Annotated in this window: 52 protein-coding genes and 2 tRNA genes (2 of these 54 only partly in view); 21 read left to right on the top strand and 33 right to left on the bottom strand. The window is 58.1% G+C overall.

What is annotated here, in order from left to right; translation table 11 throughout:
• A protein-coding gene (locus ACRZ95_RS00830; protein WP_170373710.1) for a class II 3-deoxy-7-phosphoheptulonate synthase crosses the window boundary here: on the bottom strand, nucleotides 1-991 show its 5' portion. 380 nt of this gene lie to the left of the window's left edge; 991 of the gene's 1,371 nt are visible here — the first part of the coding sequence; it begins with the start codon at nucleotides 989-991; its stop codon lies off the left edge, out of view.
• 168 nt (nucleotides 992-1,159) lie between these two features.
• On the opposite strand from ACRZ95_RS00830, the gene ACRZ95_RS00825 reads away from it, so the two are divergent.
• A complete protein-coding gene (locus tag ACRZ95_RS00825) occupies nucleotides 1,160-2,164 on the top strand; it encodes a GlxA family transcriptional regulator (RefSeq protein ID WP_170548735.1) in 1,005 nt (334 codons plus the stop codon).
• A 6-nt stretch (nucleotides 2,165-2,170) separates the two neighbouring features.
• Here ACRZ95_RS00825 and ACRZ95_RS00820 read toward each other — a convergent pair whose 3' ends face one another.
• Nucleotides 2,171-2,698 carry a GNAT family N-acetyltransferase gene (locus ACRZ95_RS00820; protein ID WP_480554381.1) on the bottom strand — a complete coding sequence of 176 codons (528 nt, stop codon included), beginning with the start codon at nucleotides 2,696-2,698 and terminating at the stop codon, nucleotides 2,171-2,173.
• 80 nt (nucleotides 2,699-2,778) lie between these two features.
• Nucleotides 2,779-3,879: a PQQ-dependent sugar dehydrogenase gene (locus ACRZ95_RS00815; protein ID WP_170676044.1), complete on the bottom strand. Its 1,101-nt coding sequence runs from the start codon at nucleotides 3,877-3,879 to the stop codon at nucleotides 2,779-2,781.
• Between the two features lie 151 nt (nucleotides 3,880-4,030).
• Here ACRZ95_RS00815 and ACRZ95_RS00810 point away from each other — a divergent pair, with 151 nt between their 5' ends.
• The 7 genes from ACRZ95_RS00810 (at nucleotide 4,031) to ACRZ95_RS00780 (ending at nucleotide 10,153) form a co-directional block, all read left to right on the top strand.
• The gene (locus tag ACRZ95_RS00810; protein WP_170458188.1) at nucleotides 4,031-5,212 is read left to right on the top strand and encodes an ABC transporter substrate-binding protein; all 1,182 of its coding nucleotides are present in this window, start codon (nucleotides 4,031-4,033) and stop codon (nucleotides 5,210-5,212) included.
• Between the two features lie 127 nt (nucleotides 5,213-5,339).
• Nucleotides 5,340-6,128: an ABC transporter ATP-binding protein gene (locus ACRZ95_RS00805; protein ID WP_170458187.1), complete on the top strand. Its 789-nt coding sequence runs from the start codon at nucleotides 5,340-5,342 to the stop codon at nucleotides 6,126-6,128.
• Nucleotides 6,125-6,955 (top strand): ABC transporter ATP-binding protein, encoded by an 831-nt coding sequence (locus tag ACRZ95_RS00800; protein ID WP_170676043.1) that lies wholly within the window; start codon nucleotides 6,125-6,127, stop codon nucleotides 6,953-6,955. The genes ACRZ95_RS00805 and ACRZ95_RS00800 overlap by 4 nt, the downstream gene beginning before the upstream one ends.
• Nucleotides 6,956-6,968: 13 nt before the next feature.
• A complete protein-coding gene (locus ACRZ95_RS00795) occupies nucleotides 6,969-7,391 on the top strand; it encodes a hypothetical protein (RefSeq protein ID WP_170638715.1) in 423 nt (140 codons plus the stop codon).
• Nucleotides 7,391-8,401 carry a branched-chain amino acid ABC transporter permease gene (locus ACRZ95_RS00790; protein ID WP_170638716.1) on the top strand — a complete coding sequence of 337 codons (1,011 nt, stop codon included), beginning with the start codon at nucleotides 7,391-7,393 and terminating at the stop codon, nucleotides 8,399-8,401. The genes ACRZ95_RS00795 and ACRZ95_RS00790 overlap by 1 nt, the downstream gene beginning before the upstream one ends.
• Complete coding sequence (locus ACRZ95_RS00785) at nucleotides 8,398-9,711, top strand: branched-chain amino acid ABC transporter permease (protein ID WP_170676042.1); 1,314 nt, start codon at nucleotides 8,398-8,400, stop codon at nucleotides 9,709-9,711. The genes ACRZ95_RS00790 and ACRZ95_RS00785 overlap by 4 nt, the downstream gene beginning before the upstream one ends.
• Before the next feature lie 184 nt (nucleotides 9,712-9,895).
• A complete protein-coding gene (locus tag ACRZ95_RS00780) occupies nucleotides 9,896-10,153 on the top strand; it encodes a hypothetical protein (RefSeq protein ID WP_425082780.1) in 258 nt (85 codons plus the stop codon).
• A gap of 32 nt (nucleotides 10,154-10,185) precedes the next feature.
• Here ACRZ95_RS00780 and ACRZ95_RS00775 read toward each other — a convergent pair whose 3' ends face one another.
• Nucleotides 10,186-11,733 (bottom strand): helicase HerA-like domain-containing protein, encoded by a 1,548-nt coding sequence (locus ACRZ95_RS00775; RefSeq protein WP_170676041.1) that lies wholly within the window; start codon nucleotides 11,731-11,733, stop codon nucleotides 10,186-10,188.
• Between the two features lie 447 nt (nucleotides 11,734-12,180).
• Here ACRZ95_RS00775 and ACRZ95_RS00770 point away from each other — a divergent pair, with 447 nt between their 5' ends.
• Nucleotides 12,181-12,786, top strand: a complete 606-nt coding sequence (locus ACRZ95_RS00770) for an invasion associated locus B family protein (protein ID WP_170676040.1) — start codon at nucleotides 12,181-12,183, stop codon at nucleotides 12,784-12,786.
• A 57-nt stretch (nucleotides 12,787-12,843) separates the two neighbouring features.
• Here the strand turns inward: ACRZ95_RS00770 and ACRZ95_RS00765 are convergent, their stop codons facing one another.
• Genes ACRZ95_RS00765 through ACRZ95_RS00750 form a run of 4 tightly spaced genes read right to left on the bottom strand, consistent with a single transcriptional unit; the run spans nucleotide 12,844 to nucleotide 17,085 of the window.
• A complete protein-coding gene (locus tag ACRZ95_RS00765; RefSeq protein ID WP_170479505.1) occupies nucleotides 12,844-14,052 on the bottom strand; it encodes a beta-ketoacyl-[acyl-carrier-protein] synthase family protein in 1,209 nt (402 codons plus the stop codon).
• Between the two features lie 9 nt (nucleotides 14,053-14,061).
• Complete coding sequence (locus ACRZ95_RS00760) at nucleotides 14,062-14,319, bottom strand: acyl carrier protein (RefSeq protein ID WP_170373697.1); 258 nt, start codon at nucleotides 14,317-14,319, stop codon at nucleotides 14,062-14,064.
• Between the two features lie 32 nt (nucleotides 14,320-14,351).
• On the bottom strand, nucleotides 14,352-15,443 hold the full coding sequence (lpxD, locus tag ACRZ95_RS00755) for a UDP-3-O-(3-hydroxymyristoyl)glucosamine N-acyltransferase (protein ID WP_170676039.1): 1,092 nt from the start codon (nucleotides 15,441-15,443) through the stop codon (nucleotides 14,352-14,354).
• Between the two features lie 37 nt (nucleotides 15,444-15,480).
• Nucleotides 15,481-17,085 carry a L,D-transpeptidase scaffold domain-containing protein gene (locus tag ACRZ95_RS00750; protein ID WP_170676038.1) on the bottom strand — a complete coding sequence of 535 codons (1,605 nt, stop codon included), beginning with the start codon at nucleotides 17,083-17,085 and terminating at the stop codon, nucleotides 15,481-15,483.
• Nucleotides 17,086-17,441: 356 nt separating this feature from the next.
• Here ACRZ95_RS00750 and mepK point away from each other — a divergent pair, with 356 nt between their 5' ends.
• Entirely contained in the window at nucleotides 17,442-18,011 is a 570-nt protein-coding gene (mepK, locus tag ACRZ95_RS00745) for a peptidoglycan L,D-endopeptidase MepK (protein WP_170676037.1), read from the top strand.
• A gap of 237 nt (nucleotides 18,012-18,248) precedes the next feature.
• Here the strand turns inward: mepK and ACRZ95_RS00740 are convergent.
• The 9 genes from ACRZ95_RS00740 to iscR all read right to left on the bottom strand — a co-directional run bounded on the left by ACRZ95_RS00740 (nucleotide 18,249) and on the right by iscR (nucleotide 25,868).
• Nucleotides 18,249-18,325: transfer RNA gene (locus tag ACRZ95_RS00740), tRNA-Arg, on the bottom strand.
• A 66-nt stretch (nucleotides 18,326-18,391) separates the two neighbouring features.
• Nucleotides 18,392-19,612, bottom strand: coding sequence for a cysteine desulfurase (locus ACRZ95_RS00735; protein ID WP_170676036.1), 1,221 nt, complete (start codon nucleotides 19,610-19,612; stop codon nucleotides 18,392-18,394).
• An 11-nt stretch (nucleotides 19,613-19,623) separates the two neighbouring features.
• Nucleotides 19,624-20,184 (bottom strand): YIP1 family protein, encoded by a 561-nt coding sequence (locus ACRZ95_RS00730; RefSeq protein ID WP_170676035.1) that lies wholly within the window; start codon nucleotides 20,182-20,184, stop codon nucleotides 19,624-19,626.
• Nucleotides 20,181-20,666, bottom strand: a complete 486-nt coding sequence (locus ACRZ95_RS00725; RefSeq protein WP_170676034.1) for a YIP1 family protein — start codon at nucleotides 20,664-20,666, stop codon at nucleotides 20,181-20,183. The genes ACRZ95_RS00730 and ACRZ95_RS00725 overlap by 4 nt, the downstream gene beginning before the upstream one ends.
• 1 nt (nucleotide 20,667) lies before the next feature.
• Nucleotides 20,668-21,948, bottom strand: a complete 1,281-nt coding sequence (gene sufD / locus ACRZ95_RS00720; RefSeq protein ID WP_170676033.1) for a Fe-S cluster assembly protein SufD — start codon at nucleotides 21,946-21,948, stop codon at nucleotides 20,668-20,670.
• Nucleotides 21,948-22,703 (bottom strand): Fe-S cluster assembly ATPase SufC, encoded by a 756-nt coding sequence (gene sufC, locus ACRZ95_RS00715; RefSeq protein ID WP_170373689.1) that lies wholly within the window; start codon nucleotides 22,701-22,703, stop codon nucleotides 21,948-21,950. Before sufC ends, sufD begins: the two co-directional genes overlap by 1 nt.
• A 72-nt stretch (nucleotides 22,704-22,775) precedes the next feature.
• Nucleotides 22,776-24,296 (bottom strand): Fe-S cluster assembly protein SufB, encoded by a 1,521-nt coding sequence (sufB, locus tag ACRZ95_RS00710; RefSeq protein ID WP_170373688.1) that lies wholly within the window; start codon nucleotides 24,294-24,296, stop codon nucleotides 22,776-22,778.
• Between the two features lie 18 nt (nucleotides 24,297-24,314).
• Complete coding sequence (locus tag ACRZ95_RS00705; RefSeq protein ID WP_170676032.1) at nucleotides 24,315-25,358, bottom strand: cysteine desulfurase family protein; 1,044 nt, start codon at nucleotides 25,356-25,358, stop codon at nucleotides 24,315-24,317.
• 51 nt (nucleotides 25,359-25,409) lie between these two features.
• On the bottom strand, nucleotides 25,410-25,868 hold the full coding sequence (gene iscR, locus ACRZ95_RS00700; RefSeq protein ID WP_170373686.1) for a Fe-S cluster assembly transcriptional regulator IscR: 459 nt from the start codon (nucleotides 25,866-25,868) through the stop codon (nucleotides 25,410-25,412).
• A gap of 175 nt (nucleotides 25,869-26,043) precedes the next feature.
• Between iscR and ACRZ95_RS00695 the strand changes: the two genes are divergently transcribed.
• The 6 genes from ACRZ95_RS00695 (at nucleotide 26,044) to ACRZ95_RS00670 (ending at nucleotide 31,583) form a co-directional block, all read left to right on the top strand.
• The gene (locus tag ACRZ95_RS00695; RefSeq protein ID WP_170373685.1) at nucleotides 26,044-26,697 is read left to right on the top strand and encodes an alpha/beta hydrolase; all 654 of its coding nucleotides are present in this window, start codon (nucleotides 26,044-26,046) and stop codon (nucleotides 26,695-26,697) included.
• Nucleotides 26,697-26,942, top strand: a complete 246-nt coding sequence (locus tag ACRZ95_RS00690; protein ID WP_170373684.1) for a hypothetical protein — start codon at nucleotides 26,697-26,699, stop codon at nucleotides 26,940-26,942. Before ACRZ95_RS00695 ends, ACRZ95_RS00690 begins: the two co-directional genes overlap by 1 nt.
• Nucleotides 26,939-28,096 carry an HD domain-containing protein gene (locus ACRZ95_RS00685; RefSeq protein WP_170676031.1) on the top strand — a complete coding sequence of 386 codons (1,158 nt, stop codon included), beginning with the start codon at nucleotides 26,939-26,941 and terminating at the stop codon, nucleotides 28,094-28,096. The genes ACRZ95_RS00690 and ACRZ95_RS00685 overlap by 4 nt, the downstream gene beginning before the upstream one ends.
• Nucleotides 28,097-28,470: 374 nt before the next feature.
• Nucleotides 28,471-28,806, top strand: coding sequence for an SMR family transporter (locus ACRZ95_RS00680; RefSeq protein WP_170676030.1), 336 nt, complete (start codon nucleotides 28,471-28,473; stop codon nucleotides 28,804-28,806).
• A gap of 76 nt (nucleotides 28,807-28,882) precedes the next feature.
• Nucleotides 28,883-30,700 (top strand): translational GTPase TypA, encoded by a 1,818-nt coding sequence (gene typA, locus ACRZ95_RS00675; RefSeq protein ID WP_170548782.1) that lies wholly within the window; start codon nucleotides 28,883-28,885, stop codon nucleotides 30,698-30,700.
• Nucleotides 30,701-30,989: 289 nt separating this feature from the next.
• Nucleotides 30,990-31,583, top strand: coding sequence for a hypothetical protein (locus ACRZ95_RS00670; protein ID WP_480554375.1), 594 nt, complete (start codon nucleotides 30,990-30,992; stop codon nucleotides 31,581-31,583).
• Between the two features lie 121 nt (nucleotides 31,584-31,704).
• On the opposite strand, the gene ACRZ95_RS00665 is transcribed toward ACRZ95_RS00670, so the two are convergent.
• From ACRZ95_RS00665 to recA, 4 genes are all read right to left on the bottom strand, one after another.
• Nucleotides 31,705-32,328 carry a transglutaminase-like cysteine peptidase gene (locus tag ACRZ95_RS00665; protein ID WP_170676029.1) on the bottom strand — a complete coding sequence of 208 codons (624 nt, stop codon included), beginning with the start codon at nucleotides 32,326-32,328 and terminating at the stop codon, nucleotides 31,705-31,707.
• 339 nt (nucleotides 32,329-32,667) lie between these two features.
• A complete protein-coding gene (locus ACRZ95_RS00660; RefSeq protein ID WP_170638730.1) occupies nucleotides 32,668-32,955 on the bottom strand; it encodes a DUF1330 domain-containing protein in 288 nt (95 codons plus the stop codon).
• Nucleotides 32,956-35,628, bottom strand: a complete 2,673-nt coding sequence (gene alaS, locus ACRZ95_RS00655) for an alanine--tRNA ligase (protein WP_170676028.1) — start codon at nucleotides 35,626-35,628, stop codon at nucleotides 32,956-32,958.
• Nucleotides 35,629-35,807: 179 nt separating this feature from the next.
• Nucleotides 35,808-36,875: a recombinase RecA gene (recA, locus tag ACRZ95_RS00650; protein WP_170373677.1), complete on the bottom strand. Its 1,068-nt coding sequence runs from the start codon at nucleotides 36,873-36,875 to the stop codon at nucleotides 35,808-35,810.
• Nucleotides 36,876-37,067: 192 nt separating this feature from the next.
• On the opposite strand from recA, the gene ACRZ95_RS00645 reads away from it, so the two are divergent.
• The gene (locus tag ACRZ95_RS00645) at nucleotides 37,068-37,661 is read left to right on the top strand and encodes a sulfotransferase family protein (RefSeq protein ID WP_170676027.1); all 594 of its coding nucleotides are present in this window, start codon (nucleotides 37,068-37,070) and stop codon (nucleotides 37,659-37,661) included.
• A 3-nt stretch (nucleotides 37,662-37,664) separates the two neighbouring features.
• On the opposite strand, the gene ACRZ95_RS00640 is transcribed toward ACRZ95_RS00645, so the two are convergent.
• The 3 genes from ACRZ95_RS00640 to guaB form a co-directional block, all read right to left on the bottom strand.
• Entirely contained in the window at nucleotides 37,665-39,956 is a 2,292-nt protein-coding gene (locus tag ACRZ95_RS00640) for a PAS domain-containing hybrid sensor histidine kinase/response regulator (RefSeq protein WP_170676026.1), read from the bottom strand.
• Nucleotides 39,957-40,062: 106 nt separating this feature from the next.
• Nucleotides 40,063-41,220, bottom strand: a complete 1,158-nt coding sequence (locus tag ACRZ95_RS00635; protein ID WP_170676025.1) for an RsmB/NOP family class I SAM-dependent RNA methyltransferase — start codon at nucleotides 41,218-41,220, stop codon at nucleotides 40,063-40,065.
• A gap of 75 nt (nucleotides 41,221-41,295) precedes the next feature.
• Nucleotides 41,296-42,744 (bottom strand): IMP dehydrogenase, encoded by a 1,449-nt coding sequence (gene guaB, locus ACRZ95_RS00630; RefSeq protein ID WP_170659772.1) that lies wholly within the window; start codon nucleotides 42,742-42,744, stop codon nucleotides 41,296-41,298.
• 219 nt (nucleotides 42,745-42,963) lie between these two features.
• Between guaB and ACRZ95_RS00625 the strand changes: the two genes are divergently transcribed.
• Both ACRZ95_RS00625 and ACRZ95_RS00620 read left to right on the top strand, forming a co-directional pair.
• Complete coding sequence (locus tag ACRZ95_RS00625) at nucleotides 42,964-45,009, top strand: ASKHA domain-containing protein (RefSeq protein ID WP_170676024.1); 2,046 nt, start codon at nucleotides 42,964-42,966, stop codon at nucleotides 45,007-45,009.
• Nucleotides 44,969-45,889: a class I SAM-dependent methyltransferase gene (locus tag ACRZ95_RS00620; RefSeq protein WP_480554372.1), complete on the top strand. Its 921-nt coding sequence runs from the start codon at nucleotides 44,969-44,971 to the stop codon at nucleotides 45,887-45,889. The genes ACRZ95_RS00625 and ACRZ95_RS00620 overlap by 41 nt, the downstream gene beginning before the upstream one ends.
• Before the next feature lie 10 nt (nucleotides 45,890-45,899).
• Here the strand turns inward: ACRZ95_RS00620 and ACRZ95_RS00615 are convergent.
• From ACRZ95_RS00615 to ACRZ95_RS00590, 6 genes are all read right to left on the bottom strand, one after another.
• Nucleotides 45,900-45,973, bottom strand: a tRNA-Gly gene (locus tag ACRZ95_RS00615).
• A gap of 64 nt (nucleotides 45,974-46,037) precedes the next feature.
• Nucleotides 46,038-46,865 (bottom strand): polyphosphate kinase, encoded by an 828-nt coding sequence (locus ACRZ95_RS00610; protein WP_170676023.1) that lies wholly within the window; start codon nucleotides 46,863-46,865, stop codon nucleotides 46,038-46,040.
• 126 nt (nucleotides 46,866-46,991) lie between these two features.
• On the bottom strand, nucleotides 46,992-48,053 hold the full coding sequence (locus ACRZ95_RS00605) for a methyltetrahydrofolate cobalamin methyltransferase (protein ID WP_170373670.1): 1,062 nt from the start codon (nucleotides 48,051-48,053) through the stop codon (nucleotides 46,992-46,994).
• 9 nt (nucleotides 48,054-48,062) lie between these two features.
• A complete protein-coding gene (locus tag ACRZ95_RS00600) occupies nucleotides 48,063-48,989 on the bottom strand; it encodes a methylenetetrahydrofolate reductase (protein WP_170676022.1) in 927 nt (308 codons plus the stop codon).
• Nucleotides 48,990-49,015: 26 nt separating this feature from the next.
• Nucleotides 49,016-49,312, bottom strand: coding sequence for a virulence factor (locus tag ACRZ95_RS00595; protein WP_170373668.1), 297 nt, complete (start codon nucleotides 49,310-49,312; stop codon nucleotides 49,016-49,018).
• Between the two features lie 246 nt (nucleotides 49,313-49,558).
• Nucleotides 49,559-51,445 (bottom strand): PhoX family protein, encoded by a 1,887-nt coding sequence (locus ACRZ95_RS00590; protein WP_170676021.1) that lies wholly within the window; start codon nucleotides 51,443-51,445, stop codon nucleotides 49,559-49,561.
• Nucleotides 51,446-51,625: 180 nt separating this feature from the next.
• Here ACRZ95_RS00590 and ACRZ95_RS00585 point away from each other — a divergent pair, with 180 nt between their 5' ends.
• Together ACRZ95_RS00585 and ACRZ95_RS00580 are read left to right on the top strand one after the other, a co-directional pair.
• Entirely contained in the window at nucleotides 51,626-52,738 is a 1,113-nt protein-coding gene (locus tag ACRZ95_RS00585) for a Ppx/GppA phosphatase family protein (RefSeq protein WP_170373666.1), read from the top strand.
• On the top strand, nucleotides 52,738-53,460 hold the full coding sequence (locus ACRZ95_RS00580) for an RlmE family RNA methyltransferase (RefSeq protein WP_170676020.1): 723 nt from the start codon (nucleotides 52,738-52,740) through the stop codon (nucleotides 53,458-53,460). Before ACRZ95_RS00585 ends, ACRZ95_RS00580 begins: the two co-directional genes overlap by 1 nt.
• On the opposite strand, the gene ACRZ95_RS00575 is transcribed toward ACRZ95_RS00580, so the two are convergent.
• The 3 genes from ACRZ95_RS00575 to ACRZ95_RS00565 form a co-directional block, all read right to left on the bottom strand.
• A complete protein-coding gene (locus ACRZ95_RS00575) occupies nucleotides 53,457-53,645 on the bottom strand; it encodes a hypothetical protein (RefSeq protein WP_170676019.1) in 189 nt (62 codons plus the stop codon). The genes ACRZ95_RS00580 and ACRZ95_RS00575 overlap by 4 nt on opposite strands.
• Nucleotides 53,646-53,746: 101 nt before the next feature.
• A complete protein-coding gene (locus ACRZ95_RS00570) occupies nucleotides 53,747-55,636 on the bottom strand; it encodes a cytochrome c3 family protein (protein WP_170676018.1) in 1,890 nt (629 codons plus the stop codon).
• On the bottom strand, nucleotides 55,633-56,195 hold the 3' portion of the coding sequence (locus tag ACRZ95_RS00565) for a YihY/virulence factor BrkB family protein (RefSeq protein ID WP_170676017.1). 304 nt of this gene lie beyond the right edge of the window; 563 of the gene's 867 nt are visible here — the last part of the coding sequence; its start codon lies beyond the right edge, outside the window; it ends in the stop codon at nucleotides 55,633-55,635. Before ACRZ95_RS00565 ends, ACRZ95_RS00570 begins: the two co-directional genes overlap by 4 nt.

Raw genomic sequence — 56,195 nt, 5'->3', positions numbered from 1 at the left:
GCAGATGCTCACCTGCCTTGCCTGCACCGAAGCGGGCGATCAGGGTCAGACGACCCTCTTCGTTTTCGGGGTTCAGCTTGGACATCAGAACCTTGAGGTCTTCGGCCGTTGTGGTCGGGCCACATTTCAGACCGATCGGGTTCTGAACGCCACGGCAGAATTCCACATGCGCGCCGTCGGGCTGACGGGTGCGGTCGCCGATCCAGATCATGTGACCGGAACCTGCCAGCCAGTTGCCCGAAGTCGAATCCAGACGGGTCAGCGCCTCTTCATATTCCAGCAGCAGCCCTTCGTGGCTGGTGTAGAACTCAACGGTCGAGAACTCATGCGTTGTCTCAGCCGTGATGCCCGCCGCGCCCATGAAGTCGATCGTGTCCTGAATGCGGTCGGCGATCTCGGAGTATTTCTGAACGTCCTGTTCATCCGTGAAGCCCAGCGTCCAAGAATGCACACGGCTCATGTCGGCGAAACCACCGGTCGAGAACGCGCGCAGCAGGTTCAGCGTGGCGGCGGCCTGTGTGTAGGCCTGCAGCATCTTGGACGGATTCGGAATCCGCGCCTCGGGCGTGAAGTCCAGCTCGTTGATGATGTCGCCACGGTAGCTGGGCAGCTCAACGCCGTCCACAACCTCGGTCGGTGCGCTACGCGGTTTGGCAAACTGCCCAGCCATACGGCCCACTTTGACCACCGGCACCTTGGCGCCATAGGTCAAAACCATCGCCATTTGCAGCATCACTTTGAACGTGTCACGGATCGCATCCGCGCTGAATTGTTCAAAGCTTTCAGCACAATCCCCGCCCTGCAACAGGAAAGCCTCGCCGCGACCGGCGGCACCCAGATGTTGCTTGAGACGCCGCGCCTCACCGGCAAAGACCAGCGGGGGATACTGCGAAAGCTGCGCCTCGACTTTGGCCAGCGCGGCCGCGTCGGTATAGTCTGGCATCTGAACCCGGGGCTTGTTGCGCCAGTTCGATTTTTGCCATTCGGTCATAGCCTTGATCTCCGCTGATAGTATTCAGGTGGTCTCTATACAAAAAGCCGGGAAGAGAGACCATATCCGATTTGCGGCTCTTGACGTCGTAAACAAGCTTTGATCATGGTATCTGTCAAATCATGCGCGCCCAAGGCGCATCGGCCACCGAATCAAGGACAAAAACCCATGCAAGAACAACGCCAAGTTGTCAAAGTCGACGGTAACGTCGACAAGCCGATCAATTTTGTATTCGTCTTATTGGATGGATTTTCGCTTTTGTCCTTTGCGTCGGCTCTGGACAGCCTGCGCATTGCCAATCGTATGGCTGATAAGCCTGTCTATACGTGGTCTTTGATCGGTGAAGGTGGCGATACAATTACCTGCTCGGCAGGCACGACTTTCAAGCTGGATCAGGACCTGATTGAGCTGCAGCGTGATGACATCGTTCTGATCTGCGGCGGGGTCGAGGTAAAAACCGCAACCACCAAAAAGATTCTGAACTGGATGCGGCGCGAGGCCCGCAAGGGGCTGCGGATCGGTGGTTTGTGTACGGCAGCCTATTCGCTTGCCAAGGCGGGGCTGCTGGAGGGTAAGCGTGCGACGATCCACTGGGAGAACTCGGACAGCTTCATTGAAGAGTTCGACAATGTGGAACTGACCAAATCCGTGTTTCAGGTCGACGGCAACCGGATGACCACCGCGGGGGGCACCTCATCCATCGATCTTATGCTGAAGCTGATCGCGAATGACTATGGCGAGGGTCTGGCCAGCGCGGTGGCCGATCAGATGATCTATTCTTCGATCCGCACAGATCAGGACACACAGCGCTTGTCTACGCCCACCCGAATTGGGGTCCGGCATCCAAAGCTGAGCCAGGTCATTCTGATGATGGAAAAGAACATTGAAGAGCCGATCTCGCCTTCGATTCTGGCCAAGGATGTCGGCATGTCGACCCGTCAACTGGAGCGTCTGTTCCGTCGCTACCTGAGCCGCTCACCCAAGCGGTACTACATGGAGTTGCGGTTGCACAAAGCCCGCAACCTGCTGATGCAGACGGATATGAGCGTGATCAACGTAGCTCTGGCCTGCGGATTTGCCTCTCCGAGCCATTTCTCGAAATGCTACCGGGCGCATTACAACACCACGCCTTACCGTGAGCGTGGGGCTCAATCGGGGCGGCTGTCCGTCTGACGCGGGCTAAAGAGTTTTTGCAAAATAGTGCAGATGGGGCCTGAGCATGGGCTGATCCAGATAGGTCGTCGTCTCAATGGGTTCGGACATTTCGACAAATCCCAGTTTCGGATACAGGTCCCTCATTTCGACATTCGGAGTAAGCGTGTCAGCTACAAGGCGCTTTAACCCCAACGTGCGGGCTGCGTCTTCTCGGGCTTGCATCATGGCACGCCCCGCACCTGTGCCGCGGGCGGCTTCGGTCACGAACACGCGTTTCAATTCGCCGGTGTCCTGATTCAGGCGTTTCATCATGCCACAGCCGATGATCTTGCCCGCGCTGTCTCGCGCCAGAACCAGGCAACCGTTTGGCGGCAGATAGTCTTCTGAGTGTGCCCAAAACTCGGCCAGCGCGCTTTGCGGCGCAGCCGGATCGATGTTAAACCCCATGGCCGTCATGCGCTCTACGATCAACGCATAATATTGGGACAGGATGCCGTTCAACTCATCCTGATCTGGCAGCGTGTCACACATTTCAATCGAAAAGTCGCACAATGGACCGCACCCTCAGATGGTTTCTTGGCACAGGATCAAGCTCGGTTTCGCGGCAACAGTCAAGGAGGGCGAGTACAGATCTACCGATCCGGGGAAAGCCGGAAAACTGCGCCATTGCCTACGGAAATGAACCAGATCGACCCGTCTGGGGCCTCAACGATGTCCCGGACGCGTTCTGTTTCGGGACCTTTGATCTGCTCGACCTCGCGCAGTGAGTTGCCCTCCAGCCGCGCGATATAGTCAAACTTGAGCGATCCCACGAAGATGTCGCCCCTCCATTCCGGCCAGAGCGCACCGGAATAGACCATCAAGCCCGAGGGCGCGATGGAGGGGTCCCAATAGTGGCGCGGCTGTTCCATCCCTTCTTTGGCAGTGCCTTCGCCTATCGTCTTGCCCGAGTAGTGCTTGCCATAGGAAATGACTGGCCAACCGTAATTTAGCCCCGGTTGCACGAGGTTAACCTCGTCCCCTCCGCGCGCGCCATGCTCGGATGTCCAAAGACGCCCCTGCGCATCCAGATCGGCACCCTGAGGATTGCGGTGCCCGTAGGACCAGATCTCGGGCCGAATATCCGCCTGCCCGACAAACGGGTTGTCTGCAGGAACCGAGCCATCCCGATTGATGCGGATAATCGATCCGATTGGGTTTGAGCGGTCCTGAGCCTGCGGCCGATCCCCCCGATCCCCGATGGTGACAAACAAACTGCCGTCCTCTGCCTCAACCACCCGAGAGCCAAAGTGACGCCCGCCCGAGCCTCCGGGCGTTGCCTCAAACAGGATGCGCGTGTTGGTCAGGCGCTTGCCGTTCTCCGACAGTCGCGCGACGGCCAGCGCGGTGCCAGCTCCAGTGCTCTGAGGTTTCGAGAAGGTCAGAAAAACCTCGCGCGTCTGTGGGAAGTCCCTCGCGATGGTCACGTCCAGCAAGCCGCCCTGCCCTCTGGCGGCCACTTTCGGAACCCCCTTCACTTTTTGAGATTTCCCGTCCGACACATAAAGCACATCGCCATCCCGTTCGGTCACCAGAAACGATCCATCGGGCAGGATGCCGACGGCCCAGGGCGCATCCAGTCCCTCGATCATCGGCTCGATCTGAACCGTACCTTGGGATGTCTCAAGCTCCTCAGCGCAGGCGAGACCTGTGCTGATCATCAAGGCAAGAATCGCAAAGGGTTTGAGCGTCATGGGTCTTCCTTTCGGACTGACAGCGTTATCACCATGAGAACAAATAGGATTATGGAGCGTAAAAACACGATTGCGTTAGGACTTTTCTTTTCCGGATTGCTTGCCTAGGGTCATGCGCAGAACGAATACGTTCACAATAGGGAGTAACCATATGAAAAAGCTGCTGACTGCAACTGCAGCCTCCGCTCTGCTGGCGGGTACCGCAATGGCCGAAGACGTCAAGCTGGGCGTTCTGTTCGGCTTCACCGGCCCGATTGAATCGCTGGCACCTGCCATGGGTTCGGGCGCCGAGATGGCGATGGCCGAAGTCACCGAATCCGGCAAGCTGCTGGACGGAGCAACCGTGACTGCAACCCGCGCAGATACCGGCTGTATCGACAACGGCCTGTCCACGTCGAACGGCGAGCGCATGATCGCTGACGGCGTTGCTGGCATCATCGGCGGTGACTGCTCGGGCGTGACTGGCGCGATCCTGCAGAACGTCGCGATTCCGAACGGCATGGTGATGATCTCGCCATCGGCCACCTCGCCCGGTCTGTCGACCATGGAAGACAATGGCCTGTTCTTCCGTACCGCGCCATCGGATGCGCGTGAAGGTCAGGTGATGGCCGACATCCTGAACGATCGCGGGATCAGCTCGATCGCTCTGACCTACACCAACAACGACTACGGCAAGGGTCTGGCGGATGCGATCCAGTCCTCGTTCGAGGCTTCGGGTGGTGAAGTGACCATCGTCGCAGCCCACGAAGACGGCAAGGCCGACTACTCGGCCGAAGTTGGTGCGTTGGCCTCGGCCGGTGGCGACATTCTGGTCGTTGCGGGCTACCTGGACCAAGGTGGTCTGGGCATCATCCAGTCGGCTCTGGACAGCGGTGCGTTTGACACGTTCGGTCTGCCCGGCGGCATGATCGGTGACTCGCTGCCTGCCAATGTCGGTCCAGACCTGAACGGCTCGTTCGGTCAGATTGCTGGCTCGGGTGGTGAAGGTGCTGAGAAGTACTTTGCCATGGCCGAAGCTGCAGGTTTCGACGGCTCGTCGCCCTACTCGCCTGAATCCTATGACGCCGCTGCCTTGTTCATGCTGGCCATGCAGGCCGCAGGTTCGACCAACCCAGCGGACTATGGCTCCAAGATCATGGACGTCGCCAACGAACCTGGTGAGAAGATCTATCCGGGTGAGCTGGCCAAGGGTCTGGAACTGCTCGCTGCCGGTCAGGAGATCGACTATGTCGGTGCCTCCGGTGTTGAGTTGATCGGCCCCGGTGAAAGCGCAGGATCCTACCGTGAGATCGAAGTCACCGACGGCGAGAACAAAACCGTCAACTTCCGTTGATCCAAGTTTATCAGTCATAAAAACAAGCAGCCCGGGCCTTGTGTCCGGGCTGTTTCAATGACAAAAGCCCGCACCATTCGCACAGGGATGTGGCAACAACGCCGGAAAACGGCGGCTAGGGGAAAAAATGATCGTCGTCGAAGACGTGCATAAGCATTTCGGCGGGTTTCATGCGGTGGACGGGGCATCGCTGGAAATCCAAAAGGGCTCGATCACCGGTCTGATCGGACCGAACGGGGCCGGAAAAACCACTTTGTTCAATGTGATCGCGGGTGTCTTGCCTCCAACCAGCGGCAAGGTGGTGATGGATGGTGAGGATATCACCGGCCTGCCCCCGCATGAGCTGTTTCACAAGGGCCTGCTGCGTACCTTCCAGATCGCGCATGAGTTCTCGTCAATGACCTGCCGCGAGAACCTGATGATGGTGCCCGGCGCGCAATCCGGGGAATCGCTTTGGAACACATGGTTCGGTCGCAAACGGATTGCTGATGAGGAACGCGCGCTTCGGGCCAAGGCTGATGAGGTACTGGAGTTCCTGACAATCGAGCATCTGGCCGACCATAAGGCGGGTCAGGTCTCGGGTGGACAGAAGAAGTTGCTGGAGCTTGGTCGCACCATGATGGTCGACGCCAAGATCGTGTTTCTGGATGAGGTTGGCGCGGGTGTGAACCGTACCCTGCTGATGACCATTGGCGACACGATCCTGCGTCTGAACAAGGAACGTGGCTATACTTTCGTCGTCATCGAGCATGACATGGATTTCATCGGCAAAATCTGCGATCCGGTCATCTGTATGGCCGAGGGCAAGGTGCTGGCCGAGGGAACCCTGGACGAGATCAAAGCCAATGAACACGTGATCGAGGCCTATCTGGGCACCGGCCTGAAAAACAAAGACAAGCTGGAGGCCGGGGCGTGAGCGATAATCCTTATCACGACGACAAAGGCAACAAGGACGCGTCGATCACGAACACGCATGGCGTCGGCATCATGACCCCGGCCCATCGCAAAAGCGGCGCGACACAAAAGGTCGATGGTGGGCCATTTCTGATCGGCGACACGATGACGGGTGGCTACGGCAAGGGGCCGGACATTCTGCACGACTGCACCATCGCCGTCGACCGGGGCGAGATTGCGGTCATCGTCGGGCCCAATGGTGCGGGCAAGTCCACTGCGATGAAGGCCGTATTCGGCATGCTGGATGTGCGCTCGGGCGCGGTTCGGTTGGACGGCGAGGATATCACCGCGCTTACGCCGCAGGATCGGGTAATGCGTGGGATGGGTTTTGTGCCGCAGACTTCAAACATCTTCACCTCGATGACGGTGGAAGAGAACCTTGAGATGGGTGCCTTTATCCGCCGAGACGATTTCTCGGACACGATGGAGCAGGTCTATGAGCTGTTCCCCATCCTGCGCGACAAACGCCATCAGGCGGCCGGAGAACTGTCAGGCGGTCAGCGCCAGCAGGTCGCCGTGGGCCGCGCTTTGATGACTCAGCCGAAAGTGCTGATGCTGGATGAACCGACTGCCGGTGTTTCGCCCATCGTGATGGATGAGTTGTTTGATCGGATCATCGAGGTCTCGCGCACCGGGTTGCCGATCCTGATGGTCGAACAGAATGCCCGTCAGGCCTTGGAGATCGCGGACAAGGGATATGTGCTGGTTCAGGGGCGGAACGCCTATACCGGTACGGGCAAGGAACTTCTGGCCGATCCCGAAGTGCGTAAGAGTTTCTTGGGGGGGTGAGGTGAGGTCCGCAATGACGATCGCATTTGCCTCAATGTGCAGTACGGCTTGGGCGGCGCCATGCATTCTACAAGAGGCCTGCGCAGGCGTGCAAAACTGTGAAGGTGGGGAACTCATGCTTGAGCTGTTAGGCACCCCGCCCGAGCTTATAGAAAGTAACTATGGTGACTTTTCAGTCGATCAGATCGCCAAGGCCGGTGATATCACCTCCAAAATTGGCTTGTCTGATGGGCAAGAGTGGACGGCCGTTTCACGAAGCGACTTGCTGACGGCGTCCCGGATCGAAGACGAAAAACATGAGTATATGTATGTGACCAAGACTTCGACCACCGATCTAACCGTGACCTTATTAACCCAACCGCTGCGTTATGCCGACTATACGAAAGCTAACAACGGACGACGCGCGTTCTCTGGTAAATGCGAGCAGGAGTTTTAATGGACTTCCTCAACGCCCTTGTGGCGCTTTCCAACTTCGTCCTTGTTCCCGCAATCGCCTATGGCAGCCAGTTGGCGCTGGGTGCTTTGGGGGTGACGCTGATCTATGGCATCCTACGGTTCTCGAACTTTGCTCATGGCGACACCATGGCCTTTGGCGCTATGATTGCGGTTCTGGTCACGTGGGGTTTGCAAGCAGCAGGGGTCAGTTTCGGGCCGTTGCCGACGGCTCTGCTCGCCCTGCCCTTTGCCATTTTGGGCTGTATCGTTTTGGTGCTGATCACCGACCGGCTGGTTTATCGCTTCTACCGCGAACAAAAGGCCAAACCGGTCATTCTGGTGATCGTGTCCATGGGCGTGATGTTCATCATGAACGGCATCGTCCGCTTCATCATCGGGCCGGATGATCAGAGGTTCTCCGACGGCGCGCGGTTCTTGATCAAGGCGCGGGATTTCAAAGAATGGACCGGGCTGAACGAAGGGCTCGCGATCAAGACCTCTCAGGCCATCACGGTCGTTGTGGCGGTGATCGCCGTGGCCGCTCTGTTCTGGTTTTTGAACAAAACCCGGACCGGCAAATCGATGCGCGCCTATTCGGATAATGAGGATCTGGCGCTTCTGTCCGGCATCAACCCCGAGCGTGTAGTGATGATCACCTGGATCATCGTGGCCGCACTGGCGACCACGGCGGGCGTGCTTTATGGCCTCGACAAGAGCTTCAAACCCTTCGTCTATTTTCAGCTTCTGCTGCCGATTTTTGCCTCGGCCATTGTCGGAGGCTTGGGCAACCCCCTGGGTGCGATCGCGGGTGGGTTCATTATTGCGTTTTCCGAAGTGACCATCACCTACGCCTGGAAGAAGGTGTTGACCTATCTGGCTCCGGAAAATCTGGAACCGTCAGGATTGGTTCAGTTCCTCTCTACCGATTACAAATTCGCCGTCAGCTTTGCCATCCTGCTGATTGTGCTTCTGTTTAAGCCCACGGGCCTGTTCAAAGGAAAATCGGTATGAGCGAGGTTACCAAGAACACCCTGCTTTTCGTCACTGTTGGCGCGCTGATCCTTTTGACCGGCTTCACGCAAAGCTGGAACGCGGCAATCCTGATCCTGAACATGGGGTTGATCTCGGCCATCATGTCGATCGGTGTGAACCTGCAATGGGGCTTTGCGGGCCTGTTTAACGTCGGCGTCATGGGCTTTGTGGCTTTGGGTGGGCTGGCGGTCGTCTTGATCTCAACCCCGCCAACGCCCAGAGCATGGTCCGAGGGCGGCTATGGCGTCATCCTGGCGCTTCTTCTGGGGGCCGCGACCGTTGTTGCGACCGTCATGGTGGCGCAGAAGATGCCGAAAGGGCGCGCGCGGACGCTGGCTATCGTCGGAATCCTCATCGTCGGATTCTTTGTGTACCGTGCGATCTTTGATCCGAACGTTGCCGCGATTGAGGCAATTGATCCAGCCGTTGCCGGCAATATCGGTGGTCTGAACCTGCCGGTTTTGCTCGCCTGGCCTGCAGGAGGGCTACTGGCCGCAGGTGCCGCATGGCTGATCGGCAAGACGGCTCTGGGTTTGCGCTCGGATTATCTGGCGATTGCGACACTTGGTATTGCCGAGATCATTATTGCCGTCATGAAGAACGAGGACTGGCTGGCCCGTGGCGTCAAGAATGTCTATGGCATCCCGCGCCCCTCGCCCGTGGTGGGCTATGAGGTTGAGCTGCAGCAAAACCCCTCGTTCCTTGCGCGGGCGGATTGGCTGGGGCTTGATCCGGTGATCGCCTCGACCCTTTCGGTCAAGCTGGGTTATTCGCTGCTGTTCCTGATCGTTCTATTAGTGCTGCTCTGGATGGCGCAGATGGCGCTGAAAAGCCCATGGGGCCGGATGATGCGCGCCATTCGCGACAATGAGGTCGCAGCTGAGGCGATGGGTAAAGATGTCACCCGCCGCCACCTACAAATATTTGTGCTTGGCTCTGCCATTTGCGGTATCGCGGGCGCGATGATGACTACGCTGGACGGTCAGCTGACGCCGGGTACCTACAACCCCCTGCGGTTCACCTTCCTTGTCTGGGTGATGGTGATTGTCGGTGGCTCTGGCAACAATTTCGGCGCCGTGCTGGGTGCGTTCCTGATCTGGTTCCTGTGGGTCCAGGTCGAGCCGATGGGCCTTTGGCTGATGAACCTGATTACCTCGGGCATGCCCGACGGCAGCGCGCTGAAGGCGCATCTGATCGAAAGTGCTGCGCATATGCGCTTGTTTACGATGGGTCTGGTTTTGCTGATTGTTCTCAGATTCAGCCCCCGAGGGCTGATCCCCGAGCAATAAACCCAACACAATCACAATACAGAAGCCGCGCCCCTCAACCGGCGCGGCTTCTTGATTTTTAAAGAGGTTTCTGAGTACACGAGACTACCGCTCGTTGTTCGGACTTTTGGGGTCCGGCCCATGCTCAGAAGAAACCCGACCGATCTCTACGATCATTCGCACTCAATTGATGAGAGTATCAGACTTGACCAAGAAAACACTGATCACCAAAGCCGTTGTCATGCTGCCGGTTCTGGCCGCGCTGACGGCCTGTATTCCGTCGCCCGAAGACCTTGAGACCACTCCTGTTCAGGTCAACACTCCGCAGGGCGTCGTGACCTGTCAGCTTTACCGTCATGATCGCGTGACCTGGGACCGCGCGATTGATTTCCCAGCCACTAAGATGTCGGTGAAGCAGGCCGATGCATATTGCCGTCAGGAAGGCCAGCGCCGCTTGAAGTAAGCCGGTTGGCGCCCTGTGCTGGGCGCCTCCGATCAGCGATTTCGGAACAACCCGCCTAGAATTCCCCGCACGATGCGACGGCCGGTTGTTCCCTTCAGCTCTTTAATGACGGCCTCACTCATAGCCGTTGCAAAAGTGTCTTTCTTACGCACTACCCGAGACGTTGAGCGCCCAACCCGGCTACCTGAATACCGGCGCGCCGAGCTATATTCGCGCTCCATCGGGGTTTGTTGTTCGATGATCTCTTCCGCCTCTGCGGCCTCGGCCTCTTTGGCGGCAGCCTCCGCACGGGCTTGCAGGATTTCAAAGGCCGATTTGCGATCGACCAGCGTGTCATATTTCGCCGCCATCGGTGAGGCTTGCAGAATACCCTGACGCTCAGATCCCGAAATTGGGCCAAGCTGCGATCCCGGTGGGCGAATCAAAGTCCGCTCGACAATTCCCGGCACGCCTTTTTTCTGCAGCATTGAGGTTACGGCCTCACCAACCCCAACCTCTCGGATCGCGGCCTCGGTATCGAAGGCAGGATTCTCGCGGTAGGTTTCCGCCGCCATACGAAGGCTCTTGCGGTCCCGCGCGGTGAAGGCGCGCAGCGCATGCTGTACCCGGTTGCCCAACTGCCCCAGAATATCCTCGGGAATGTCAGCGGGGTTCTGCGTGATGAAATACACCCCAACACCCTTGGAGCGGATGAGGCGCGCGACCTGCTCGACCTTGTCGACCAGTACCTTGGGCGCATCATCAAACAGAAGGTGCGCTTCGTCGAAAAAGAAGACCAGCTTGGGCTTTTCCGGATCGCCGACCTCTGGCAGTTCCTCGAACAGCTCACTCAGCAGCCACAACAGGAACGTGGCATAAAGTCGAGGCGCGCCCATCAGCTTGTCCGAGGCCAGTATGTTCACCATCCCCTGACCGTTTTCATCCGTTCGCATGAGATCGGCCAGATCCAGCGCGGGTTCTCCGAACAATTTGGTGCCACCTTGGTTTTCCAATACCAAAAGACGGCGTTGAATGGCTCCGATAGAGGCCGTTGAGACATTGCCGTAGCGCAGCGACAGCTGCGCCCTATTCTCACCGATCCACACAAGAAGCGCCTGCAGGTCTTTGAGATCCAGCAGCGGCATCCCTTCTTCATCGGCGACCCGGAACGCGATATTAAGAATCCCCTCCTGCGCTTCGCTCAGTTCCATAAGGCGCGACAACAGCAGAGGGCCCATTTCTGTTACCGTGGTTCGAACCGGATGCCCCTGTTCGCCGAACAGATCCCAGAACGTGACCGGACATGCGGCGTAGGAGAAATCAGAAAAGCCGATCCGTTCCGCGCGCTCGGTAAACGCCTGATGCAACTTATGGGTTGCGCTGCCTGCCAGAGCCAAGCCGGACAGGTCTCCTTTGACGTCCGATAGGAAAACAGGCACGCCCGCTTGCGAAAAACCTTCGGCCAGGATCTGGAGAGTGACCGTCTTGCCCGTCCCCGTGGCCCCTGCGATCAGCCCGTGGCGGTTTGCATATTTCAGCGTCAAACCCTGAGGCGTTCCGTATTCGTCACCCGCACCGCCCAGAAAAATCTCTTTACCCATGTAATTGCAGCCTTTTTTCTCTGATCCGCAACCAGCATACAAACTTAACCTTTGGCTGCCATAGTCTATTCGTTCCCTTTGTAGCCCCTGGTTGCGAAGGGGACACTTCCTCCCTGTCGACTGGCCGTGCCTTCGGGCACGGCTTTTTTCATGGAAGTGGGCGAATAAAACTGTGCTGATTAGTGCATTAAATTTTTCTGTTAGCGGTTGACCCCTGCTCCCCCCTTTCGTAACGTCTGCACATAACTAAGTCGGCCAGTCCGACGGGGAGAAAAATTTTGGGAAGAGGGCTGCTCCACCAGCCCTCTTTTCTTTTGCCTGTATTGGTCCTTGAGCGGGGTTTGGCCCAAGAAAGCAGTCACAATGATATCGGTTATTCGGTTAGCGACTGACAGCCGCAGCGAAGGATGCTAGATGAGGCAAAACAAACAGCAAACCGAGGCATTCATGTTCAAGAAACTCCTCTCGTTTAATACTCTGGCAGCCGTTCTGATGAGCGGAGCGGTTAGCGCGCAGGAAACGACTTCCGAAGGCACGACCACTGAAGGCACTGGGGCCGATGCGGGCGCGGGCCTCGATTTGGGCCAATCCGGCCCGCGTGTGGGTGAGCAATTTGTCAAAGAAGAATCCGGCGATTGGGATGTCTCCTGCATCAAGGCACCGGAAGGCGAAGACCCTTGTGCGATCGTTCAGGTTCTGAACGGCCCTCAGGGTGATCCGATTGCAGAAGTGTCCATCGGCAAGCTGCCCGAAGGCGGAGCGGCTGTTGCATGGGCCAATGTGATCGTACCGTTGGAGACCCTGCTACAAGCGCAACTGGCCCTGTCGATCGACGGCGCACCGCGCAAGCTTTACAACTACCACCATTGTCTGCCTGTTGGCTGTGTCGCGCAGCTGGGCCTCAGCCAGGGTGACATTGACGCGATGAAAGCGGGCAGCAAAGCGACCTTCTCGCTGGTTCCCGCGCGCTTCCCCGATCAGGTTATAACAATGGATATGTCCCTGTCGGGCTTCACTTCGGGCTTTGACGGGCTGGCCGTTAACGTCAACTAAGTCAGCTGCGAATAGAGATCGCCGCCGCAGCTTTGTGGCGGCGATTTTCTTTGCGGCTCAGACGCTCTTGAGCGCCAAGACCGCATTCAACCCGCCAAACGCAAACGCATTGCTGAGCGCCACGTCGACCTTAGCTTCACGCGCGACGTTTGGCACCACGTCCAGCGCACATTCCGGGTCAGGTTCTTCATAACCGATGGTGGGCGCGATAACGCCGTCCCGCAGCGCCATGATGCAGGCCAAAAGCTCCACCGCTCCGGTGCCTCCGATCAAGTGGCCGTGCATGGATTTCGTCGATGAGATCATCAGATCATCCGCATGCGGTCCAAACACATCCGCCACGGCGGCGCATTCTGTTTTGTCATTCGCCGCAGTGCCTGTGCCATGCGCGTTGATATAGCACACATCGCTGGCGTTCAGCTTGGCATCCGCCAACGCGCCGGCCATCGCTCGTGCGGCACCCTGCTTGCTGGGCATCACGATATCGGACGCATCCGAGGACATGGCGAATCCCACAACCTCACACAGGATATCTGCGCCGCGGGCGCGGGCATGTTCGTATTCCTCGAACACAAAGACACCGGCACCCTCGCCCTGCACCATCCCGTTGCGGTTGGCGCTAAAGGGGCGGCAGGCATCCTTCGACATCACGCGCAGACCTTCCCAGGCCTTTACACCGCCGAAACACAGCATGGATTCCGATCCACCCGTGATCATCGCAGGCGCGGCTCCGCTGCGCACCATCTGAAACGCCTGTGCCATGGCATGGTTCGAGGATGCACAGGCCGTCGAAACGGTAAAGCTGGGACCTTTGAGGTTGTGCTCCATTGAGACATGGCTGGCCGCCGCGTTATTCATCAGCTTGGGCACCACAAAGGGATGTACCCGGTTCTTACCGTCTTCATAGACCGAGCGGTAATTGTCATCCCAGGTCGAGACACCTCCGCCCGCCGTGCCCAGAACTACGCCGGAACGCGCCGCGAGCTCGCCGTGGAACTGAATGCCCGACTGGTCGATCGCTTCCTTCGCGGCTGTCAGAGTGAACTGCGTGAACCGATCATAGAGAGACATCTGCTGTCGGTTAAAGCGCCCTTCGGCTTCGAACCCCCGCACTTGACCGCCGATCTTGATCGCCAGACGGTCAACATCGCGGAATTCCAGATCCGAGATACCGCAACGCCCTTCGCGCATGGCCTCGAGCGTGTCGGGGACCGAATGACCCAGCGAGTTGATGGTGCCCGCCCCGGTAATGACAACCCGTTTCATTGTTTCGGGTCAGACCTTTTCCGACACAAGCTGTTCGATGCCGGCAATGATCGCGGCCACGTTCGAGATGTCGAAATCGTTGGCCTCGGGCTCATTGGCGTTAAAGGGAACCGAGATGTCGAACTCTTCCTCGATGGCAAAGATGCTTTCGACCAAACCCAGGCTGTCGATGCCCAAATCCGCAAGTGTGCTGTCGGGTGTGACATCCGATGGCTCCAGAACGGCCTGCTCTGCAATGATTGCGATGACGCGGTCGCTGATGCTCATGTTGATCCCCTGGCTATCAATCTGAGGATGATTTAATCGCTCGGAGACTGTTTGAAAACAGCCTTTTTCAATGCCTCGACGTCGCGAGCCATGCGCGGCAAGCGGCGTTGTGCCTTGTAGATCTCAGTATGGGTTTCCATCTTGACGCTCGGATAGCCCATGATCACACGGCCAGCTGGCACGTTAGACAGGATCTTGGTTGCGCCCCCCGCGATCACGCCATCGCCAATGAAGATATTGTCAGCCACGCCGGTTTGACCGCCAAGAACCACGTTGTTTCCCACATCGACTGAGCCAGACAATCCACTTTGACCGCACAGCAGACAATCGCGCCCGATGCGCGTGTTGTGACCCACATGCACAAGGTTATCGAGCTTCGAACCATCGCCAATTCGCGTGTTTCGGATCGTACCATTGTCGATCGTGCAGTTAGAGCCGACCTCGACATCGTCCCCGATTTCCACTGCGCCAAGAGAATGGATGCGCAGCCAGCTTTGCGCTTTCGCATCGCCCTGGTCGCCCAACGTCTTGCGCGCGTTTTCAACACCTGAAATCTCAGGAGTAACAAAGCTGAACCCGTCGGAACCAATACGCGCGCCGGGTTGGGCGATGAAGCGGTCTCCGATTTGCGCACGCGCACCGATGCTGACCATTTCGCGGAGATGGGCTTGCTCACCCAACACCACGTCCATTCCGATTGTACAGTGCGGACCGATCACCGATCCCGAGCCAATCTTCGCCCGCGCGCCGATAACGGCCAGCGGGCCGATCGAAACGCCCTCACCAATCTCGGCCGCCGGGTCGATCACAGCCGAGGGGTGAACACCCGGTTCAACACCCTGCCCCCGGTCCAGCATTGTCGTGATACCAGCCATCGCCATGCGGGGGCGCGTAACAAAGATCGCAGCGCGCAGGCCCATTGCTTGCCAATCCGCGCCTTCCCACAGCATTGCCGCGCGGGCCTCACCGCCCGAAAGCGTTTCGGCATATTTGGGGGACATTGCCATCGCCAGATCGGTTGGTCCGGCATCACCCGGTTCAGCGGCCCGCAGAATTGTCAGGTCTGTTTCACCCTGACACTCGGCCCCAAGGCTTTCGGCGATCTGTTGGATGGTGAACTGCATAGCGGGCGTCCTCTTGGGCAGGATTTACCCTGAGTGCTTACCCCTGAACGTCCGGCAGGGCCACCCCTGCCTTTTGCAGCGCGTCCCAAATTTTGGCATCGCGGTTATAGACGTCACGGCGATACTGAACCTCACCCTTCGGGCCGATATAGGCGGTGCGATAGATCAGGTGGACGGGCACTTTCTTGTCCAACTTCACCGTCGTTTCTTTGCCGGTATTCAATACACGGTGGAAGAACGCCTTGGGGTCCTCTTCCTGTTTGGACAGCAGCGCATAGGCGAACTCGAAAGGTTGCGCCAGGCGGATGCACCCGTGCGAGAACGCCCGAACCTCACGCGCAAACAGAGATTTCTGAGGCGTATCATGTAGATAGATGTTGTACTTGTTAGGGAACATGAACTTCACCAGCCCTAGCGCATTGCTTTTGCTAGGGGGCTGACGCATCGCGAACGGGAAGTTGCGTGCGGTAAACTGGGTGAAGTCGACAGCTCCTCGATTGACCTGACGACCACTGCGGTCCGTGATCTGGATATGGCCCACCGCGTTCGGGTTCGATTGCAGTTTCGGCAGGTATTCCTTGGTGATGATCGAGCGTGGCACATACCAGCTGGGATTGATCACCATATGCTCCATCTCATCCGAGAATTCCGGGCTGCGGCGATCATGTACGTTTTTGCCGATCACGGCGCGGGTCTCGAACGTGACCAGCCCGTCATCCACGATCTTTGCCGAGAAGTCGGCCTGATTGACCAATACATGCCGCTCGCCCCGTTCCCGCGGCAGCCAGCGCTCCCGCTCCAAGGCGACATAGACGGCCTTTAAACGGTCCGAAGCCGGTCGGTTCAGCTCGGTGATGGTGCCTTGTCCGGCCACACCGTCCGATTCCAGTCCGTGTGCCGTTTGGAACGCCTGAACGGCCGCAAGCAGGGCGTCATCAAACTCCGGGCTGGCAGTGGGTTTTAGGTAACCCATCGCAACTAGCCGGTTGCGCAGTTTGATCACATTCGGACCGGTATCGCCGTATTCCAGTTTAGAGACCGGAACAGTCGGCCCCCACCCGCCCTGACGAATCAGGCTCTCCAACGCGATCTTTTGCTTCATCAAAGCGCGATATTGGGCAGTCTGCGGGATCAGAGTTTCAAAATACGCCGCACCCTGGGTGTTCAGCGCCTCAAGATGTTGGTTTGCATCGAGGCGTTTAACCTTGCGCACAAGACCATCGTCAATACTGGCGGGCCGCAAGGCGCCGGAATAGATGTCATCTGCATAGCTCAGGAAGATACGCGTCAACTGAGCCTCGACCGTGCCCAAATCGCGAACCGAACGTGCCTCAGCCATCTGATCGACCAAGGCCTGCACGTCATACGCGGCGGGCAATCCATGGCGCTCGGTCTCGGACAGGGCTTTGATCAACGCTGCGCGGCGTTTTGCGTGTTCCCGCGTATCGCCGACCCACAGAGGGGTAAAGCCATTGCTGCGGTAAAATTCCGAAATCTGATCAGAGGCAGAGGTATTTTCGACAACCGCCATCCGAAATGCCGTGTTTGAACCCTCGCCTGATGACGCGTTCGCGATGGATGCCGTCGCCAGAAAAAAGGCGGTGAAAACAAAACTGGTACTGGTCCGAAACACTGAGAGCATGGGATGGCCTTGGTTCTTCAATAACTTATGCGATGTCTGCCGGAGCTTTATTTATATATGGTTTTCAGCCATTGGGCTTGTCTATTCACAAATACCTTACCTATTTTCTTCTTTTGCGCCCTGATGCGCGTTTGCATCTACCCGATGCCGAAAACACTCAGTTGCTCAATAAAATGACTCATTTGCATCACCTGCGCAAAAAACTGCCGAAAATTCCCCCTAACAAGGGTGCATTCCAAAGACTTCTTGGCCGACGATTCCAACTGTGCCATACATTCGCCATCTGGGATGGGAAAATATTAAGACAGCGCGCGTAACATCGTGCGCAGGCAGGAACAGTACGGGACGAAACAAAAATGACCAAGAGCAGTACTTCGGGCATTACCCGTCGTGCCCTTCTGGGCGCATTCGCGGCAACGGCCGTGGCGGCAGCACCGACTTTTTCCAACGCAGCAGGTTTCCTTCGTGGCGGTGGTGATATCCGCCGGATTCGCATGTATTCCGGTCGCACGGGTGAGCGGATTGACATGGTTTACTGGGTTGACGGCAAATACATCAAAGACGCCGTGAAAGAAGTGAATCATTTCATGCGTGACTGGCGGACTGATCAGTCGAAAGCGATGGATCTGCGTACAATCGACATCATGGCGGCGTCTCACAACCTTTTGGATGCTGATGAGCCCTATATGCTCCTTTCGGGGTATCGCTCGCCACAAACCAACGCCATGCTGCGGTCCAAATCGCGCCGGGTGGCGCGGAACTCGCTTCACATGCAGGGACAGGCGGCTGACCTGCGCCTCGCATCCCGCTCGGTTTCGCAGATGGCCAAAGCGGCCATGTCCTGTCGTGCAGGCGGTGTTGGACAATACTACCGCTCGAACTTCGTCCACATGGATTGCGGCGTCGTTCGTAGTTGGCGCGGCTAAGCGGGCTCTCGTTTACTGAGATGTATATGGCAGGCCATTAGGTCTGCCTGAGTGTTGTTGCAAAACTCGAATTCTGCTGGAACAGGCTGCTGCAATTGGCGGCTTTTGTTTGTTGCAGAGCCAATCACCCAACGTTTCTCTAGCTTGTTCAGGCCAAAGATATTCTCCAATTCAAACATCTAGCGGATACAACGACCACGACGGTGGGACTGAACAAATCATCAAGTCTGTGAGAAGTGGCGCACCTGAGAGGATTCGAACCTCTGGCCTCTGCCTTCGGAGGGCAGCGCTCTATCCAGCTGAGCTACAGGTGCCTTGGCCGTTAGCTAACCTTGTTCCGAGCCGGGTGCAACTGGAAAACGGACCGGCTCGGCCGAGATTTAGGCGAAGAGATCATGCGCCAGTTCAAGCGCGTCGATCAGGGTGTCGACCTCATCCGTGGTGTTATAGAGGCCAAAGCTGGCGCGGCAGGTGGCCGTAACACCAAGGTGATCCATCAAAGGGCCGGCGCAATGGTGACCGGCGCGAACAGCGACGCCTTTCTTGTCGAGAATCGTCGAGACATCATGCGCATGCCCTGCCCCATCCAGCGTGAAGCTGAAGATCGCGGCCTTGTCAGGCCGTGTGCCCTGAACCTGTAGCCAGTTCAGACCATTCAAACGCTGCATGGCATAATCGCGAAGACCCGCTTCATGGTTGGCGATGTTCGCCATCCCCAGATCCATCATATAGTCCAGGGCCACCCCGAGACCGATAGTTTGTACGATGCCCGGCGTGCCAGCCTCAAACTTCATCGGTGGATCATTGTAGATGACCTGATCCTTGCTGACCTCTTTGATCATGTCGCCGCCGCCGATGAAGGGGCGCATTTCGGCCATTCGTTCGGATTTGATATAGATCGCACCGGAACCGGATGGGCCATAGAGTTTGTGCCCGGTAATGGCATAGAAATCACAGCCGATATCCTGCACGTTGACCGGCATATGAACGGCACCTTGGCTGCCATCAACCAAGACCGGCACGCCCTTGGCATGCGCGCCTTCGGTGATGGTCTTCACGTCGACCACGGTGCCCAACACGTTCGAACATTGCGTGACCGCGACCAGTTTTGTCTTGGGGCCGATCGCGTCAATCACAGCCTGCGGATCAAGCCCGCCGTCTGCATCTACATCGACCCATTTCAGTACCACGCCCTGACGCTCGCGCAGGAAATGCCAGGGCACGATGTTGGCGTGGTGCTCCATCACGCTGAGGACGATCTCATCCCCCGCTTCAAGCCGAGGCATGGCCCAGCCATAGGCGACCAGATTGATCCCCTCGGTCGTGCCGGAGTTCAGAACAATCTCATCCTCATCCGCAACACCTAGAAAGCGCGCAACGGTGCCGCGCACGGACTCATATTTCTCGGTCGCGAGGTTCGAGAGGTAGTGAAGCCCGCGATGCACGTTGGAGTATTCCTCGGCATAGGCGCGCGTAACGGCATCAATCACGACCTGAGGTTTCTGCGCCGACGCGCCATTGTCCAGATATGTCAGGGGTTTGCCGTTCACCTGCCGCGACAGGATCGGGAAATCAGACCGGATTTTCTGCACATCGTACATGAGAGATCTTTCTAGACAGGACCCAACGGGTTGAGAAATAGGACAAAAGGTACCGCCAGCAACGCCGTCAACAATATGACGCCAAAGGACTTGCCCAGAGATCCAAACTTGTGTGCCTCATTCAGAAAATGAAGCGTTATGTAGAGGCTGTAGATGGCCGTTGCCAGGATCAGAGGGGCCAAAAAAGCGACCGTGATCAAGCTCAGCGCGAGGGTCGCGACCAGTGCTGCGATTTGCAGAAACTGCAGCCAGATCGTCAAGATCATCAGATCTTCAAAACGCCCCGTTCCGCCCAGAAAACGCCCGACATAGAGAAAGGCCAGAATGCTGAACAGCATCGTTCCTGCGGATCGGATCAGCACAACCGGGATCGATTGGGATACAGTTGGGCCACCCGATGCAGCGATCGACAGATCTATGCCCATCTGCGCTATGCAATTGAGGACAACGGCCAGAAAAAACGCCAGCCACAAAACCTCTCGCCCCGGGTTGAGGGCTAAAATCTGTCGCGCCGCTTCGGCAGGTTTTCTGAGCGTCAGGCTCGCCAGCGGGCCCAGGGGGGGTATAGTCATTCAGCCGACCTTTGTGCTTGTCGCAATCCGGATAACCAGAACCAGACAAAAACGGCAACCCAAATCAATCCGACCAAAGTTTGAGTCGGACCGGGGCCAATGAACCCGGCGACCAGTCCGTTAAGCAAAACCAAAGGCGCCGAAGACAGGAGCGCCCAGAACAATGCCAATCGGGCACCATAGGCACTTCCCTGCCCGCCCACCAGACGCGCGGCCCAATGCGACACCAAAGCCAGCGTGTAAAAGAACAACGGCAGGATGAAGACCGAGCCCAAAAGCGCTCCGCCCAGAAGTATGTTCAACTCGACCTGCTCAAGATGCGCGCGGCGGGCTAAGCTGGGCATCTGCGCGATGAAAGACACCACGCAAAAGGCCATGACGAAAATCAGCGCTCGGTCTTCGCGCGGCCCCATATCCAGAAGCCGGCGCACAACGCGCCCCGGCCCCCGGTATGTGGCAACGATATCTGATGAGACCGGCATATTAGCTGTGACGCGAAAGCCAGCCTTCCAGACGGGTCACGATCTCTTCGGCCAGTGTCTCGTCCTCGATTTCATCCACCGCCTCGGCAAGGAAAGCAAGCGTTAGCATATTGGTGGCGTCCTTCGTCGGAACCCCGCGCGAGCGCAGGTAGAACAAAGCGGTCTCATCAATCGCGCCCGAGGTCGACCCGTGCGAACAGGCGACATCATCGGCGTAGATTTCAAGCTCGGGCTTGGCGAGAAACTGGCTGTCATCGTCCAACAAAAGCGACTGGCTGATCTGGTAGCCATCGGTTTTCTGCGCGCCTTCCTTCACAAGGATCTTGCCTTGGAACACGCCCGTCGCGCCGTTGCGCAGGACCTTCTTGAACACCTGACGGCTTTCGCAATTCACCGCGTCATGGGTGACAAAAACGGTGTCGTCATGGTGAAAATCACCGTCCCCGACGCAAGCACCGGCCACATGGGCTACGGCGTCATCACCGGTCAGTTCAACCACCTGCTCGTTACGAGTCAGCACGCCATTGGCTGTCAGAGTGAACGACTTGTAAGTCGATTCCTGACCGAGTCGCGTGAACATATGGGTCGCGGCCCGGCGTTCGTGATCGCGGCCCTGCGCCCGGACATGGTGCAAGGTCCCGTTATCGGCGATGTCGATCTCCATGCATTTGTTGAAGCGCGACGCGGCGGGACCATTTTCGAGGATCGTGGCCTCGGCATCGCTTTCAACACGGATAACGTGGTGCAGGATCGCGTCCGAGTCTTCCGACTCGTGACGATACACCAGATTGATTGGCTTAGACGGCTTGCCGGTCACATGGATGGCAACACCGTCGGTCGCGAATGCGGTGTTCAAAGCAGCCAGAGGGCGCTGAACCGGGCTTTGGCCCCGCTCTTCGAGCTTGCCGTAAAGATCTTTGGCCCAGTGGATATCCTTGCAGCAGATATCCTCCAGCCGGTCGATCTTGACACCTTCGAGGCTCAGATCATCCGAGGCTTCGGCATCGAACACACCATCGACGAACACGATCTGCAGCCGATCGACATCGTTGAACACCATCGGCTCGCCCGAGTCGAAAATGGCAGCCTTGGGCGCATCGGCCGAGACCAGCGTATCCGGACGCGTGTATTTCCAGTATTCATCGCGACGGCTTGGCAGCCCCATTTCGCGCACCCGGGCCAAAGCCCCTTGGCGCGCGGCCTTGGTGCAGCCGGGATCAGGCATCGTCAGTGAGGTCAGACGCTCTTCGGTTGCGGTCTGTTTTGCTTGCGGTAAGGCCATCAGTTCACCTCGGCAAGAATGTCGGAGTAGCCGTTGTTTTCAACTTCCAGCGCCAGCTCAGGACCGCCCGATTTCACGATACGCCCATCGGCCATGATGTGAACGACATCCGGTTTGATGTGGTCCAGCAGGCGCTGGTAGTGGGTGATGACCAGGAAACCACGGCCCTCATCCCGCAGCGCGTTCACGCCTTCGGAGACCAGCTTCATCGCATCCACGTCGAGGCCCGAGTCGGTCTCGTCCAGAATGCACATTTTGGGCTCTAGCATCGCCATCTGAAGGATCTCATTGCGCTTTTTCTCACCGCCCGAGAAACCGACATTGACCGGACGCTTCAGCATATCCGCGTCGATCTTCAGCGATTTCGCCTTTTCGCGCACGAGTTTCAGGAAGTCCGCGGCCGATAGCTCCTCTTCCCCGCGCGCTTTGCGTTGCGCGTTCACAGCGGTTCGCAGGAAGGTCATGTTGCCGACGCCCGGGATCTCAACCGGGTATTGGAAGGCGAGGAACACACCAGCTGCGGCGCGCTCTTCCGGCTCCATCTCTAGCAGGTCTTCACCGTCCAGAGTGGCCGAGCCTTCGGTGACCTCATAGCCATCGCGCCCTGACAGCACATAGCTGAGCGTGGACTTGCCCGAGCCGTTTGGCCCCATGATCGCATGCACCTTTCCAGCCTCGACTGTCAGGTCAACGCCTTTGAGAATTTGCTTGTCTTCTTCTTCAAGCTGTACGTGCAGGTTCTTGATTTCCAGCATGTTTTGTCCTTTTGCGTATCGCAAGAGGGCGCGCGGCCCCCGCGTAAATTCTGATTTCAGAGAAGCTTGGGTTTAACCCACAGACCCTTCGAGACTGATGGCCACCAACTGCTGGGCCTCCATCGCAAATTCCATCGGCAGCGCCTGCAGAACGTCCTTGCAGAATCCATTGACGACGAGCGCCACGGCCTCTTCCTCGTCCATGCCACGTTGACGGCAGTAGAACAGCTGATCGTCGTCCACTTTCGAGGTCGTCGCCTCATGCTCGACGCGGCTCGAGTTGTTTTTGACCTCGATATACGGCACTGTATGCGCCCCGCATTTGTCACCGATCAGCAAGCTGTCACATTGGGTGTAGTTGCGGCTGTCTTTGGCCTTCGGGTGCATCGAGACTAGACCACGATAGGTGTTCTGCGCCTTGCCCGCGCTGATGCCCTTGGAGACGATGCGCGATTTGGTGTTCTTGCCCAGGTGAACCATCTTGGTGCCGGTGTCGGCCTGCTGATAGTTGTTGGCAATCGCGATCGAGTAGAACTCACCCTGGCTTTCCTCACCACGCAGGATGCAGGACGGGTATTTCCACGTCACGGCCGAGCCGGTTTCCACCTGCGTCCACATCACCTTGGAGCGATCCCCACGGCAATCGGCACGCTTGGTCACGAAGTTATAGATACCGCCCTTGCCGTTCTCGTCCCCGGGGAACCAGTTCTGAACGGTCGAGTATTTCACCTCGGCGTCTTCTTCGACGATGATCTCGACCACAGCCGCGTGCAGTTGCGCGGTGTCGCGCTGAGGTGCGGTGCAGCCTTCCAAGTAGCTGACGTAGCTGCCTTTATCGGCGATGATCAAGGTACGCTCGAACTGGCCGGTGTTCTCCGCATTGATACGGAAATAGGTGCTTAGTTCCATCGGGCAGCGGACGCCCGGCGGGATATAGACGAACGAGCCATCCGAGAACACAGCCGAATTCAGCGTGGCATAGAAGTTGTCCGACACCGGAACCACGGTGCCCAGATATTTCTTCACCAGTTCAGGATGCTCTTTGATCGCTTCCGAGATCGAGCAGAAGATAACGCCGGCCTTCTTCAACTCGGCTTGGAAAGTTGTACCAACGGAAACTGAGTCAAACACGGCGTCGACGGCCACTTTACGACCCTCTGCGGGCATATCCTCGGCGCCTTCGACACCTGCCAGAATCATCTGTTCTTTCAGAGGGATACCCAGCTTTTCGTAAGTGGCCAGAAGCTTGGGGTCGACCTCATCCAAGGATTTGGGCTTCTCTTCCATGGATTTCGGACGGGCATAGTAATACTGGTCCTGAAAGTCGATCTCAGGGTAGTTGACCATGGCCCATTTCGGCTCTTCCATCTTGGTCCAGCGCTCGAAGGCCGACAGACGCCATTCGGTCATCCATTCGGGCTCTTCGTTCTTTTCCGAGATCAGTCGAACGATATCCGGGTTAACGCCCTTCGGCGCATACTCCATCTCGATCTCGGTTTCCCAGCCGTATTTATAAGTGCTGACCTCGCGTACCGCATCCACGGTTTCCTGATCGACACCCTCTTTTACCTGGGTCTGGTCCAAAGCGGCCATTGTTTACCCTCCGTCAGATCACGCGGCCCGCGCGTGATGCTTTTTCTCTTTCTCAAGCCACGTTTCGGCGAAACGCAGCACATCTTCCTTGGTAGTCCGAGGTCCCAGCGACACGCGGATTGCGCTGGCTGCCGTCCCCTCATCAAATCCCATCGCAGTCAGAACAGCGCTGGCGCGGACCTTTCCGCTTGAACAGGCCGAGCCCGCACTGACCGCAAAACCAGACAGGTCCATCTGCATGACCTGCGTTTCACCCTTCCAGCCGGGCGACGCGAAACATGACGTGTTTGGCAGGCGAGTCTGGTCTTTCCCGACAAAAATAGGTGATCTTTCACCAGCCTCAAGGGCGTTTTCTAGAATATTTCTAAATTCTTCGACCTGCTCCCAAACACCATTGGCAAGATCTTGGGCTGCTGCTTCAGCAGCGGCTCCGAACCCCACGATTCCAATGACGTTTTCGGTTCCAGAGCGCCGGCCCATCTCTTGCCCGCCGCCCTTGATCTGAGCAGGCAGGTCCGTGCCGCGTTTCATCACAACAGCTCCGATCCCTTTCGGCCCACCCAGTTTATGCGCAGACACTAGCGCCATCTGAACGTCCATCCAATTGAAAGCAATCGGCAGTTTGCCAAATGCCTGGGTCGCATCGGTCACCGCCAGCCCCTTCGGTAGCGTCTGCACGATACCCGTTTCCGAGTTCGCAACTTGCAGCGTCGCATTCGCTGGCTCGTTCACAGTGGCCATCCCGTCCGAAGAAACCAAGATATCCTCGGCAATCCACGCTCTTACCGCGTCATGCTCAATTGATGCACCGTGCAGATTTCGACCCGCCAAAGCCAAAGCGGCGCCTTCGGTCGAACCTGAGGTAAATACGATATCCGCACCATCAGCCCCAAAAGCCGATGCCACCTGCGCCCGTGCGCGTTCGATAAAAGCCTTCGCCGCGCGCCCCTCGGCATGGACCGACGATGGGTTCCCGCAGACATCCATTGCCGCGATCATTGCGTCCCGCGCTTCGGGCCGCAAAGGCGTGGTGGCGTTGTGATCGAGATAAACACGATTCATGGAGTCATATTTTCCCAGATATTTCTGAAACTTGTACTCAGAGGCTACGGATCACTCGTCCACAACAGCAAACAGGTTAGGAACCGCCGGACAGGGCGCGAGGTCGTTCTTGATCACGTCAGACAGACGGGTCTGATGCAGGAACACATAGACATGTGCGCTGAGGCTTTCCCAAAGACGGTTCGTCAGGGATTGCGCCCGGCTGCCGGAGGACGCGCCCGAGGCCCCGGCCCCCTTGGCCATTGCATCCACCGTCTCATCTACGGCGGACAGAATCTCGACAACGCGGATCTCCGACGGCTGCCGTGCAAGACGATATCCCCCACCCGGTCCACGCGTAGATGTCACAAGCTCGGCCCGGCGCAGTTTCACGAACAACTGCTCCAGATACGGCAGCGAGATATCCTGCCGTTCCGAGATTTCACCCAGTGTCACGATCTTGTCCGAGGGCTGCAGCGCAATGTCCGCCAGCGCCACCATGGCATACCGGCCCTTTGTCGACAGCTTCATTGTCATTTCCCTTCGGCAAGTTGGACGCGAAATCATTGACGCCGCCGCCGCCAGTGCGTATCTCCGACTGACAGCGCGTTGCGCAGGATATCACATTTAGAACCGTTCTAAGGTGCCCAACGAATACAGTCAAGTATTTCCCGGCGCCCAAGATAAAGACAGGACCAAAGCACACATGCCCGAGGTGATTTTTCCCGGACCCGAAGGCCGCCTGGAAGGCCGCTACCACCCGCAAAAGGAAAAAGACGCACCGATCGCCATCGTGCTTCACCCGCATCCTCAGTTCGGCGGGACCATGAACAACAAGGTGGTCTATAATCTGCACTACGCGTTCTACAACATGGGCTTCACCGTGTTGCGCTTCAACTTCCGCGGTGTAGGCCGCAGCCAGGGCGAGTATGACCAGGGTGTGGGCGAGTTGAGCGATGCCGCCTCGGCACTAGATTATCTGCAGTCGATGAACAACAACTCCAAGCATTGCTGGGTTGCTGGCTTCTCTTTCGGTGCCTGGATCGGAATGCAGTTGTTGATGCGCCGCCCGGAAATCACCGGTTTCATCAGCGTGTCACCCCCGGCGAATATGTACGACTTTTCGTTCCTCGCCCCCTGCCCGTCTTCGGGTCTGATCATCAATGGCTCGTCCGACCGCGTGGCGCCTCCGGCGGATACAACTGCGCTTGTCAACAAGTTGCATGAGCAGAAGGGCATCACGATCACTCATAATGAGGTCGAAGGCGCGGATCATTTCTTCCAGGATCAGCACATGGATACGCTCATCACCGATGTCAGCGACTATGTAAAACGACGCCTGACTGAGAACACGCGCTGATGACAGACACCATCAATACCCTCGCTGCGAAACTGGCCGAGGATACATTGAAGGTCATGGACGAAACCGGCGATGACCGGTTTTACATGGAGGTCGGCAACCTGCTTGCAGCCTCCTCCCAATCTCTGGAAGAGGCCTTTCTGACCGAGATCCGCGTGCGCCTGTCTGAACGCCAGGCCCGCCAATTCGTGATCAAACGTCTGACAGATCACCGCTCCAAGCTGAAAGCGATTGAAAAACAATGAATGATCGACTGTCCGCGCAAATCGCGTTTCTGAAACAAGCGGACAGGTTGAAGACGGTGGATCGGGCAAACACCCTGCTGGATCAGTCTCGCCCGGAAAATTCTGCAGAACACAGCTGGCATCTTGCGCTTTGGGCGCTGGTCATGGGACCTCTGGCAGGGCCGGACGTGTCGATTGATCGAGCCATCCGCATGTTGTTGCTGCATGATCTGGTCGAGATCATTGTGGGCGACAACCCAATCCATCTCGAGACCGACTGGCAGAGCGTCGCCAAGGCTGAACACGCCGCGGCTCTGGACTTGTTCGGACTATTGCCGCCAGACCAGGCCCGGATTTTTCTGGACCTCTGGACGGAATTCGAAGCGGATCAGACGCCCGACGCCAAGTTCGCCAAAATGCTCGACCGGTGTCAGCCTCTGTTTCAGGTGCTGTATGCTTCTCCTAAACGGCCCGACCATATTGAGATCGCCCGTGAGAACCTCGCGACCGGGCGCGCGGCTTATCTGAGTGAGGCGCTGCCTCAAGCCTATGAACACGCGGTTGCGTTATTGTCGGAAGCACCGACCGAGGATAACAGCTTCACCCAACGGCTGACGTTTCTGGTTGAGGCAGATCAGTTGAAATCCGTCATGCGCGCATCGCGCCTCATGGCGACTGATCGGTTCGAAAACTCGGCCGAGCACTCGTGGCACATCATGCTGTACGCATGGGTTCTGGCGGAACACTCCGACGCAGAGGCACAGTTGGACCGTGTCCTGCAAATGCTGCTGCTTCACGATATCGTCGAGATAGATGCCGGAGATCACCCAATCCACGGTCAGGTCAATCACGCCGCCCAAGCCGAAAAGGAAGAGGCCGCAGCCCGACGCCTGTTCGGATTATTGCCCCAAGATCAGACGCAGGCATTCTCCGATCTCTGGCATGAGTTTGAGAGTGCCAACTCTGCAGATGCGCGGTTTGCCAAGGCTGTTGACCGGTTTCAGACTCCAATTGCCAATCTTGAAACGGGCGGCGGCTCGTGGGTGGACTATGCCGTGACCTACCCTCAGATCGAAGCGCGGGTACGGCCCGCCATCGAACGCGGTGCGCCCGGTCTTTGGGATTGGTTGCAACCGTATTTGGCAGATTACTTCACGGTTTCAGCGAGGGGCTAGGCAAAAGAAAAAGGGCCAAAAACGGCCCTTTTCCCTGCTTGGATCTTGATTAACGCCAAAACTACAAAACAAAGAAGCCAACTAACAATTGGGTTGCATCAGAACTGACGGACCCCCCGTCTGCAAGCCACCCTAGCGCCGCAATAAGAGTCGAAGCAAAAACGACGTATTTAATAAACACAGTCATTGAAAAACTCGAAAACAAATCAACAAATACTGTTCTGTTATTTGCATAAATTGTGATCAGATCGTAGTCAGGTATACCCGACCTTTATCTTGTGGTGTCACGCACCCCAGCAACCGAATGTGCTTGCCGGGGCAGCCTTTTTCGTGTTGAGAATTCGCGCGTGATTTGAATGCAAGAGGTTGAGATCATGCCCAAAGCCTACCTGATCCTGCTGATGGCCGTCTTTGCCGAAACCGTAGGCACAACGGCCTTGCAGGCCAGTCAGCAATTCTCGCGCTTCTGGCCTTCGGTTCTGGTCGTAGCTGCTTACGGAGTGGCGTTTTACCTGTTGGGATTGACGTTGAAATACATGCCAGTGGGCATCGTCTATGCGATCTGGTCCGGGCTTGGGATTTTTTTCATCGCAATCATCGGCTTTGTGGTGTTTGGGCAAAAGCTCGACCTGTGGGCGGTTATCGGGCTGACCCTGATATTGGCCGGAATCCTGATCATTCATCTGTTTTCAAAGACCGCAGGCCACTGAACGCCGGTTTGGGCTGGTATATTGCGTCAAGCCGCGTTATGCGCCGGGCAACTTCCCGTTCAAAGGCTGACCTCTCATGGACCTGCGCAATATCGCAATCATCGCTCACGTGGACCACGGTAAAACGACCCTGGTGGATGAGCTGCTCAAACAATCCGGCGCGTTCCGGGAAAATCAGGCCGTGGCGGAACGCGCCATGGACAGCAACGATCTTGAACGCGAGCGCGGCATTACCATTCTGGCCAAGGCGACCTCGGTCGAATGGAAAGGCACGCGCATCAATATCGTCGACACCCCCGGCCACGCCGATTTTGGCGGCGAGGTTGAGCGCATCCTAAGCATGGTGGACGGTGTTGTCCTATTGGTTGATGCGGCTGAAGGCCCGATGCCTCAGACCAAATTCGTGACTTCCAAGGCGCTGGCATTGGGCCTGCGCCCCATCGTGGTCCTGAACAAGGTCGACAAACCCGATGCTGAACCCGACCGTGCTTTGGATGAGTGTTTCGACCTCTTTGCCAACCTCGGCGCAGATGATGATCAACTGGACTTCCCGGCCATGTATGCCTCGGGCCGTTCAGGCTGGGCGGATATGGAGCTGGATGGGCCGCGCAAGGACCTGACAGCGCTTTTTGATCTGGTCGTCGATCACGTGCCTGCGCCGAAACAGGCCGAAAAGAAGGACGAGCCGTTCCGCATGCTGGCAACCACCTTGGGCAGCGACCCGTTCATCGGCCGTATTCTTACGGGTCGTGTGGAAAGCGGTACTCTGAAAGCGGGCGACAGTCTCAAGGCACTCAGCCGCGATGGCTCGCTGATCGAGAATTTCCGGGCGTCGAAAATTCTGGCCTTCCGCGGTCTGGCCCAACAGCCGATCGATGTGGCCGAGGCCGGTGACATCGTGACCATCGCAGGTATGAGCAAAGCCACCGTCGCAGACTCGCTAGTGGCGCCGCAGGTTGAAGAGGCCCTGCCCGCTCAGCCCATCGACCCGCCGACCATTACCGTGACCTTTGGCATCAACGACTCGCCTCTGGCTGGTCGTGACGGCAAAAAGGTGCAGTCCCGCGTCATCCGCGACCGCCTGATGAAAGAGGCAGAGTCGAACGTCGCGATCCGCATCACTGACACGCCCGGCGGCGAGGCGTTCGAAGTGGCCGGTCGAGGCGAATTGCAGATGGGCGTTCTGATCGAGAACATGCGCCGCGAAGGGTTCGAGCTCAGCATCTCTCGTCCGCAGGTTCTGTTCCGCGAGGAAGACGGTCAACGGCTGGAGCCCGTCGAAGAAGTCACGATCGACGTGGATGACGAATACTCGGGAGCAGTCATCGAAAAGATCACCGGTGCGCGTAAGGGCGAACTGGTCGAGATGCGCCCCGCCGGCGCCGGCAAGACCCGGATCATCGCGCATGTGCCGTCCCGTGGCCTGATCGGCTATCATGGAGAGTTCCTGACCGATACCCGCGGGACCGGCGTTCTGAACCGCGTGTTCCATGGCTGGGCCCCACATAAAGGTCAGATCCCAGGCCGTCGCGCAGGCGTTCTGATCTCGATGGAGAATGGCCAGGCCGTCGCTTACGCCCTGTGGAACCTCGAAGAGCGTGGCCGCATGTTCGTTGGCCCTCAGACTGATGTCTATCAGGGCATGGTGATTGGTGAACATTCCCGCGACAACGATCTGGAAGTGAACCCGCTAAAGGGCAAGAAGCTGACCAACGTGCGGGCCAGCGGCTCGGACGACGCGGTGCGCCTGACGCCCCACATTCAGTTCTCGCTGGAAGAAGCCATCGCCTATATTGATGACGACGAACTGGTCGAGGTGACGCCCAACGCAATCCGTCTTCGCAAGCGATTCCTTGACCCGCATGAGCGGAAACGGATGGCGAAAGCCGGATAAAACGCCGTTCTCGATTGGGAAACAATGCCATTTTTGTGACATTATTTCCTCAATCCTGAAAAATGGTATTCTAGGAAAGGTCAGCCCTCGGCTGGCCTTTCTTATTGGTTTTTAATGATTTTTGCGTTTTTTTCGGTCCTTTGGCAATCTCGCCAAGTGGGCGCCAACTTGCAAGTTCGACCTTAAAAAGGTGTAATCTTGTTCAAAGTGTGACGTCGTTCATACAAGCCCATTTGGTTTTGATGCATAAGTTCGACGCAGAGATTAACGAGTACCGAGGAGTTCCATCATGGGCATCCATTCCAGCAAACTAAAAGTAATCGCCGCAGCTGTTGCCGTTCAAATGGTAGGCGTTACAGCCGCACAAGCCGCATGTACCGTCTCAACGGCACGTCAGGCAGCAAGCTCGCCCGAGATCCTCTGCGAATGTGACGCCGTCACATCGGGTATGATCCGCTACATTCAGCGTCGCGCCGATTTCGGCAACTTCCTGGCCCGTACCGGCGCGGAATGCCCGCAACTGGCCGCGCTGCTTTCGGACTTGCCGACCGCATCCACAGGGTTCGCTGATCAAAGATCCGGGGATGGCAAACCTGATGGAAATCCCGGTACTACGAGTGGTCCGTCTGGAAATCCTCCGGGTGACGATGGCGGTCCCGATGACAAAGGCGGCGACGACGGCAAAGGTGGCGACGACGGCAAAGGTGGCGACGACGGCAAAGGCGGCGACGACGGCAAAGGTGGCGACGACGGCAAAGGTGGCGACGACGGCAAAGGTGGCGACGACGGCAAAGGTGGCGACGACGGCAAAGGTGGCGACGACGGCAAAGGTGGCGACGACGGCAAAGGTGGCGACGACGGCAAAGGTGGCGACGTCACATAACAAATTCTGAGGTTTTTGATCCTGCTTAGAACACAATTCCAACTGCAGGTTTGTTGTGCACTGCGAGAATCCAAAAGGGCGCCCAAGCAGGCGCCCTTACCTCATCAGACTGTAGATTTGGTCAACTATTCCCGTAAACCCCAACCCAACGGCGCGGCCGCTTTGGGTCTTGCATCCTCAGAAACAGATACCGGGTCGCTTTCCACGGTTTGATGCTGTTTGTCAGGTTGTCCAGAACCAGATCTCCCTGAGCTGATCGATAGACCAACACAGCATGCGCGTTCCGACGCGTATCCAGAACAGTCGCAATCAAAAGCTTGCTCGGATCAATTCCTGCTTTGATCAGGTTCCGCTTTTTCAACAACGCAAAGTCTTCGCAATCACCGCCGCGTGTCGTCGGCAAGGCCCAAAACTCACGCTGTCTGTATTGCGATTGGTCTGTAATTGCACGGGTGGACGCGTTGACTTGCAAGTTCACTCTCTTGACGATCTGCATTTCCTGCTTGCTCGTCAACGAGGCCGCTCTTTGGCCTGAACAGGCCCAACTGTACTGACGGCAAAGCTGCTGCGCTCCGGACGGTGGTGGAGAGGCTGAAATCGCAGTGATGAACGCGCCCTCTGACGCCTGCGCCACAGAGGCGGTGAAAGACGACGTCAGGACCAAAGCGCAAATCCCAACGGAGCGCCCTGAAAATCTGGCGACCGACCGAAGACCCGCCGAAAAACCTACTGCCGAATATTTCATACCCGTTCCTCAATCCATGTTGCCCGCGTGAGTCCGGCCAATCAGGGTGTCGAAGTTTTCCGACTTTAACCGCAAGTGGCTCTGGTGACGCAATCAATGTTGAGGATCAGGGGTAAAAAAGGCGGAAATTCGTAACATTCCGCGGCAATTTCGGGCAAGAATTGAGGGCAATCCGCCACATTTATGACTGGGTCAGAATGCGGAAACGCCGCAACTAATTGTTTTTATGCTGCTTTTGAAAGCAATACGGCCTCCAAGAAAGAACTGGAAGCCGCGCAGAATTTCATGTGCTGGTTTTCGCCGAAACCGTCAATTCGACCCGGCTGAAACAGCTGATTCTCAATCGGTGATTTCAACAACGACCAATTCGCGCTCACTTGCCCCGCGGGCGTGATCGAGCGCTTCTTGGTAGGCGGCGGAGTTATAGCACTCGACCGCGGCCTCAACCGAAGGGAAACGTGCAACCACATTGCGCGGACGTTCCTTCCCCTCGAGCTGAACATAACGCGCGGCACGCGCGATGAATTCTCCGCCATGTTGAGCGATAGCGGGCCCCGCCAGCTCGGCGTATTTTCCATAGGCCTCAGTGTCAGTCACCGTGACATGTGCGATCCAAAGAGCAGCCATTTATCCCTCCAATACCTGTTCGGCGGCTTTGATTGCCGCATCTGCGTTGGTCGCGTCCTTGCCGCCACCTTGAGCCATATCTGGGCGACCTCCGCCGCCCTTGCCGCCCAGCTCAACCACTGCGGCTTTGACAAGATCAACGGCAGAAACCCTATCGGTCAGGTCCGCGGTGACCCCAGCCGCGACAGCCGCTTTGCCGCCTGTATCCGCGATCAACAGAACCGCGCCAGATCCCAGTCGGCTTTTGTGCTCGTCAATCAAGGCCGGAAGATCCTTGCCGGACACACCGCTGAGCGCCTGGGCCAGAAACTTGACGCCATTGACCTCAGTCTCTTCCGCGCCGCCGCCCTGCCCGGCTCCGCCTGCCATAGCGAGATCCCGGCGCAGTTGAGAGACTTCGTTTTGCAAGGCTTTCCGCTCATCCAGCAGCGATTTTACGCGGGCAACCACGTCATCCGGCTGCGCTTTCAGCTCTAACGCGATCTGTGCCAAGCGGTGATCTTGCGCGGACAGATAGCGGAAGGCTTCATCGCCCGTCAGAGCCTCAATCCGCCGAACACCCGCACTGCTTGCACTGTCTCCCAGCACAACAAACGTGCCGATATCGCCGGTCTGACGGACATGCGTGCCACCGCAAAGTTCAATCGACCAGGTCTCGCCATCCTGGCCCTTGCCGGTCGGCGCCTTACCCATCGAAACAACGCGAACTTCGTCGCCGTATTTCTCACCAAACAAAGCCTGAGCACCCAGTTCACGTGCGTCGTCCGGCGTCATGATCCGGGTTTCTACGCTCGAGTTCTGGCGGATGAAATCGTTCACCTCACGCTCGATTTTTTGGATTTCCTCCAGCGTCAGAGCCTTGGAATGGCTGAAATCGAACCGCAAACGATCCGAAGCATTCAACGAACCCCGCTGCGCAACGTGGTCGCCCAGAGTCTCACGAAGGGCTTCGTGTAAAAGGTGCGTGGCCGAGTGGTTAGCGCGAATGGCCGAACGTCGCGCATGATCCACCTCCAGCTCGACCGCGTCGCCCTTGGACAGCGTGCCATGGTCCACAGTCACCTTGTGTGCATAGACCTTGCCGTCAGCGAATTTCTTGGTGTCTTCAACGCGCGCAATTTCTTCGCGCGCATCGAGGCGGCGTAGCTCACCACTGTCGCCGACCTGACCGCCGGCCTCGCCATAGAACGGGGTTTGGTTCACGACGACCCAGCCACTGCCACCCTGTTCGATCTTGTCGACCAGAGCGCCATCGACGATCAGCGCCGCGACCTGAGCCTCAGCCTTTTCGGTGTCATAGCCCAGGAAATCGGTCGCGCCAGCGCTGTCGGCCACGTCAAACCAAACCGCTTGATCGGCAGCTTCGCCCGACCCGGCCCATGCTGCGCGGGCCTTGGCCTTCTGCTCTGCCATGGCCGCATCGAACCCGTCAGTATCGACGGTCCGGCCTTTTTCCCGCAGGGCATCCTGGGTCAGATCGAGTGGGAACCCATAGGTGTCATAAAGCTTGAACGCCGCATCACCGGACAGGGACGCACCTTCCGGTAGGCCCGCGACCTCGTCATCGAGCAATTTCAGGCCGCGATCCAGCGTTTGCTTGAACCGCGTTTCTTCCAGCAGCAGGGTCTCTTCGATCAACGCCTGCGCCTGCCCCAGTTCCGAGTACTGCGCGCCCATCAGTTGTACGAGCGAGGGCACTAGTCGGTGCATCACCGGATCCTTTGCGCCCAAAAGGTGTGCGTGACGCATGGCGCGCCGCATGATCCGGCGCAGTACATAGCCGCGACCGTCATTGCTGGGCATCACGCCATCAGCGATCAGGAACGAGGTTGAACGCAAGTGGTCCGCAATCACGCGGTGGTGGACGTTCTGATCCCCGTAAGGATCAACGCCTGTCGCCTCCGCGGAGGCCTCGATCAGCGTCTTGAACAGGTCGGTGTCGTAGTTGTCATGGCTACCTTGCAGCAGCGCGCCGATCCGCTCCAGCCCCATGCCGGTGTCGATCGACTGCATGTCGAGTTCCACCATCGAGCCGTCCTCGAACTGCTCGTTCTGCATGAAAACGATGTTCCAAATTTCGATGAACCGGTCGCCATCTTCCTCGGCCGATCCCGGAGGGCCGCCCCAGATGTGATCGCCGTGGTCATAAAAAATCTCGGTGCATGGCCCGCAGGGTCCGGTCGGCCCCATCTGCCAGAAATTGTCGCTGGTCGCGATACGGATGATGCGATCTTCAGGAACGCCGACTTTCTTCCAGATTTCAAAGGCTTCGTCGTCAGTGTGATAGACCGTAGTCAGCAGGCGGTTTTTGTCGATGCCGAATTCCTTGGTGATCAACTCCCACGCGAAGGGAATCGCGTCGTGCTTGAAATAGTCACCGAAGGAAAAGTTCCCCAGCATCTCAAAGAAGGTGTGGTGGCGCGCCGTATAGCCCACATTGTCGAGGTCATTATGCTTGCCGCCAGCTCGCACACACTTCTGCGCGGTGGTTGCACGCTGATAGTCGCGGGTTTCGACACCGGTGAACAGGTTCTTGAACTGCACCATGCCCGAGTTCACGAACATCAAAGTCGGATCATTGCGCGGCACCAGAGGGCTGGACGCCACCACTTCGTGCCCCTGCTTTGCAAAGTAGTTCAGAAAGGTCGATCGGATGTCGTTCAACGTTGGCATGGGGCTCTCTCAGCGCGCAATCATAATGGTCTGCGCAGGTTTATCGCCGTGCCTGCAGAGTGTCCACAGCATTGACCTTCCAAACGAAACAAGGCGGCCCCGACGGACCGCCCTGTTTAAGTTATTCTCAGCACTGTCGGAGCGCCGGGAGATTTCTGGTGTTCCCTCTCGCGCGTTCCTTAGGCCTCGAGGATATCGTCATCCTCGGCCGCTCCGGGCGGCATGTCGAAGTCCAGACCATGGGCCGCGCGGATCTTGTCCTCGATATCCAAAGCGATCCGAGAGTGATCGCGCAGATACTGCTTGGCGTTTTCGCGACCCTGCCCGATCCGTTCGTCCCCGTAGCTGAACCACGAACCCGACTTCTCGACCACACCGGCCTTGACGCCAAGATCCAGCAGCTCACCCATTTTCGAGATGCCTTCGCCGTACATGATGTCAAATTCCACCTGTTTGAACGGAGGGGCCACCTTGTTCTTAACGACTTTGACACGGGTCTGGTTACCGACCACCTCATCTCGATCCTTGATCGCGCCGATACGGCGAATGTCCAGACGAACCGAGCTGTAGAATTTCAGCGCGTTACCACCCGTTGTAGTTTCCGGGCTGCCAAACATCACGCCGATCTTCATCCGAATCTGGTTGATGAAGATTACCATGCAATTCGAACGGCTGATCGAGCCGGTCAGTTTGCGCATCGCCTGACTCATCAGACGGGCCTGAACGCCGACGTTGCTGTCGCCCATGTCGCCTTCCAATTCGGATTTCGGCGTCAGCGCCGCCACCGAGTCGACCACGACCATGTTCACCGCGCCAGACCGGACCAGCGTGTCGGTGATCTCAAGCGCCTGTTCGCCGGTATCGGGCTGCGAGATCAGCAGCTCATCCAGATCAACGCCCAGCTTACGGGCATATTGCGGGTCCAGCGCATGTTCTGCGTCGACAAATGCACAGACACCGCCGCGTTTTTGCTGTTCGGCAATACAATGCAGAGTCAGTGTGGTCTTACCCGAGCTTTCAGGTCCGTAAATCTCAACAATCCGGCCCATCGGCAGACCGCCGATTCCCAGAGCGATATCCAGACCCAGAGACCCGGTCGAGCTCGCCTCGATATCCTGCTTGGCATCCTCGCCCAGCTTCATGATCGAGCCTTTACCGAATTGCCGTTCGATCTGGGCCAGCGCGCTATCGAGCGCCTTTTGCTTGTCCGCGTTTTTCTTGTCGCTCATCGTCAGAAGATCCGCCATTGTCCTGTCGCCTTCCCTTTTGTCACACCCTTTGCCGGGCGGCAATCGCTGCTTTGTTCGCCTCTTGTTCCTTATGGGACCAAAAAGAGAACATTTCAACTAAAACTTACAGAACTTATTCTTGGACAATTGTGTTAAAGATCCGTTTACGCCAATCTGCCATCTTATCAAAGATCGACATGGAACCACTAAATGCTTGTTTTCTATAAAGAACGCCTTGCGTTTTTATCTGTTCCCAAAACCGGCAGCACCGCATATCACTCCGCGTTGCGCGCCCGAGCCGATCTTGTGATCACCCACCCGCCCGAGCTAAAACACGCACCGGTGCGCCGATATGACCGCTTTATCCAGAACATGTTCCGCAAAATGTACCACACGGAGATGGAGATCATGGCCGTAGTCCGTGAACCCATCGACTGGCTGGGTAGTTGGTACAGGTTTCGTCGGCGTGAAGATCGCTTCGGGCATCCTCATTCGACACGAGATATCAGCTTTGACGCGTTCGTGCAGGCCTATATGCAGACCCCTCAGCCCGAATTTGCTAATGTCGGCAGTCAGAGTCAGTTCTTCCGCCCCCGAAACAACGGCGTTGGGGCCAGCTATGTTTTCAAATACGACCATCAGGACAGAATCGTGGAATTCCTGCAAAGCCGATTGAACTACGACTTCTCATTACGGCGCGAGAACGTCTCGCCCCCCGCAGAGACAATTCTGACTTCTGAAACCGAAACGGCATACCGCAAGCATTCTAGGGCCGATTTTGCGGTCTATGACGCGGCGCAATAGGCGTCAGTTCATCTGCTGAAAAACGGCCTCAGTCAGTTGCGTCAAAGAGAATGGTTTGGGCAGAAAGGTCGAGTTCGGAACCTGGGGGCCCGAGTCGCCAAACGCGCCCTCGGTATAGCCCGAGACAAACACGACCCGGACATCTGGCCGTGTCTCCATGGCTTTGGCAACCCAGGTCGGGCCGTCCATTCCGGGCATGACCACATCCGTTACGAACACGTCTACGTTCAGGTCGACATCTTCCAGCAAGGCCAGGGCGTCCTCGGCAGATTCAGCCTCGAGCACCGTATAGCCTTTCAGGCGCAACGCGCGAGTCGCAAAGGCCCGAACCGGTGCTTCGTCTTCGACCAAAAGAACAACGCCCTCACCCTGGCGCGCCGTTTTGGAATCCGGCACATTTTCGGCCTGCTCTTCGGCGGGTTTCGCTTCGACGCCAACCGGAAGGAGCAGGGAAAACTCTGTGCCGCGACCGACAGCGCTGTCGACAAAGATGAATCCACCCGTCTGTTTGACGATCCCGTAAACGGTGGAAAGGCCAAGACCTGTGCCCTCGCCCGTTCGCTTAGTCGTGTAGAACGGCTCGAACACCTTTTGCAGTTTGTCGGCGGGAATACCGACGCCGCTGTCGATCACCTTTACGGTCATGTAATCGCCGGGTGGTACGGTGGCCCGGTCGCGGCGCAAGGGCTCGGTAAGGCTAAGCACTTCGGTTTCGATGCGAATCTCTCCACCTTCCGGCATTGCATCGCGCGCATTGACGACGAGGTTCATCAACACCTGCTCCAACTGCCGCTTGTCCGCGCGCACAGGCTTAAGGACAGGATCATGGCTGAGCGTCAATTGAACTTTCTCACCGACCAACCGGTTCAGCAGATGGATGAGGTCCGAGATGGTGTCGCGCACGTCCAGCACTTCGGGCCGTAAGGTCTGTTTGCGAGAAAAGGCCAGAAGTTGGCTGACCAGAGCCGCCGCTCGGTTGGCATTCTGATTGATCTGAATCAGGTCACCATAGTTTGGATCGTTTTGATCATGGCGCAGCAGCAGCAGATCGCAATGACCGGATATCGCGGTTAAAAGGTTGTTGAAATCATGTGCAACGCCTCCAGCCAACTGGCCGACAGCTTGCATTTTCTGGCCCTGCACAAACTGCGCCTCGAGTGTTTTCAACTCGGTCGCATCGTTCAGGACCGCTATAAGATGGGTTTTCCCGTCGATCTGAACACGGTCCAAAGTGACTTGAACAAATAGCTCTTTGTCATCGCGGGTCAGTCGCTGGAATTCGGATCGGGCGACATCCTCGCCGGAGGCCGTTTGTGCCAGCCACTCGAGAATTGGATGGTTCAGCCCCTGCAGGATCTGGTCGATATTGGTCTCGTTTAGGCAGAGATTGCCCAAGAGAGCCAACGCCATCTGGTTTGCCTGCAGTATGGTCCCCTCGGGCGTCATGCAAATGATCGGCACGGGCAGTTCGGCAAGTGAGGATCCATGCTCCGGATGAACAGGTTGAGAAACCGGCATCAAAACGAGGTGCCGTTCAGCCCCCGACGCCGATACGCCAGTGACCGCGACGCGCGTTTTCCCCTCATAAGCAGGGACCGAGCAGATTTGACTATCCTGTGGCAATCCGTTCGGAAAGATATTGTCAATCGAACCCGGTACCGTGCCGAAAAAGGCCCTTGCGGCGGTATTGAGGTGAAAAAGGCGCCCACACCGACCGATGGTCAGTACGGGAAGGGCGATTTTGTCCCACTGCCCTTGGTGGCCAAGCTTGAACCGCCAGCAGAACAAGTGATCTTCCAATCGAACTACTGAAACCGGGACGCTTTCGCCAACAGTGATGATGTCTTCACCCGCTGAGCCTTTTGCTTGGGCCAGTGTCTGCAACCGCAGCAGAAGACTCGAAGGGTTGGCGAAGACCGAGCGCAGAACCTCGGGCAGCGATGCCTCCGGGCTGGCATTCAACTGTTCGCGCGCAATTGAATTGGCGACCAGAACAGTGCCCTCTTCATCGGCAACAATGCTTGCGCAATCGTCGTGATCTACAAAAGCAGCCAGCACATCAAGGGTTTGCTGTGCGGCTTTGTCGGCAAAGACACCCCTGACCAGAATCCAGAATGTCGCAAACAAGACCGAGACTCCTACGACGATCATGCCCTGCGCCCAGTCCGCGGGCACCCGGTCAGTATATGGCGCCACGTACAATAGAGCAGCCAGTCCAACCAGCGCCAAAACACGTGCAACAGAAGGCGTTCTCCTCGAGCGGGGATCGGAGAACGAAAATGTGGAATCGGACATGAACGACCCGGGTAGCTTTTTTGAGAGCAATAACGATCCAAAATAGTTAATGCCCGCTTAACAGAGTTAAGGGGCTACGAAAACTACCTTAGGTTGTTTTGAGTGGCTACTTTGTGAGATGCGTAGTGAAAAACCCGTCAACGCCATCCGTGACACGCCAATTCCGTTGCAGCGTCGCCGTCCATTCGGGGTTCTCCGACACAAAGCTTTCGACGACCCGCGCGTTTTCGTCCTGAAGCATCGAACAGGTTGCATACGCGAGAAGGCCCTCGGGATGAACCAGTGGCGCGACCTCACCCAGAATCGCACGTTGCAGCTTGGTCAATTCGATCAAACGCTCTTCGGTCAGGGCCCATTTTCCGGCCGGAGCGCGCCTCCAAGAACCACTGCCCGAGCAAGGTGCATCGACCAGTACGATGTCAAAGGGCGCGAAACCGGCTAGTTCCGCGGTCTCAAAGCAGGTTACTCTTACGCCCGCGCGGTCAGCGCGGTTCGGCAGGTCCTGCATGCGCTTCGGGTTGATGTCATGCGCAAACACCTCGACTCCTTGATGAGCCGCAAGGGCCAGCGATTTCCCACCACCACCGGCGCAATAGTCAAGTACACGCAAACCAGGCTTGAGGGGCAAAGCTGCCACAACCGCCTGACTGGCCGCATCCTGTAGCTCGACCAGACCCTCCAGATAAGCCCGGCTTTGCGCAACCTTGCGTGCGCCCTCAATCACAGCAAGAGCCGTCTCGCAGGCGGGATGAAGTTCAGTTTGAACCCCGTCAGCCTCCAAAGCACGGGTCGCGCCGTCTACGTCTGTCTTGCGCAAATTGACCCGAAGATGCACTGGAGCGCGGTTTTGCAGCGCCGCCGCGGCCTCCGTGGCTGCATCGCCCAAAGACGCCGAAAACCGGGGCCAGAGCCAGTCCGGAATATCAAACTGTTCGGCCAGTGACACGAAACCGCGACCCTGCTCAGACGCTTCAATCGGCTCAGGCGCGTGGCGTTCGCCAGTGAAGAGAGTGTCAGGCGCCTTCCCCGCAGCACGCAGCGATCCGATCATCAGGCCGCGACCCGTCTCAGCCCCCCCAAGCGCCGCAAAGGACCGTTTGCAGCGCAAGGCCGTAAAAACGTGATCCCGCACCGCTGCGCGATCCTTGGAACCTGCGAACCGGCTGCGCCGCGCCCACCCAGTCAGGGCTTTTTCAACGGGCGCGCCGTCCAGAATTTGGTCAAGGATCTCGATTGAGGTCTGAACACGGGCTGCCGGGGTCATCTTTCCCTCCGTCGGGTTTTCCAAGAACGCAAAACGGCGCCCGCGTCGGGGCGCCGCCTGCAACAGATCACCAGATCACATAACCCGGTAGTTCGGGCTTTCACGCGTGATCTGCACGTCATGAACGTGGCTTTCTTTCAGACCCGCCCCGGTGATTTTGACGAAATTGCAGTTCTTGCGCATCTCTTCGACCGTGGCACAGCCGGTATAGCCCATGGCCGCGCGCAGACCGCCGACCAGTTGGTGAACAACCGCTCCGGCAGAGCCTTTGTAGGGCACCTGCCCTTCGATACCTTCCGGCACCAGCTTGTCATTGGCGGCATCCTTCTGGAAATAGCGATCCGCCGAGCCGCGGGCCATGGCTCCCAAGCTGCCCATGCCACGATAGGATTTGAACGAACGGCCCTGATAAAGGATCACCTCGCCCGGGCTCTCATCCGTACCCGCGATCATCGAACCGACCATGGCGCAGGACGCACCCGCCGCGATGGCCTTGGCGAAATCGCCCGAGAACTTGATACCACCATCGGCAATCACCGGCACATCTCCGGCGGCTGAGGCGCAGTCCATGATTGCCGTCAGCTGAGGCACACCGACACCGGCCACCATCCGAGTGGTACAGATCGAACCTGGCCCAATGCCCACCTTGATCGCATCCGCACCCGCATCAATCAGCGCTTTAGTAGCATCCGCGGTGGCGACATTGCCCGCAATGATCTGAACTTCGTTCGACAGCGTTTTGGCGCGTTTGACCGCCTCAAGAACACCTTCGGAATGGCCGTGAGCGGTATCGACGACGATAATATCGACACCCGAATCGACCAACAGTTCCGAGCGCTCAAACCCTGCATCCCCGACCGAGGTCGCGGCGGCGACGCGCAGACGGCCCAGGTGGTCCTTGCAGGCCGTTGGGTTCAGAACGGCTTGTTCAGTGTCTTTCAGGGTAAGCAGACCGGTCAGCTTGCCCTCACCATCAACAACCAGCAGTTTTTCAATCCGGCGGGCGCGCATAAGGGATTTGGCCTCTTCCAGATCGGCGGGCTCTTGCAGCATCGCAAGATTGTCCGAGGTCATCATTGCCTTGATCGGCGTGTCATCCGACGTGGCAAAGCGCATGTCCCGGTTGGTCACGATGCCGACAACGCGGCCCTTCTCATCCACAACCGGAAAGCCGGTGAAGTTGTAGCGCTGCACCAGCGCCTGCGCGTCTGCTAGCGTCTGATCGGCACGCAACGTCACCGGGTTGTAGACGATGCCGGATTCGAACCGTTTCACACGGCGGACCTCGCGGGCCTGTTCCTCGACCGAGAGGTTCTTATGGATCACGCCGATCCCACCGGCCTGCGCCATGGCGATGGCCATACGCGCCTCGGTCACCGTATCCATGGCCGAGCTGAGCAGCGGGATGTTCATGGAAATCTGACGCGTCACGCGCGTCGTCGTATCCGCCGTTGCCGGCAGCACTGAAGATGCGCCCGGAACAAGAAGTACGTCGTCAAAGGTAAGTGCCTCACGAATCTGCATCATCAAACCCCATGCAAAAGCCCGTTTGGCGGTGACCCTATTGCATGGATTGACCCGAAGGAAAAGCCCTAGAACCCAAGTTGTTTGCCCTTGGTTGGGAATAGCACGTCACAAAACGACGCTCGTTGTACAAAACGTGCCGCTGTCAGGGCTTTCCCTTTGTGAATAAACTCATATCTTCCCCGGCATACGCGCGAACACAATTTAGGCAGGCCGACCATGACCACCGACCCCCTTGTCGTCTTTACCCCCTCGGGCAAACGCGGGCACTTTCCCGTTGGCACCCCGATTCTGACCGCCGCCCGACAGCTGGGTGTCGATCTGGATTCGGTTTGCGGAGGGCGCGGCATCTGCTCGAAATGTCAGATTACACCCAGCTACGGCGAGTTCCCCAAGCACGGCGTTACCGTCTCGGAAGACGCGCTGAGCGAATGGAACGCGGTCGAGCAGCGCTATGACGACAAACGTGGCCTGAAACCCGGTCGTCGTTTGGGCTGTCAGGCCTCGGTTCAGGGTGATGTGGTGATCGACGTGCCGCCCGAAAGCCAGGTCCACCGTCAGGTTGTCCGAAAGGCCGCAGCGGCGCGCGCCATCACCATGGACCCGGCCACGCGGCTGTATTTCGTCGTGGTCGAGGAACCCGACATGCACTCGCCCACCGGCGATCTGGAGCGTTTGGAACGCGCCCTGCGCGAGCAGTGGAAGATCGAATCCGTTACCGCCGATCTGTCCCTGATGTCCAAGCTGCAACCGGTGCTGCGCAAAGGCAAATGGGAGGTCACCGTCGCCGTTCACAAGGGCCACAAGGACCCGGTGGCCCGCATCGTCGAAATCTGGCCCGGCCTGCACGAAGGGGGCCTCTATGGTCTGGCCATCGACCTCGGCTCGACCACGGTTGCGGCGCATCTGACCGATCTGGAGACGGGTGAGGTCAAGGCATCCTCGGGCCTGATGAACCCCCAGATCCGCTTCGGCGAAGACCTCATGAGCCGCGTTTCCTACGCCATGATGAACCCCGGCGGAGATCAGGAGATGACCAAGGCCGTGCGTGAGGCGATCAATGACCTGACCACCTCGATCGCTGAAGAAGCGGGCATTGACGCCAGCCTGATCGTTGAGACGGTGTTCGTTTGTAACCCGGTCATGCACCATCTGCTGCTGGGTCTGGACCCGGTCGAACTGGGGCAAGCTCCGTTTGCGCTGGCGACATCGGAGAGCATGTCCCTGCCCGCGCGTGAGATGGACCTGACCACGATGAACCCGCGCGCGCAGATCTACATCCTGCCCTGTATCGCCGGTCACGTGGGTGCCGACTGTGCCGCCGTTGCCCTGTCGGAAGAGCCCGGCAAATCCGAAGATCTGGTGCTGATCGTGGACGTGGGCACCAATGCCGAAATCCTGCTGGGCAACACCAGCCGCGTTCTGGCCTGCTCGTCGCCCACAGGCCCTGCCTTCGAAGGCGCGCAGATCAGTTCCGGCCAACGCGCTGCCCCCGGCGCGATTGAGCGGATCGAGATTGACCCCGTCACCAAGGAACCCCGCTTCCGCGTGATCGGATCCGAGAAATGGTCCGATGAGGACGGCTTTGATCAGGACATCGCCACCACTGGCATCACCGGCATCTGCGGCTCTGGCATCATCGAGGCGGTGGCCGAGATGCGCATCGCTGGCCTGCTGGACGAAAGCGGCCTGATCGGATCGGCCGAGCAAACCGGCACGCCCCGCTGCGTTCCTGAAGGGCGCACACACGCCTATCTGATCCATGATTCCAGCGCGGAAGGTGGCCCTCGGATCACGGTCACCCAAGGCGATATCCGGGCCATCCAGCTGGCGAAATCGGCACTTTATGCGGGTGCGCGCCTATTGATGGACGAGATGGAGGTCGACCGCGTGGATCGCGTGGTTCTGGCCGGGGCCTTCGGGGCTCATATCTCGACCAAACACGCGATGGTTCTGGGCATGATCCCGGATGCGCCGCTCGATAAGGTCTCTAGCGCGGGCAACGCGGCTGGTACCGGCGCCCGGATTGCACTGTGCAACATCGGCTCGCGTGCCGAGATCGAGCGTGTCGTCCGCGAGATCACCAAGATCGAGACCGCTATCGAACCGAAATTTCAGGATCACTTCGTTGCCGCCAACGCGATCCCGCACAAAACCGACCCCTTCCCGGAACTCGCTCAGGTCGTCACCCTGCCCGCACCGTCCTTCAACACCGGTGGCGGCGATGAGGAAAAGACTGGCCGCCGTCGCCGCCGGAGGTCATAGTTCCCCTCAAAAGGGGGCTGCGATGCTGAACATCAACGGTGATCAGGAAGAGTTCTGGGGCAAGTCTGAAATGGGTGCCCGCTGGCTGACCTTTGAAGATCAGCTGGACACCTTGTTTCAGCCCGTTCTGGAACTGGTCCTGAAACGATCTGGTCTGTCACGGGGCATGAGGATTCTTGATATCGGCTGTGGCACTGGCGCATCTGCGCTGGCCGCTGCGCAGCTTGTTGGGGCTGAGGGTGCGGTACGCGGCATCGACATATCGGAACAGTTTCTAGAGCGCGCGCGCCAGCGGGCCAGCAATGCTGGTCTGGGCAACCTTTCGTTTCAATACGCCGACGCTCAGACCACAGAGCTTTCGCGGGGCGATATTGACGCGATGATCTCAAGGTTCGGCGTCATGTTCTTTGCCGACCCGACCGTCGCCTTCGCCAACATGGCTCGCGCCCTGAAGCCCGGTGCGCAGATGACCTTTGCCGCTTGGGGCGGTTTGTCTGACAACCCTTGGTTCAAAACCCCGCATATCGCTGCCACAGCGCGTCTGGGTCAGCCGCCTAAAGTTGACCGCAATGCCCCCGGGCCGCTCGCCTTCCATGACAAGGATAGAGTCGCTGGTCTGATGACCGAAGCGGGGTTGGTGGATGTTCAGGTCACGACGGTTTCGCTGGTGCTAAACGGGCCACTATCTGTCGAAGACGCAGCCCTGCTCTGCACCCGTGTGGGACCTGCTGCGCGTGTGATCGCGCATTTCAACGGCACTGAAGAGGATGTGCGCGCGATCGTCGATACTGTTGTGCTACAGTTCGAGGAGTACCTCACTTCGGAAGGAACGCGTGTCCCGGCCGCCATCAACCTGCTGCAAGCGCGCCGTTCACAATAGACATTGAAGTTGGAGCGGGTAGCGGGAATCGAACCCGCGCGTTCAGCTTGGGAAGCTGACAGGCTACCATTACATCATACCCGCCGCGAGGTTTGAGATACCATCGGCACCTGAGGAACTGCAAGCGCCTTTCGATTGGGAAATTGGATTACTCTGTCCGCGCCCGCAAAGAGTCGATCAGTGATTGGTCAACATCCAAAGCCTCGCATGCTGCGTCCAAAGTCCGTTTGTCCAAATGCTGTGGGTTTAGATCTATGTCCTTTGAGAACGCATCAACGATGGTTTGCATTGCTTTGATTCTCGCAGATTTTTTGTTGTTAGCCGGAATAACGTGCCACGGTGCAATCTCCGTTGATGTACGCGCCAGCATCTCATCGACGGCGATCCCGGCCTCGTCCCAACGTTCGCGATTGCGGAAATCCTCGTAAGTCAGCTTCCAGCGCTTCAATGGGTTGCGCAGGCGTTCTGTGAAACGCGCCATTTGTTCGTCTTGTGAGATATGAAAGAACAGCTTTACGATCCGGGTGCCGTCATCAACAAGCATGCGCTCGAAATCGTTGATCTCTCGATATCCCGCCCGCCACCGTTTCTCCGGAGTGAACTTCTCGATCCGTTCCACCAGAACACGCCCGTACCAACTGCGGTCAAAGGCCGAGATTGCACCTTCGGGCGGCAGGCGCTCCCAGAACCGCAGCAGATAGTGGCGGTTGAGATAGTAGTTGCGCGGCGCGCCTATCGGCCAGACTTTGAAACTGCGCGGATCAAGCGCCTGGCTGATACGGCGGATCGTGCCACCTTTGCCAGCGGCATCCCAACCTTCAAAGACGATTACGCCCTTGGTTCCATGGAATAGAAAAGCTTGCTGAATACTCGCCAGTTTCGCCTGTAGATCGATCAGCTTGTCGAAATAGTCCTTCTTGCCCAACTTCTCACTCAGGTCTGCGTCGGCCAGTTTTGGTGGGTGATGTTTGGACATGAAAGCACCTGATCGTTGCGGAAAAGACCACCCCAGTCTCTACGATATCACGTTTGTTGCATTGATCAGGGTCAAACGAAAAAGGCCGGGCGCAGGGCCCGGCCTTTGATCTGATAGCTCAAAAAATCAAGCGCGACGACGACGGCCACCGCCGCGACGACCGCCTGCTCCACCGGCCGCAGCCGCTTCTTCAGGCGATTTGTTGAACTTGATCCATGCGCCGCCGTGCGGGTCGTTGTTGGTCAGCAGGTTGGCGGCACGGATGGCCTCCATTTCCTTGCCGGCACGCGGCTGGGTCGAGCCCAGACCGAACATCTGAACAAAGGCCTCATCGTCCATGCCTTCGGGCAGGATGATACCAGCTGCGGCAACGGCTTCTTTCTTCTCGGCGATTTTCTTCTGCGTCGTCGGCAGAGCAACCGGGTTCATGATCGCGGACGTCATGCCAGCACCCATCGCCATCGGCAGGAAGGCGTTGTTGATGCCGTGACGGTTCGGCAGACCAAACGAGATGTTGGACGCCCCACAGGTGGTGTTCACACCCAGTTCCTCACGCAGACGACGGACCAGAGCGAAGACCTGCTGGCCAGCAGTTGCCATCGCACCGATCGGCATAACCAGCGGGTCAACCACGATGTCATGCGCCGGGATGCCGAAATCTGCAGCGCGCTCAACGATCTTCTTGGCCACGTCGAACCGCACATCGGGGTCTTCCGAGATGCCGGTATCGTCGTTCGAGATCGCAACAACCGGAACGTTGTATTTCTTGACCAGCGGCAGAACCAGCTCCAGACGCTCTTCTTCGCCGGTGACCGAGTTCAGCAGCGGACGGCCTTCAGCCGCCTCAAGACCGGCCTCCAGCGCGCCGGGAACCGACGAGTCAATGCAGAGAGGGACGTCAACCAGACCCTGAACCAGCTCAACGATCTGGCGCATCAGCGGCGGCTCGGTCTCGTTCGGGTTGGGGTTCGAGTTGTAGACGACGCCTGCGTTGATATCCAGAACGGTCGCGCCTGCAGCAACCTGAGCGAGCGCGTCTTTTTCAACGGTCGAAAAGTCGCCCGCCTCAAGCTCAGCAGCCAGTTTCTTGCGGCCTGTGGGGTTGATCCGCTCTCCAATCACGCAGAACGGTTCGTCAAAGCCCAGAACGGCGGTTTTTGTTTTTGATTCTACGACTGTACGGGTCATGTCCGTTCCTTAAGCGTTAACCGGCTTCGCCGAAGCGCCGCCGTTGTTGATGGCCCAGTTGGCGTTGGTCTTGATGCCGCCAAGGGGGAAGAAGTGTACGTTGGTGATGTTGAAATCCGGGTTCGCCGCTTTGTATTCGGCCAACTCGGTGATCACATCATTCGGCTCATAGGGCAGCAGCAGTTTGGAGACATCCATGGCGCGCTTTTGCAGAACTTTCAGCGACGGGCCAACGCCACAAGCGATGGCGAACTTGATCAGGGTCTGCAACTTGGCAGGGCCTGCGATACCGATATGAACCGGGATGTCGATCCCCGCCTCTTTCAGGCCGTTCGCCCATTCGATGATCGGCTTTGCGTCGAATGCGAACTGCGTGGCCAGCGCCATCTCGGCGTCGGTGGTTTCGCTGAATTTCTGCTTCCAGCGCAGCGCGTCGTCAACGTTCTTGGTCGAGCCGTCCGGGTCGATGTCCTTGTTGCCTTCGGGGTGACCGGCAACGTGCAGGCGCTTGAAACCGGCTTTGTCGAACAGGCCGGACTCCAACAATTGCATCGAGCTGTCGAAATCACCATGCGGCTTCGCCACACCACCGGCCAGCAGTAGCGCCTGATCAACGCCCGCCTCGCCCTGGTACATCGAGATCCAGTTCTCCAACGTTGCGGCATCCTTGATGATGCGCGCTGGGAAGTGCGGCATGACCGGGAAACCTTCGGCGGCGATGCGCTTGGCGGTTTTCACCATGTCTTCGATCGGAGTGCCCTCGATATGGGCGATATAGACACGGGTGCCTTCGGGCAGCAGCGCGCGGAAATCTTCGACCTTTTCGGCGGTGCGCGGCATCACCTCGATCGAGTAGCCCTGCAGAAAGGCTTCAACGGTCGGGTTTACAGGGCCGTTTTCGGCGGCATCACGTTTCTTGAAGTTCAGCAAAGCCATTGCGGCCTCCCATATAGATTTCGGGCTCATGCCCAACCGTCATTCGCGATCAGTGCCTTGATGCGGTCCTGATCATATTCCGTTTCCAGACGCACAGCCTGCGCTTCGGCAATCTCGGACGGGTCGCCCTCAACCGCGAAAGGCTCGGCTTTACGCCATTCGGCCAGGTAGGCATCACTGTCCTTGGCATTCACCTTCATGGCGGCGCGGTCGATGGCCTGTTCAAACCGTTCTTCCAACTGCCGCTTTGCGCCACGACGGCCTTTGCCGACGATGACCTGAGCGGGAATGTCGCGCCAGTACACGATGGTGACGTCAGGCATAGCTGTGATTCCTCCTAACCAATGGGGCGGTTCTAAACGTCTATATTGGGCTAAGGAGGTCGGTTTTCGACACCCAGCGCCTTCCAAGCGACCTTTTTGCCTATGACGGTGTACAGTGGTTTTAGCCGGGTTTCACAGAAAACCAGATATCAAAACTTTCAACGCTTGTATGAGGATGGCTCAACACAAGCAAAAACCCCGGGCGGGAATACCGTCCGGGGCTTGTTTTTAAGGGCGTTTTTGGCGTTAGCCGACCAAACCACCATCGTCGCGCGTGACCGCGATGATGGCCGAACGTGGCACGGCATCTCCGCCTTCGGGCCAGTGGCTGTTGCCGTCCTCACCAGGGTGCTGGACGCCCACGAACATGGTGCGGCGATCCGGCGACCAGCTGAGGCCGGTGATCTCGCACTCATTCGGGCCGACCAGGAAGCGACGGATTTCGCCGGTGACCGGGTCACCTGCCAGCATCTGGTTGTTGCCCTGACCTTCGAAATCACCTTCGTTGCCATAATTGCCGTCGGTCTGTATCCACAGCAGGCCGTTGCTGTCGAATTTCAGACCATCGGGTGAGTTGAACATGTTCTCGGCATTGACGTTGTCCGACCCGCCATAGGTGTCTTGATGGACATTCGGGTTGCCCGCCAGCACATACAGATCCCAGGCAAAACCGGACGCAGTATGATCGCCACCTTCGGGGCGCCAGCGTACGATTTGGCCATAGTTGTTGGCCTCGCGCGGGTTCGGACCGTTGACCGAGGTGTCATCCCCACCGGCATTCGGCTTGACGCCCCGGTTCTTGTTGTTGGTCAGACAGCAATAAACCTCGGCCACGTTCGGGTTAGCAGCCACCCATTCGGGGCGGTCCATGGTCGTCGCGCCCACGGCTGACGCGCCCTGACGGGTGTGGATGCTGACTTCAGCCTGTGAGGCCAAACCGGTTGTCTCGGGCGTCAGGTCCAGCCATTCACCGGTGCCGTCATCGTTGAACTTGGCAACCGACAGCGTACCGTTTTCCAGTAGCGCATTGGTATCAACACCCGCCGCATAGACACCGTCCGAAACGAAGCGGTACAGGAACTCGCCGCGCTCATCATCGCCCATGTAGACGACAACGCGACCGTCGTTGTTGACCACAGATTCAGCATTTTCGTGCTTGAAGCGGCCCAGAGCGGTCAGCTTGCGCGGGGTCGAGGTCGGATCGGTCGGGTCGATCTCAACCACGTAACCGGCGCGGTTCGGTTCATTGGGGTCTTTTGCCACGTCGAACCGTTCGTCGATCTTGGCCCAGCCATAGCCCCAATCCTTGGACGAGACGCCATAGCGCTTCAGTTCGGCGCTGACTTCGTGCGCTTCGTCTTCAGCCGAGAAGTAGCCGTTGAAGTTCTCTTCACAGGCCAGATAGGTGCCCCACGGCGTCATTCCGTTGCCGCAGTTGTTCCACGTCCCCTTGGAGGTCGTGCCGGTCGGATCAGCGGCGGTTTTCATCAGGTCATGGCCCGCAGCCGGTCCGGTGATGGTCATGTCGGTCTGCGGTGTGATGCGGCGGTTATACGGGCTGTCTTTGACGATGCCCCATTTGCCATCGGTATTGGCAATCTCGACCACTGTTACACCATGCGCCATCATGCCCTTGGCGACATCATCGTCCGAGGCCGCCTTGGCGTCCGGGTTGTTACCCCACAGAATGTCACGGTTGGTGTATTCGTTGTTCACGACCAGCAGAACGTGACCGTCATGGAAGAAAACGTCCTGACCATCGGTGTTGTCGCCAAAGGCGCGTTCCTGGCTGGCGGCGGTGCCACGGGTCGCAGGATCGAATTCAGGCGCGTCGGACCACAGCGGATCCCCCCAGCGTACCATGACTTCGGCCTTGTAGCCTGCGGGCACGACCACCTCATCGGCAGTTGAGACCGGAATCGCCTCGAACGAGAACCGATCCGCCGACGCGCGCGCACCTGTGGGCAGAAGCGAGCCGCCTACTGCAGCAAAGCTGCCCATGGCCAAAACGCCCCCCAGAAAGCCACGTCGCGACAAGGCGCGCTCGACCACGCGGTCGAATTCACATTCCTCGGGGCGCGGATTTACGACTTCATCAAATTCATCGAAGGACAGGGTGCGCTCATCTTTCATGGCAGTCTCCGTATCTGGCTGTAAGCTTGTAGAGAATCCCGAAATGGGGATCGGCACGGGAATTGCATTTCAGTATGACCGCTGTGTGACACTCACGTTAAATTCAAAATTGAAATCACTTGCGCGTCGGCGAGACCCCGCCTAGGGTCAACTTAACTCGAAAATCGGAGGGCGTTACGAATGGCGCCCAAGCGTCCCAAAGGTGCGGGCGCGTTCCCGAAGGCGGTCGAAAGCCCCGCGCCGGCAAGACCCGATCCAGATGCACTCTATGCGGCGTTGGATCTGGGGACAAATAGCTGCCGCATGTTGATAGCCCAACCCAAGGGGAGTGGGTTCCATGTGGTCGACAGCTTCTCCAAATCCGTGCAGTTGGGCGCGGGTTTGGAACGCACGGGACGGCTGTCCCGGGCGTCTATGTCGCGCACCGTTCAGGCGTTGCGAATCTGCCAGCAAAAGCTGAAACGAAACAAGGTCAAACGGATGCGTCTAGTCGCAACCGAGGCCTGTCGGCGCGCTAAGAACTCACGCGATTTCATCCGGCAGGTGCGGCGTGAAACCGGCCTGAACCTTGAGATCATCCAGCCCGAGGAAGAGGCCCGTCTGGCCGTCATCTCCTGCGCGCCGCTGGTGTCGACCAAGACCGAGCAGTTGCTGGTCGTGGATATCGGCGGCGGCTCGACCGAGCTGGTGTGGATCGACATCTCGTCTGTGCCGCGCCGCGATCGGCCAGCTGCAATCATGCGTCTGCATAACGGGTTTCACACCGCCGACAGCCCCTTTCCGGCCGCCAAGGTCGTGGACTGGATCAGCGTCCCGCTGGGCGTCGCAACCTTGCGCGACCAGTTTCATGACGTTGAGGATGACTCGGCTCGGTTTGCGTTGATGAGCTGGTTTTTCGAGGAAAACCTTGCTGATTTCGCCCCCTACAAGGACGAACAGACCCGAGCGGGATTTCAGATCGTCGGCACCAGCGGCACGGTGACAACCGTTGCGGCGTCGCATTTGGGCCTGAAGCGCTATGACCGGACCAAGGTGGACGGTTTGCGCATGACCAGCGATCAGATTGACAAAGTCATACGCGGGTATTTAGAACTCGGCCCTCACGGGCGACGCCGGGACCCTCGGATTGGGGATGACCGGCAGGCCCTGATTATGTCCGGCTCGGCCATTTTGCAGGCCCTTTTGCGTTGCTGGCCCACCGACCGCCTGTCTGTGGCGGACCGGGGACTGCGTGAAGGACTGCTTTATGCGCAGATGAGTGCGGACGGCGTATTGGAAGACGGACCGTTCTGATGGCGAAAACACCGAGTGGAAAAAACACCTCAGGCCGCGGACAGCGCGACCTGAAGGTTAAGGTGAAGACGGCGCGTGGGCGCAAGCTCAGCTCGACCCGGTGGCTCGAGCGGCAGTTGAACGACCCCTATGTCAAGCGCGCGAATGCCGAAGGCTATCGTGGGCGCGCTGCGTTCAAGATCCTAGAACTGGACGACAAATTCCGGTTTCTGGTCCCCGGCGCGCGCGTCGTTGATCTGGGCTGTGCGCCCGGTGGCTGGCTGCAGGTCGCGGTCAAGCGGGTGAATGCCTTGGGCGAGAAAAGCGGCAAGCGTATTGGCACCGTTCTGGGTGTTGACCTGCAGGAGGTCGAACCTGTTGCAGGCGCGACGGCTCATGTGCTGGATTTCATGGAAGATGACGCGGACCTCAAGGTCAAAGAGTGGCTGGGCGGCAAGGCTGACGTTGTGATGTCGGACATGGCTGCCGCGTCTTCGGGTCACAAGCAGACCGACCACTTGCGGATCATGGCATTGTGCGAAACCGCCGCTTACTTTGCCTTTGATGTATTGGAAGAAGGCGGCACCTTTGTGGCCAAGGTTCTGGCCGGCGGCGCCGAGGGCGATCTGCAAAAGCTGCTCAAGCAGAAGTTCGAGAAAGTCGCCAACGTCAAACCACCTGCATCGCGTTCGGACAGTTCCGAGAAGTTCGTGGTTGCAACCGGGTTCCGAGGCGGCGCCTAATCTTCAAGTACGATCTGACCGGCCAGCCGCTGTTCGCGCAGCGACGCGGCGGCGATGCCTTGCAGCATCAGCCCTTCGCCATGATTGAGGTCAATCGGCTTGCGGTCCCGAAGTTCCGCGATCCGTTGATCCAATGAGACCTGCCTGCCCCTCGAGGCAGGCTGTTTCAAAACATGTTCCGACATGTGACACCTTTTACGACCTAATGGCCTGACACCCTCGGAAACAGGTCTAGCGGTCAAATCTGCCGGGATGATGGCGCGAAACGGGCGCGCAAAGGCCGTTCTTATGGCCCGAGTTGCCGGGACAGCTCTTGCAGGTTCGGATCATTGGGAATGCGCTGCAAGCCCTCCTGCACGACCTCACGCGCGGCCTGCGGCCCGCGATTGATCTGCGCCAGCTGCACCAGCATCGGCCAGGCTTCCGAACGCTGAGGGTCGAGGGTCACAACCTCGCGAAAGGCACGCTCGGCTGCTGGAGCGTTGCGGAAGGTCAGTGCCATTCCGCCCAGCACCATATGGGTTTCAGGGAAATCCAGACGGTTTGCGATTGCCCCTTGCCACTCGGCAGTGGCCTGCCCTGCCAAGATCCGCTGTTCCTCGGTCATCGCCTCGGGCGGGATTGTCAGGACCTCTTTCGCAGCCGAAATCCGAACGTTGCGCAGCGGGTCGGAAAGCAATGGTTCCAACCGCTGCACCTGATCGCGGGGAGAGGCCTGACGTTGCAACGTCACAGCGTTGGCCCTAACCAGCGGATCGGTATCCGTCAGCAACTTAGCCGTGGCGTCGGCCACCTGACGCGAGCCGAAGGGCTGCAGCAGATACGCCGCTGTTGCGCGCACGATCCCGGCCTGAGACGGATCGTTGGCAATCGCCAGTAGCCCTTCAGGACTGTCCGCCTGCCCCGCCATTGCCGGAGCGAACACCGAACCGAAATGCGGGCCGCGATGGGTTGAGTCCGGAAACCAGCCCTCGATTTGCGTTGCGGCCCATGGCTGGTTTTTGTCGGTGTGGCAGTCAGTACAGGAGTCCTGCCCAAGTCCCAAATCAGGGCGCGGCACACGGAAACTGTGATCTCGCCGACCGTCAACGCCCATATAGACACGCTCGATCATGTGGCAGGTCTTGCACTGTGCGCCTGCGCTGTTTTCGGGGTGGTGGTGATGATCAGGGGTGTCATAGTCCTTGCGGGCCAGAGTTGGGAAATCCGGATTGCCTGCCGGAGAATGGCATTGCGTACAGACCCCGTTGCCCTCAGCCCTCAGCGTTGCGCTATGGGGTTCGTGGCAGTTCATGCAGCCCACGCCCTGTGCGTACATCTTGGATTGCAGGAAGGATCCGTAAACATAGACCTCATCCAGAATCTGACCATCTGGGTGATAGGCCCCCGGTCGCAGAAGCGCGAGATTGTAGGCGTCGTAATAGGGCGTTCCGGGCAGAGGGTTGCCCTGCTCATGCGCCTCGCGCCGGGAATGGCACCCAGCGCATTGCTGAATTTCTGCCTCGGTCTGGCCTTTGCCCCACGACACGGCAAACCCGGCCTCACCTACCCCTTCAGGCAATACACGCCCATTGACCCAATCGATATGTGCCGAGCCGGGGCCGTGGCAGGCCTCACACCCGACGCCGATCTCAGCTTGGCGAGACTGGTAGCTGCGGGTTTGCGCGTCGTAGTTCTTTTCAAATCCCGTTGCGTGGCATTCGGCGCACCGGGCATTCCAATTCTTGTAAGGCCCGGTCCAGTGCAGCCCGTCATCAGGGGGCAAATCCTGATCCGGATAGAGGTGATACCAGCGCTTGTTTTTCGTGTCCCAGACCACATCAAAACTCTGCAGCCGTCCGGGATCGGTTTCAAACAGGTATTGCTGCAAAGGTTCAATACCGACGACCGAGTGGACGTCATATTCGGTTATCACACCGTCTTTTTCAGTGACCTGGGCGGTTGGGACCCCGCCGCTTTGGTCAAACAGGACCGACATTCCGTTATGCTCAAAGCTAGTGCCATCAAAATCGGCAACGATCTTCCCTGCCCCGACCTCGGTCCAGGCGAGCGCGTGGTGGGAGTTCGCCCAGGCCTCAGCCTCATCCACGTGACAGGCAGTGCATTGATCCGAACCGACATAAGACTGCGCCTTGGCGGCCCCGGCCAATGCAACAAAAAGCACCACCCACCTCATGCCGGAGCACTTTCTTCGTCGCGCTGTATATCCATCAGAGCGCCGTTATACTCTGCACCGAGGATCAGGATTGCCGCGCACAGATACAGGAAAATCAACGCCGCCATGGCCCCCGCCAACCCGGCATAGGTGGCGCTATAGCTGGCGAATTGGCTGATATAGATGGAAAATCCCCACCCTCCGGCCCCCAACAGAACAAGGGTCAGCACAACACCAGGCAGAATTTGTGTCACCCGATGGCGACCGGTCGGCAGGATCAGATGCGCGAGCAGGATCGTGCCCGCCGGAACCGCAATGGTGAAGGTCCAGCGCAAACGGTCCACCGACAACCAGTTCGAGACATCTACATCCGTATGCTCGGACACAAGCTGAGTATAAACGGGCAAGACAACCTCGACCGCGGCGATGATCAGGATCGCAGCGCCGCCCAGAATGACCAAGCCAATGCACAGCAGCCGCGTTTTCCAGAATGGCCAACTGTCCTGATCATGATAGGCCTGATTCATCGCCGACCGAACCGCAGCCACTCCGTTGGAAGCGAAATAGACCGCCAACAGAC

It is taken from the genome of Ruegeria sp. AI3 (genome assembly GCF_056541245.1).
This window is presented reverse-complemented; position numbering and strand designations above follow the sequence as displayed.

What these genes read in the sequence shown, in the direction of transcription:
- ACRZ95_RS00790 (WP_170638716.1), top strand. Translation starts at nt 7,391, where the DNA reads ATGGACTTCCTCAACGCCCTTGTGGCGCTTTCCAACTTCGTCCTTGTT.
- guaB (WP_170659772.1), bottom strand. Translation starts at nt 42,744, where the DNA reads ATGCAGATTCGTGAGGCACTTACCTTTGACGACGTACTTCTTGTTCCG.
- ACRZ95_RS00665 (WP_170676029.1), bottom strand. Translation starts at nt 32,328, where the DNA reads ATGAAATATTCGGCAGTAGGTTTTTCGGCGGGTCTTCGGTCGGTCGCC.
- ACRZ95_RS00645 (WP_170676027.1), top strand. Translation starts at nt 37,068, where the DNA reads ATGCTTGTTTTCTATAAAGAACGCCTTGCGTTTTTATCTGTTCCCAAA.
- ACRZ95_RS00610 (WP_170676023.1), bottom strand. Translation starts at nt 46,865, where the DNA reads ATGTCCAAACATCACCCACCAAAACTGGCCGACGCAGACCTGAGTGAG.
- lpxD (WP_170676039.1), bottom strand. Translation starts at nt 15,443, where the DNA reads ATGCAGTTCACCATCCAACAGATCGCCGAAAGCCTTGGGGCCGAGTGT.
- sufC (WP_170373689.1), bottom strand. Translation starts at nt 22,703, where the DNA reads ATGCTGGAAATCAAGAACCTGCACGTACAGCTTGAAGAAGAAGACAAG.
- ACRZ95_RS00775 (WP_170676041.1), bottom strand. Translation starts at nt 11,733, where the DNA reads ATGGGTAAAGAGATTTTTCTGGGCGGTGCGGGTGACGAATACGGAACG.
- ACRZ95_RS00760 (WP_170373697.1), bottom strand. Translation starts at nt 14,319, where the DNA reads ATGAGCATCAGCGACCGCGTCATCGCAATCATTGCAGAGCAGGCCGTT.
- mepK (WP_170676037.1), top strand. Translation starts at nt 17,442, where the DNA reads ATGACCAAGAGCAGTACTTCGGGCATTACCCGTCGTGCCCTTCTGGGC.
- ACRZ95_RS00795 (WP_170638715.1), top strand. Translation starts at nt 6,969, where the DNA reads ATGACGATCGCATTTGCCTCAATGTGCAGTACGGCTTGGGCGGCGCCA.
- ACRZ95_RS00690 (WP_170373684.1), top strand. Translation starts at nt 26,697, where the DNA reads ATGACAGACACCATCAATACCCTCGCTGCGAAACTGGCCGAGGATACA.
- ACRZ95_RS00640 (WP_170676026.1), bottom strand. Translation starts at nt 39,956, where the DNA reads ATGTCCGATTCCACATTTTCGTTCTCCGATCCCCGCTCGAGGAGAACG.
- ACRZ95_RS00685 (WP_170676031.1), top strand. Translation starts at nt 26,939, where the DNA reads ATGAATGATCGACTGTCCGCGCAAATCGCGTTTCTGAAACAAGCGGAC.
- recA (WP_170373677.1), bottom strand. Translation starts at nt 36,875, where the DNA reads ATGGCGGATCTTCTGACGATGAGCGACAAGAAAAACGCGGACAAGCAA.
- alaS (WP_170676028.1), bottom strand. Translation starts at nt 35,628, where the DNA reads ATGCCAACGTTGAACGACATCCGATCGACCTTTCTGAACTACTTTGCA.
- ACRZ95_RS00590 (WP_170676021.1), bottom strand. Translation starts at nt 51,445, where the DNA reads ATGAAAGATGAGCGCACCCTGTCCTTCGATGAATTTGATGAAGTCGTA.
- ACRZ95_RS00730 (WP_170676035.1), bottom strand. Translation starts at nt 20,184, where the DNA reads ATGACTATACCCCCCCTGGGCCCGCTGGCGAGCCTGACGCTCAGAAAA.
- ACRZ95_RS00570 (WP_170676018.1), bottom strand. Translation starts at nt 55,636, where the DNA reads ATGAGGTGGGTGGTGCTTTTTGTTGCATTGGCCGGGGCCGCCAAGGCG.
- ACRZ95_RS00815 (WP_170676044.1), bottom strand. Translation starts at nt 3,879, where the DNA reads ATGACGCTCAAACCCTTTGCGATTCTTGCCTTGATGATCAGCACAGGT.
- ACRZ95_RS00670 (WP_480554375.1), top strand. Translation starts at nt 30,990, where the DNA reads ATGGGCATCCATTCCAGCAAACTAAAAGTAATCGCCGCAGCTGTTGCC.
- ACRZ95_RS00585 (WP_170373666.1), top strand. Translation starts at nt 51,626, where the DNA reads ATGGCGCCCAAGCGTCCCAAAGGTGCGGGCGCGTTCCCGAAGGCGGTC.
- ACRZ95_RS00620 (WP_480554372.1), top strand. Translation starts at nt 44,969, where the DNA reads ATGAGGAAAAGACTGGCCGCCGTCGCCGCCGGAGGTCATAGTTCCCCT.
- ACRZ95_RS00785 (WP_170676042.1), top strand. Translation starts at nt 8,398, where the DNA reads ATGAGCGAGGTTACCAAGAACACCCTGCTTTTCGTCACTGTTGGCGCG.
- ACRZ95_RS00735 (WP_170676036.1), bottom strand. Translation starts at nt 19,612, where the DNA reads ATGTACGATGTGCAGAAAATCCGGTCTGATTTCCCGATCCTGTCGCGG.
- ACRZ95_RS00625 (WP_170676024.1), top strand. Translation starts at nt 42,964, where the DNA reads ATGACCACCGACCCCCTTGTCGTCTTTACCCCCTCGGGCAAACGCGGG.
- ACRZ95_RS00680 (WP_170676030.1), top strand. Translation starts at nt 28,471, where the DNA reads ATGCCCAAAGCCTACCTGATCCTGCTGATGGCCGTCTTTGCCGAAACC.
- iscR (WP_170373686.1), bottom strand. Translation starts at nt 25,868, where the DNA reads ATGAAGCTGTCGACAAAGGGCCGGTATGCCATGGTGGCGCTGGCGGAC.
- ACRZ95_RS00705 (WP_170676032.1), bottom strand. Translation starts at nt 25,358, where the DNA reads ATGAATCGTGTTTATCTCGATCACAACGCCACCACGCCTTTGCGGCCC.
- ACRZ95_RS00575 (WP_170676019.1), bottom strand. Translation starts at nt 53,645, where the DNA reads ATGTCGGAACATGTTTTGAAACAGCCTGCCTCGAGGGGCAGGCAGGTC.
- ACRZ95_RS00825 (WP_170548735.1), top strand. Translation starts at nt 1,160, where the DNA reads ATGCAAGAACAACGCCAAGTTGTCAAAGTCGACGGTAACGTCGACAAG.
- ACRZ95_RS00595 (WP_170373668.1), bottom strand. Translation starts at nt 49,312, where the DNA reads ATGCCTGACGTCACCATCGTGTACTGGCGCGACATTCCCGCTCAGGTC.
- ACRZ95_RS00770 (WP_170676040.1), top strand. Translation starts at nt 12,181, where the DNA reads ATGTTCAAGAAACTCCTCTCGTTTAATACTCTGGCAGCCGTTCTGATG.
- ACRZ95_RS00580 (WP_170676020.1), top strand. Translation starts at nt 52,738, where the DNA reads ATGGCGAAAACACCGAGTGGAAAAAACACCTCAGGCCGCGGACAGCGC.
- sufD (WP_170676033.1), bottom strand. Translation starts at nt 21,948, where the DNA reads ATGGCCTTACCGCAAGCAAAACAGACCGCAACCGAAGAGCGTCTGACC.
- ACRZ95_RS00605 (WP_170373670.1), bottom strand. Translation starts at nt 48,053, where the DNA reads ATGACCCGTACAGTCGTAGAATCAAAAACAAAAACCGCCGTTCTGGGC.
- ACRZ95_RS00805 (WP_170458187.1), top strand. Translation starts at nt 5,340, where the DNA reads ATGATCGTCGTCGAAGACGTGCATAAGCATTTCGGCGGGTTTCATGCG.
- ACRZ95_RS00725 (WP_170676034.1), bottom strand. Translation starts at nt 20,666, where the DNA reads ATGCCGGTCTCATCAGATATCGTTGCCACATACCGGGGGCCGGGGCGC.
- ACRZ95_RS00810 (WP_170458188.1), top strand. Translation starts at nt 4,031, where the DNA reads ATGAAAAAGCTGCTGACTGCAACTGCAGCCTCCGCTCTGCTGGCGGGT.
- ACRZ95_RS00750 (WP_170676038.1), bottom strand. Translation starts at nt 17,085, where the DNA reads ATGCTCTCAGTGTTTCGGACCAGTACCAGTTTTGTTTTCACCGCCTTT.
- ACRZ95_RS00660 (WP_170638730.1), bottom strand. Translation starts at nt 32,955, where the DNA reads ATGGCTGCTCTTTGGATCGCACATGTCACGGTGACTGACACTGAGGCC.
- ACRZ95_RS00695 (WP_170373685.1), top strand. Translation starts at nt 26,044, where the DNA reads ATGCCCGAGGTGATTTTTCCCGGACCCGAAGGCCGCCTGGAAGGCCGC.
- ACRZ95_RS00635 (WP_170676025.1), bottom strand. Translation starts at nt 41,220, where the DNA reads ATGACCCCGGCAGCCCGTGTTCAGACCTCAATCGAGATCCTTGACCAA.
- ACRZ95_RS00765 (WP_170479505.1), bottom strand. Translation starts at nt 14,052, where the DNA reads ATGAAACGGGTTGTCATTACCGGGGCGGGCACCATCAACTCGCTGGGT.
- ACRZ95_RS00600 (WP_170676022.1), bottom strand. Translation starts at nt 48,989, where the DNA reads ATGGCTTTGCTGAACTTCAAGAAACGTGATGCCGCCGAAAACGGCCCT.
- typA (WP_170548782.1), top strand. Translation starts at nt 28,883, where the DNA reads ATGGACCTGCGCAATATCGCAATCATCGCTCACGTGGACCACGGTAAA.
- sufB (WP_170373688.1), bottom strand. Translation starts at nt 24,296, where the DNA reads ATGGCCGCTTTGGACCAGACCCAGGTAAAAGAGGGTGTCGATCAGGAA.